This window comes from Microvirga sp. P5_D2 (genome assembly GCF_054049475.1).
Window position 1 is genome coordinate 1 of the sequence record NZ_JBFUMH010000024.1, and the last position, 46,720, is coordinate 46,720.

Annotated in this window: 42 protein-coding genes and 1 riboswitch; of the genes, 19 read left to right on the forward strand and 23 right to left on the reverse strand. The window is 62.2% G+C overall.

Annotated features, from left to right (window positions below; genetic code table 11):
* Nucleotides 1–230 (forward strand): transposase (locus ACXJKO_RS09520; RefSeq protein ID WP_457090846.1); only part of this gene is annotated, 230 nt, incomplete at its 5' end.
* On the opposite strand, the gene ACXJKO_RS09525 is transcribed toward ACXJKO_RS09520, so the two are convergent.
* Nucleotides 231–1,430 carry a PAS domain-containing protein gene (locus ACXJKO_RS09525; RefSeq protein WP_457090847.1) on the reverse strand — a complete coding sequence of 400 codons (1,200 nt, stop codon included), beginning with the start codon at nucleotides 1,428–1,430 and terminating at the stop codon, nucleotides 231–233.
* A gap of 338 nt (nucleotides 1,431–1,768) precedes the next feature.
* On the opposite strand from ACXJKO_RS09525, the gene ACXJKO_RS09530 reads away from it, so the two are divergent.
* Nucleotides 1,769–3,361, forward strand: coding sequence for an ABC-F family ATP-binding cassette domain-containing protein (locus ACXJKO_RS09530; RefSeq protein WP_457090848.1), 1,593 nt, complete (start codon nucleotides 1,769–1,771; stop codon nucleotides 3,359–3,361).
* A 5-nt stretch (nucleotides 3,362–3,366) separates the two neighbouring features.
* Here the strand turns inward: ACXJKO_RS09530 and ACXJKO_RS09535 are convergent, their stop codons facing one another.
* The 5 genes from ACXJKO_RS09535 to ACXJKO_RS09555 all read right to left on the reverse strand — a co-directional run bounded on the left by ACXJKO_RS09535 (nucleotide 3,367) and on the right by ACXJKO_RS09555 (nucleotide 8,414).
* Nucleotides 3,367–4,269: a sugar kinase gene (locus tag ACXJKO_RS09535; protein WP_457090849.1), complete on the reverse strand. Its 903-nt coding sequence runs from the start codon at nucleotides 4,267–4,269 to the stop codon at nucleotides 3,367–3,369.
* Between the two features lie 82 nt (nucleotides 4,270–4,351).
* Nucleotides 4,352–5,260 carry an N-acetylglucosamine kinase gene (locus ACXJKO_RS09540; protein WP_457090850.1) on the reverse strand — a complete coding sequence of 303 codons (909 nt, stop codon included), beginning with the start codon at nucleotides 5,258–5,260 and terminating at the stop codon, nucleotides 4,352–4,354.
* A 35-nt stretch (nucleotides 5,261–5,295) separates the two neighbouring features.
* Nucleotides 5,296–6,189 carry an N-acetylmuramic acid 6-phosphate etherase gene (locus ACXJKO_RS09545; protein ID WP_457090851.1) on the reverse strand — a complete coding sequence of 298 codons (894 nt, stop codon included), beginning with the start codon at nucleotides 6,187–6,189 and terminating at the stop codon, nucleotides 5,296–5,298.
* 102 nt (nucleotides 6,190–6,291) lie between these two features.
* The gene (locus ACXJKO_RS09550) at nucleotides 6,292–7,317 is read right to left on the reverse strand and encodes a serine hydrolase domain-containing protein (protein WP_457090852.1); all 1,026 of its coding nucleotides are present in this window, start codon (nucleotides 7,315–7,317) and stop codon (nucleotides 6,292–6,294) included.
* A complete protein-coding gene (locus ACXJKO_RS09555; protein ID WP_457090853.1) occupies nucleotides 7,317–8,414 on the reverse strand; it encodes an anhydro-N-acetylmuramic acid kinase in 1,098 nt (365 codons plus the stop codon). Before ACXJKO_RS09555 ends, ACXJKO_RS09550 begins: the two co-directional genes overlap by 1 nt.
* A 139-nt stretch (nucleotides 8,415–8,553) precedes the next feature.
* Here ACXJKO_RS09555 and ACXJKO_RS09560 point away from each other — a divergent pair, with 139 nt between their 5' ends.
* From ACXJKO_RS09560 to ACXJKO_RS09575, 4 genes are all read left to right on the forward strand, one after another.
* Entirely contained in the window at nucleotides 8,554–10,053 is a 1,500-nt protein-coding gene (locus ACXJKO_RS09560) for an ABC transporter substrate-binding protein (protein WP_457090854.1), read from the forward strand.
* Nucleotides 10,054–10,121: 68 nt separating this feature from the next.
* Nucleotides 10,122–11,069 (forward strand): ABC transporter permease, encoded by a 948-nt coding sequence (locus tag ACXJKO_RS09565; protein WP_457090855.1) that lies wholly within the window; start codon nucleotides 10,122–10,124, stop codon nucleotides 11,067–11,069.
* A 3-nt stretch (nucleotides 11,070–11,072) separates the two neighbouring features.
* Entirely contained in the window at nucleotides 11,073–11,897 is an 825-nt protein-coding gene (locus ACXJKO_RS09570; protein ID WP_457090856.1) for an ABC transporter permease, read from the forward strand.
* The gene (locus tag ACXJKO_RS09575) at nucleotides 11,894–12,340 is read left to right on the forward strand and encodes an N-acetyltransferase family protein (protein WP_457090857.1); all 447 of its coding nucleotides are present in this window, start codon (nucleotides 11,894–11,896) and stop codon (nucleotides 12,338–12,340) included. The genes ACXJKO_RS09570 and ACXJKO_RS09575 overlap by 4 nt, the downstream gene beginning before the upstream one ends.
* Here the strand turns inward: ACXJKO_RS09575 and nagA are convergent.
* The 7 genes from nagA to thiB form a co-directional block, all read right to left on the reverse strand.
* On the reverse strand, nucleotides 12,337–13,473 hold the full coding sequence (gene nagA, locus ACXJKO_RS09580) for an N-acetylglucosamine-6-phosphate deacetylase (protein ID WP_457090858.1): 1,137 nt from the start codon (nucleotides 13,471–13,473) through the stop codon (nucleotides 12,337–12,339). The two genes, ACXJKO_RS09575 and nagA, sit on opposite strands and share 4 nt — an antisense overlap.
* Nucleotides 13,473–14,522, reverse strand: a complete 1,050-nt coding sequence (locus tag ACXJKO_RS09585) for an SIS domain-containing protein (RefSeq protein ID WP_457090859.1) — start codon at nucleotides 14,520–14,522, stop codon at nucleotides 13,473–13,475. The genes nagA and ACXJKO_RS09585 overlap by 1 nt, the downstream gene beginning before the upstream one ends.
* Nucleotides 14,515–15,294, reverse strand: coding sequence for a GntR family transcriptional regulator (locus ACXJKO_RS09590; protein WP_457090860.1), 780 nt, complete (start codon nucleotides 15,292–15,294; stop codon nucleotides 14,515–14,517). The genes ACXJKO_RS09585 and ACXJKO_RS09590 overlap by 8 nt, the downstream gene beginning before the upstream one ends.
* The gene (locus ACXJKO_RS09595; protein WP_457090861.1) at nucleotides 15,291–16,172 is read right to left on the reverse strand and encodes a BadF/BadG/BcrA/BcrD ATPase family protein; all 882 of its coding nucleotides are present in this window, start codon (nucleotides 16,170–16,172) and stop codon (nucleotides 15,291–15,293) included. The genes ACXJKO_RS09590 and ACXJKO_RS09595 overlap by 4 nt, the downstream gene beginning before the upstream one ends.
* Before the next feature lie 181 nt (nucleotides 16,173–16,353).
* A complete protein-coding gene (locus ACXJKO_RS09600; protein WP_457090862.1) occupies nucleotides 16,354–17,055 on the reverse strand; it encodes a thiamine ABC transporter ATP-binding protein in 702 nt (233 codons plus the stop codon).
* A complete protein-coding gene (locus ACXJKO_RS09605) occupies nucleotides 17,042–18,616 on the reverse strand; it encodes an ABC transporter permease subunit (RefSeq protein WP_457090863.1) in 1,575 nt (524 codons plus the stop codon). Before ACXJKO_RS09605 ends, ACXJKO_RS09600 begins: the two co-directional genes overlap by 14 nt.
* 10 nt (nucleotides 18,617–18,626) lie before the next feature.
* Nucleotides 18,627–19,631 (reverse strand): thiamine ABC transporter substrate binding subunit, encoded by a 1,005-nt coding sequence (gene thiB / locus ACXJKO_RS09610; protein WP_457090864.1) that lies wholly within the window; start codon nucleotides 19,629–19,631, stop codon nucleotides 18,627–18,629.
* Between the two features lie 68 nt (nucleotides 19,632–19,699).
* A riboswitch (TPP riboswitch) is annotated at nucleotides 19,700–19,806 on the reverse strand.
* A gap of 121 nt (nucleotides 19,807–19,927) precedes the next feature.
* Here thiB and solA point away from each other — a divergent pair.
* From solA to ACXJKO_RS09625, 3 genes are all read left to right on the forward strand, one after another.
* Nucleotides 19,928–20,803, forward strand: a complete 876-nt coding sequence (gene solA, locus ACXJKO_RS09615) for an N-methyl-L-tryptophan oxidase (protein WP_457090865.1) — start codon at nucleotides 19,928–19,930, stop codon at nucleotides 20,801–20,803.
* Nucleotides 20,778–21,137 (forward strand): hypothetical protein, encoded by a 360-nt coding sequence (locus ACXJKO_RS09620; protein WP_457090866.1) that lies wholly within the window; start codon nucleotides 20,778–20,780, stop codon nucleotides 21,135–21,137. The genes solA and ACXJKO_RS09620 overlap by 26 nt, the downstream gene beginning before the upstream one ends.
* Nucleotides 21,138–21,346: 209 nt before the next feature.
* Nucleotides 21,347–23,128 (forward strand): HWE histidine kinase domain-containing protein, encoded by a 1,782-nt coding sequence (locus ACXJKO_RS09625; RefSeq protein ID WP_457090867.1) that lies wholly within the window; start codon nucleotides 21,347–21,349, stop codon nucleotides 23,126–23,128.
* A gap of 81 nt (nucleotides 23,129–23,209) precedes the next feature.
* Here the strand turns inward: ACXJKO_RS09625 and ACXJKO_RS09630 are convergent, their stop codons facing one another.
* Nucleotides 23,210–25,555 (reverse strand): Tex family protein, encoded by a 2,346-nt coding sequence (locus ACXJKO_RS09630; RefSeq protein ID WP_457090868.1) that lies wholly within the window; start codon nucleotides 25,553–25,555, stop codon nucleotides 23,210–23,212.
* A 202-nt stretch (nucleotides 25,556–25,757) separates the two neighbouring features.
* Here ACXJKO_RS09630 and ACXJKO_RS09635 point away from each other — a divergent pair, with 202 nt between their 5' ends.
* The 4 genes from ACXJKO_RS09635 to ACXJKO_RS09650 all read left to right on the forward strand — a co-directional run bounded on the left by ACXJKO_RS09635 (nucleotide 25,758) and on the right by ACXJKO_RS09650 (nucleotide 31,171).
* Entirely contained in the window at nucleotides 25,758–27,071 is a 1,314-nt protein-coding gene (locus tag ACXJKO_RS09635; protein WP_457090869.1) for an Hsp70 family protein, read from the forward strand.
* A gap of 72 nt (nucleotides 27,072–27,143) precedes the next feature.
* Nucleotides 27,144–29,948: a phosphoenolpyruvate carboxylase gene (gene ppc, locus ACXJKO_RS09640; protein WP_457090884.1), complete on the forward strand. Its 2,805-nt coding sequence runs from the start codon at nucleotides 27,144–27,146 to the stop codon at nucleotides 29,946–29,948.
* Nucleotides 29,949–30,059: 111 nt separating this feature from the next.
* Entirely contained in the window at nucleotides 30,060–30,233 is a 174-nt protein-coding gene (locus ACXJKO_RS09645; protein ID WP_457090887.1) for a hypothetical protein, read from the forward strand.
* Nucleotides 30,234–30,391: 158 nt separating this feature from the next.
* On the forward strand, nucleotides 30,392–31,171 hold the full coding sequence (locus ACXJKO_RS09650; protein ID WP_457090870.1) for an SDR family oxidoreductase: 780 nt from the start codon (nucleotides 30,392–30,394) through the stop codon (nucleotides 31,169–31,171).
* Nucleotides 31,172–31,213: 42 nt separating this feature from the next.
* On the opposite strand, the gene chrA is transcribed toward ACXJKO_RS09650, so the two are convergent.
* The 4 genes from chrA to ACXJKO_RS09670 all read right to left on the reverse strand — a co-directional run bounded on the left by chrA (nucleotide 31,214) and on the right by ACXJKO_RS09670 (nucleotide 34,643).
* On the reverse strand, nucleotides 31,214–32,599 hold the full coding sequence (chrA, locus tag ACXJKO_RS09655) for a chromate efflux transporter (RefSeq protein WP_457090885.1): 1,386 nt from the start codon (nucleotides 32,597–32,599) through the stop codon (nucleotides 31,214–31,216).
* A 10-nt stretch (nucleotides 32,600–32,609) separates the two neighbouring features.
* The gene (locus ACXJKO_RS09660) at nucleotides 32,610–33,434 is read right to left on the reverse strand and encodes a chromate resistance protein ChrB domain-containing protein (RefSeq protein WP_457090886.1); all 825 of its coding nucleotides are present in this window, start codon (nucleotides 33,432–33,434) and stop codon (nucleotides 32,610–32,612) included.
* 143 nt (nucleotides 33,435–33,577) lie between these two features.
* Entirely contained in the window at nucleotides 33,578–34,342 is a 765-nt protein-coding gene (locus tag ACXJKO_RS09665) for an LOG family protein (protein WP_457090871.1), read from the reverse strand.
* Between the two features lie 55 nt (nucleotides 34,343–34,397).
* Nucleotides 34,398–34,643, reverse strand: coding sequence for a hypothetical protein (locus tag ACXJKO_RS09670; RefSeq protein WP_457090872.1), 246 nt, complete (start codon nucleotides 34,641–34,643; stop codon nucleotides 34,398–34,400).
* Nucleotides 34,644–34,842: 199 nt separating this feature from the next.
* Between ACXJKO_RS09670 and ACXJKO_RS09675 the strand changes: the two genes are divergently transcribed.
* Both ACXJKO_RS09675 and ACXJKO_RS09680 read left to right on the forward strand, forming a co-directional pair.
* Entirely contained in the window at nucleotides 34,843–36,039 is a 1,197-nt protein-coding gene (locus ACXJKO_RS09675) for a fumarylacetoacetate hydrolase family protein (RefSeq protein WP_457090873.1), read from the forward strand.
* A gap of 320 nt (nucleotides 36,040–36,359) precedes the next feature.
* Complete coding sequence (locus ACXJKO_RS09680; protein WP_457090874.1) at nucleotides 36,360–37,106, forward strand: hypothetical protein; 747 nt, start codon at nucleotides 36,360–36,362, stop codon at nucleotides 37,104–37,106.
* Nucleotides 37,107–37,155: 49 nt separating this feature from the next.
* Here the strand turns inward: ACXJKO_RS09680 and ACXJKO_RS09685 are convergent, their stop codons facing one another.
* Genes ACXJKO_RS09685 through ACXJKO_RS09695 form a run of 3 tightly spaced genes read right to left on the reverse strand, consistent with a single transcriptional unit; the run spans nucleotide 37,156 to nucleotide 38,844 of the window.
* Nucleotides 37,156–38,001: a lytic transglycosylase domain-containing protein gene (locus ACXJKO_RS09685; RefSeq protein ID WP_457090875.1), complete on the reverse strand. Its 846-nt coding sequence runs from the start codon at nucleotides 37,999–38,001 to the stop codon at nucleotides 37,156–37,158.
* Between the two features lie 26 nt (nucleotides 38,002–38,027).
* Nucleotides 38,028–38,495 (reverse strand): hypothetical protein, encoded by a 468-nt coding sequence (locus ACXJKO_RS09690; RefSeq protein WP_457090876.1) that lies wholly within the window; start codon nucleotides 38,493–38,495, stop codon nucleotides 38,028–38,030.
* Between the two features lie 7 nt (nucleotides 38,496–38,502).
* Nucleotides 38,503–38,844, reverse strand: coding sequence for a DUF6152 family protein (locus ACXJKO_RS09695; protein ID WP_457090877.1), 342 nt, complete (start codon nucleotides 38,842–38,844; stop codon nucleotides 38,503–38,505).
* Between the two features lie 202 nt (nucleotides 38,845–39,046).
* Between ACXJKO_RS09695 and ACXJKO_RS09700 the strand changes: the two genes are divergently transcribed.
* The gene (locus tag ACXJKO_RS09700; protein ID WP_457090878.1) at nucleotides 39,047–39,346 is read left to right on the forward strand and encodes an HlyU family transcriptional regulator; all 300 of its coding nucleotides are present in this window, start codon (nucleotides 39,047–39,049) and stop codon (nucleotides 39,344–39,346) included.
* Between the two features lie 3 nt (nucleotides 39,347–39,349).
* Here ACXJKO_RS09700 and ACXJKO_RS09705 read toward each other — a convergent pair whose 3' ends face one another.
* Together ACXJKO_RS09705 and ACXJKO_RS09710 are read right to left on the reverse strand one after the other, a co-directional pair.
* Nucleotides 39,350–40,198, reverse strand: a complete 849-nt coding sequence (locus ACXJKO_RS09705) for a YihY/virulence factor BrkB family protein (RefSeq protein WP_457090879.1) — start codon at nucleotides 40,196–40,198, stop codon at nucleotides 39,350–39,352.
* A 137-nt stretch (nucleotides 40,199–40,335) separates the two neighbouring features.
* Nucleotides 40,336–41,397: an NAD(P)-dependent alcohol dehydrogenase gene (locus ACXJKO_RS09710; protein ID WP_457090880.1), complete on the reverse strand. Its 1,062-nt coding sequence runs from the start codon at nucleotides 41,395–41,397 to the stop codon at nucleotides 40,336–40,338.
* Nucleotides 41,398–41,971: 574 nt separating this feature from the next.
* Between ACXJKO_RS09710 and ACXJKO_RS09715 the strand changes: the two genes are divergently transcribed.
* From ACXJKO_RS09715 to ACXJKO_RS09725, 3 genes are all read left to right on the forward strand, one after another.
* Nucleotides 41,972–43,918 carry a PrkA family serine protein kinase gene (locus ACXJKO_RS09715; RefSeq protein WP_457090881.1) on the forward strand — a complete coding sequence of 649 codons (1,947 nt, stop codon included), beginning with the start codon at nucleotides 41,972–41,974 and terminating at the stop codon, nucleotides 43,916–43,918.
* A gap of 28 nt (nucleotides 43,919–43,946) precedes the next feature.
* Nucleotides 43,947–45,248 carry a YeaH/YhbH family protein gene (locus ACXJKO_RS09720; protein ID WP_457090882.1) on the forward strand — a complete coding sequence of 434 codons (1,302 nt, stop codon included), beginning with the start codon at nucleotides 43,947–43,949 and terminating at the stop codon, nucleotides 45,246–45,248.
* The coding region (locus ACXJKO_RS09725; protein ID WP_457090883.1) for a SpoVR family protein at nucleotides 45,245–46,720 on the forward strand (1,476 nt) is incomplete at its 3' end. The genes ACXJKO_RS09720 and ACXJKO_RS09725, both read left to right, overlap by 4 nt.

Here is a 46,720-nt window from a genome sequence, read left to right on the forward strand (position 1 = left end):
CACGCGGCCGCCGCATGATCCGCGGTGGTCGCGCCCATCTGCGTCAGGCGCTGTACATGCCGGCGCTGGTAGCGGCCCGCTTCAACCCGGATTTGAAAGCCAAGTACCAGGCCCTGCTCGCGGCGGGAAAGCCGGCGAAAGTCGCCCTGACGGCGATCATGCGCAAACTCATCATCTTGGCCAATGCGCTCTTGCGAGATCAGCGAAATTGGTCCCCAAAACCCGCTTGATCAATACGGATACTCTAGCGTGAGGCTCGTGGCGGCTTTTGCTCCAACGGCAATCGGCGCGCAATCGATCAAGATGCGTGCCGGCAGGCCGAAATCGCTATGCGGTGCAAGAATGGTCTGGGCGATCTCGGAGACCGATGTCTCACCCTCGCTCGGGCCATCCTCCGCGACAGCAGGGCGGATGAGTTCATGGGCCTTCGCCAGGGCGTTCAGGCGTCCATGAAGCGCGTCGGCCATATCCTTCGTCGAAGTGGCCGTCCGCGCCGTCATGGTCACCATGGCGCTCGCCATGGCGAGCAGGTTCTTGACGCGATGATCCAGCTCTTTCGCCAGAAGCTGCCGGGCCTCCTCGTTCTTGCGCCGCTCCGTGACGTCGAGCATCGTGCCGAGAAGGCGTAGGGGCTTCAGCGTAGCTCCCTCCGACGTGTAGAGCATGCGGCCCCGACAGCTGATCCAGCGGATATCCCCATCGGGATGAATGATCCGGTAGTCCATCTGGAGGCGCCCGCCGGAGGCAGGATCGTTCAGAGCATCGATTTTCCGGCTGACCCAATCCCTGTCTCCAGGATGGATGACGGAAAGCCAGAACTCATGCGTGAGCGTCAGATCGGCGCCTACGCCGAAAATCTCTCTGTAGCGATCCGACCAGTAAATCTTGCCGGTCGCGGCGGTCCAATCCCACATGCCCATTTCCGCGGCTTCGACGGCCAGGGTCAGGCGCTCATGGAAGAGATCCGCCTCATGGGCTTGTTCATCCGCAGCATCGCGCGCTTTGGCGCGCTCCGTCACATTGGCCGCGAGAGACAGGACGCCTTTGATCTCGTGATCCGCATTGCGGATCGGGAGGACTTTGAGATCCCAATAGGTCTGCAGACCGGCAATTGTCAGCGGAATATCCCTCAGCTCCTGCGGCTCTCCCGTGGTGTAGGCGCGGTGGCGCAGGGATTGAAGAGTGGGATTGTAAATCTCCCCCATGACATCGGAGGGCGTCCGGCCCGTGAAGTCCGCATCCGGCGAACCAAGGGCGGATCGGAACAGCCTATTGGCGAAGGCGAAGCGCGGCGGATGGCCGAAGGTGACGACAACCGCCAGGGGAATGTTCTCGAGGATATCGGCTAGCGCCTCATGGCCGAATTCCTCGACGCCGTCTCGCAGCCGAATCTCGTCAAGTCCAAATGCCCAAGGCTGAGAAGGACACACGGCTGAGAAACCCCCGAATTCGGATTGAGCCCTCAAGCGAGCACAGTGGGGGCTTTCTAGTTGTAATGAAGACAATATTACAAACGGTTAAGCTTCAAAGCAAGACGGTAGTCGGCAAGGTTTTGCTCATATGCGGGATTGAGCAGGGCTTACGATGCGAGACGTACTGTCGGCAGACGCGAAAGCCCGTCACCTTGCGAGGAGTAGCCGAACTCTTTATATCTGCCACCGGACGCCCACCCCATGAAGAGGCGTCGGTTTCGACAGGATGTGCGCCACAATGGATTTCAACCCGACAGCAATGCCAACCCGCCTTGCCACTGGGGAAATCCATATCCATGCCTGCCTCGATCATTCTCTCTCATCTCACATGGTCTTCGCCTGACGGCCGCACGCTTCTTCCCGATCTCGATCTGAATTTCGGCCGGGAGCGCACAGGGCTCGTCGGCCGCAATGGCATCGGCAAGACCACGCTGCTCAAGCTGATTTCCGGAGAACTACGCCCGCATTCCGGCATGATCTCCGTCACTGGCAGCTTAGGGATTCTGCGCCAGACGGTTCAGGTCGATCGGACGGAGACCATCGCGTCCCTCTTCGGCGTCGTCGATGCGCTGGCGATCCTGCACCGTGCCGAGACGGGCGAAGCGACAGCGGAGGAGCTTGCCAACGCCAATTGGATGCTCGAAGCGCGCATGGCTTCCGCACTCTCCAAGGTCGGTCTCGATGCGCAGCCCGACACGCTGCTTTCAAGCCTGTCCGGCGGACAGAGCGCACGGGCAGGCCTCGCCGCGCTCGTGTTTGCCGAGCCCGACTTCCTTCTCCTGGATGAGCCGACCAACAATCTCGACCGGGGTGGCCGCGCGGCTGTCATCGAGCTTCTTGCGAGCTGGCGCGGCGGTGCAATCGTCGTCAGTCATGACCGTGAGTTGCTCGAAACTATGGATGCCATCGTCGAGCTGACAAAGCTCGGTGCTGTGCGTTACGGCGGCAACTGGAGCCATTACTGCGAGAGCAAGGCACTGGAACTCGCAGCGACCCGGCGCGACCTGGCGGATGCCGAAAAGCGCGTTGCCGAGATTGATCGGAAGGCACAGGAAACGTCGGAGAGAAAAGCGCGCAAGGACGGCGTGGCCCAGCGAAAGCGGGCCAAGGGCGACATGCCGCGCATTCTTATGAACGGACTGAAAAGCCGAAGCGAGGAAACGAGCGCGAAGAACGCTCGTCTCACTGAGCGCCGCCGGATGCAGGCGTTTGAGACTGCCGCTTCCGCACGCGAGCGCATCGAGATCCTGCAGCCGTTTTCCGTGAAGCTTCCGCCTACGAATCTGCCCGCTGGCAGAACTGTTCTCGCAATCGAGTCTGCAAGCGTCGGCTATAAACCGGATCAGCTCATCCTGCGCGACTTATCCTTCTCCATCACAGGGCCGGAGCGCATCGCCATCGTCGGACCGAATGGTTCAGGAAAGACGACGCTGCTCGCGCTCATCACAGGGCAATTGCAGCCCTGGAGCGGGAGCGTGAAATTCGTGAGCGATTTCGCGCTGTTCGACCAGCGGGTGAGCCTGCTCGAAGAATCCGCCTCGATCCGCGACAACTTCCGCCGCATCAATCCGCAGGCGGATGAGAATTCCTGCCGGGCGGCGCTGGCCCGCTTCATGTTTCGGGCGGACGCGGCGCTGCAGCGGGTCTCGACTTTAAGCGGAGGGCAATTGCTGCGGGCGGGACTTGCCTGCGTGCTGGGCGGGCCGAGGCCGCCTGCACTTCTGATCCTCGACGAACCGACGAACCATCTCGACATCGATTCCATCGAAGCCGTCGAAGCTGGCTTGCGGGCCTATGACGGCGCGCTACTGATCGTTAGCCACGACGAGACTTTCCTGGACGCCATCGGCGTCTCGCGCAGGCTCGATCTCGCAGACACGCAGGCCTGAGAAACTCAGGCTGCGAGCTTGCGCTCCGCGAAGCGGGTCTGGACTTCCGTAATGTCGGTGAGCGTCGGCAGGCTGGCTTCGTTGCCGAGATGCTGGATCGCATGGGCCGAGGCCGAGCGGGCGAAGATGAAGTGTTCGCGCCAGGACAATTCGGGATGCGCCATGGCGGAATAAACATAGGCTCCATGGAAGATGTCGCCGGCGCCGTTCGTGTCCACCACTGCTTCGGAAGGGACATCGAGCGAGGGAAGGATGCCCTCGGTGCCCTTCTCGTCGTACCAGACCATTCCACGCTCGCCCAGGGTCACGCCGCCGATCTTGCAGCCGCGTCCCTTGAGGTAGGTCAGCATCTCGCCGGGCGTCATGTTCATCTGCTCGCACAGACGCTCGGCGACGATGGCGACGTCGATGAATTCCAGGAGCTCGTGCGTGTTGGAGCGCAGGCCGCCGCCGTCGAGGGAGGTGAGGATGCCCGTCTCGCGGCAGGCCTTGGCGTAATGCATCGCCGCGTCGGCCTGGTGGCCGTCGAGGTGGAGTGCGCGGCAGCCCTGAAGGTTCAGCGGCGGAACCGGGTGGAGATAATGGTCGTCGCGGCAGCGCACGATGGCGCGCTTGCCGCCGCGCGGCATGATGAAGGAGAGCGAGGATTCCTTCACTTTCCGGTGATGGACGGAGATGCCGTATTTCGCCGCCATGTCGATGAACATGCGGCCCAGCCAGTCATCGGCGATCGAGGTCAGGAGATCGGGCGGGATGCCGAGCTTGGCGCAGGCGAAAGCCGCCGTCACTGCGTTGCCGCCGAAGGAAATCGCGTAATCCCGTGCCACGGTCTTGTCATCGCCTGTCGGCAGCTCGTCCGCCAGGAAGGTTACGTCGATATAGGTCTGACCCACGAAAAGAGCTTGCATGACTTCAACATCGCCTTCGCTGTGAATTCCATGGGGAGTCTTGGACGAGGAGCGCGTTGGACGCAAGCCTTTCGGAAAATCCTCAAGCTTTGTTGAGGGTTGCCGCCAACCGGGCGCCCGTGAGTGCCGCGTCCACATCCGTGGCGATGAACTCGACCGGGACCAGCAATCCCTTGCGGAAAGCCTCGGCCACGATGGGGTGAAGCCGCGAGCTGCCGCCCGCCAGCGCTACCGGGCGAGGGCCGACGCGCTTGGCAAGCGCATTGGCCAACCGGGCCAGTTCCTCGCCTGCTTCCCTTAAGATGTGCAGCGCAGTTTCGTCGCCGGCCGTTGCGGCTTCGCCCACCGCCCGCGCCAGGGAGCCGATCTTGCCCCTGTCGCCGCCATAGACGAAGGAGCGCACGATGTTCCAATCCGTGCCGCCGAGCGCGCTCTCCAAGCTTTTGCCGAGCTTTGTCGCCCAGCCCTCGCCGGGGCTTTCCTCTTCCTTGCGCAAGATCGCCTTCAGGGCCTCGCGGGCGATCCAGAATCCGGAGCCGCCGTCATCGATCAGGTTGCCGCGCCCGCCGACGCGGATCACGTCCTTGTCCTCGGTGAGGTAATAGCCGATGGAGCCCGTGCCGCTATAGACCAGGATGCCTTCGCCGAGCGCGAAATAGGACAGGTAGGCGATCCACATATCCTCCGCGACGAAGATCCTGTCCTGCGGGATCTCGAAAACATCCGCGAAGATCGCTCGCATGGTCGCCTCGGCAGGCGTGTCGCGCGTCAGTCCCGTGATGCCGGCGATGATTCCGAGCGGCTTGCCGGTGCGCATGACAACCTGTGCCATGTCGAGGATGATCTGCCGCGCCCTTTCCTCGGCGGCGGCTGAAAACAGATGGCCGGTGAGCGGATCGGACGTGCCTTGCGCGACGCATTGCCCGTTCTCGTCGGCGACGCGCCAGCGCGTCGCCGTTCCGCCCGCGTCGATGCCAAGCCCCAATGCCATGACGCTGAATGCCCCTCGCTGAAACCCTTGAGGTTTTACTTCTTCAATGCGGAGAAGTCTGCCAGGGCCGCGCGCAAATTGCCATTGCTACGTTCGAGCGCGCCTTGCGCCTCTGCCAGCGTGGCGCCCATGGCGATGAGAACGGCGGTCTTCAGGTCGCCGCCGGATTGGCTGATCGCATTGGCGGCATCCGAATCGCTGCAATCGGTGATCTGCTGCACCATGATCTCGCTGCGGCGGCGCAGTTTCGCGTTCGTCGCGCGCATGTTGACCATGAGGCCGCGATAGACGCGGTCGAGGCGCACCATGATGAGCGTGGAGAGAAGGTTGAGAATCACCTTCTGGGCCGTGCCGGCCTTCATGCGGGTCGAACCCGCGATCACCTCCTCGCCGGTATCGGCGAGAATCGGGTGTGAGCAGACATCGAGGATAAGCGCATCGGGATTGTTGGAGATGCCGATGGTCTGGGCGCCGCGCGAAGCCGCCTCCTTGAGGGCGGCTATGGTAAACGGCGTCCTGCCGCTCGCGGCAACGCCGATCACCACGTCGTTAGGGCCGATATTGTTGTCGCGGATTCCGGCCGTGCCTTCCTCCACCGAATCTTCAGCGTTCTCGACCGCCTTCATGATCGCGCCCTGGCCGCCCGCGATCAGGTAGACGATCTTGTCGTCGGGCCAGTTGAAGGTGGGGGGCAGCTCCGTGCCGTCCTGAACGCCGATACGGCCCGAGGTTCCGGCACCCGCATAGACCAGCCGTCCGCCACGGCGCAGACGCGCCGCAGCCTCTTCCGCCGCAACTGCAATAGCCGGCAGGGAGGTGCGAACGGCCGCCACCGCCGAGAGTTGGCCCTCATAGAAGGCTGAAAGGACATCGAGGCTCGGCCAAGTGTCGAGGTCTTGATAACGGGTGCTGAAATGTTCTGTCGCCATGGCCCACTCTTTTCTTGCAGACCAGTATAGGTCCAGTTGGCCGCCCCAGCAATCGCCCAAGGGACTTCAAGAGCGCAACTCACCAGGTTTTTGCGAGCATCCTTAAGAGCGCGCCGAGTGATCGAACAACGTGATCACCCGCTCGCCGGTTGCCTTGCGCAGGGCTAAGATTCCACTGTCCTTGTGCCGGCTCGGGTGGACGCGATTGGTCAGGAGCGACCAGGCCAAGCCGCGCTCGAAATCCAGCCACAAACCGGTGCCCGTAAAGCCCGTATGGCCGATGGTCGTGGGCGAGCAGAGATCGCCGCCGTGCCAGCCGGGATAAAAACCTTCCCACCCCACGGTCCGCTTCTCCGATTCTCGGGTGCGGATGGCGGTGAGCGAAGCGGATGAGAGCGCCGAGCCGTCGAGCAGCCCATGCGCGAAATCGAGAACCGCATCGATGGTGCCGAAGAGGCCCGCATGGCCTGACGCGCCGCCGAGGGCGAAGGCGTTTTCGTCATGCACCTCGCCACGGATCACGCGCCCACGCCACGTGCAGCGTTCCGTCGCCGCGCAGAGTTTCGGGTCCGGTCGGAACGAGAAGTTCGGCGGCAAGGGCTGGTCGATCAGCGCCTGTCCGGTGATGCGCTCGATGGCGATGCCGAGAAGCTTGTAGTTGATGTCGGAATAGACCGGCGGACCGCTCTGCCAGACGCGTTGCAGGATGAAGGCGCGCAGCGTGGTTGGATCCTGCCCATAGGTATAAAGTGGCTCGACGGCGGGCAGGTGTGTTTGATGCGCGAGACACTGGCGAAACGTGAGCCGCCGCTCGGCGGCGTTCATATCGTATTGCCGCAGATCGGGAATGACGGTGACGAGCGGATCGTCGAGGGCGATCCTGCCTTGCTCTACCAATTGCAGAATGCGCGTGGTGGTGAAGATCACCTTCGTCAGCGAGGCGAGATCGAACCATGTCTCGCGGGAAAGGCTTTCACGCTCCGGTTCGATCTGCGCCCATCCGCGCCACGACACGGCACGCTCGCCATCTGTCGTGATGATGCCGAGGACCGCACCAGGGATATTACCGCTGTCGACCGACGCCGCGGCGGGCGCGAAGGCCTCGCCGATCAAACTCTCCAGAGACATCAGGCTGCCCGATGCAGCTCGCCGCCGGGCATGGGGTGCGGCACGCCTGTCGTCGTGGGAAGGCTGAGCGGCAGCCCCAAGGTCGAGCGAACCGCGAGATAGGCAAAAGCCTGCGCCTCAAGGAAATCGCCGTTCCAGCCCACCGCTTCCACAGGATCGACGGCAACGCCGAGGCGCTCGTGAAGGCGCTTCATGAAATGCGCGTTGCGCCGCCCGCCACCGGTCACGAGCCAGCGTTGCGGCCGGCTCGGCACATGCCGGAGCGATGCGATGACGGATTCGATGGTGAACGCGGCAAGGGTTGCCGCGCCATCCTCATCCGAGAGCGCTTCCACGCTTTTCGCGCGGGCATGGAAATCCTGACGGTCGAGGGACTTCGGAGCAGGGCGGTCGAAGAACGGGTTCTGCATGAAGGCTTCAACCAATGCCTGATCCGCTTTGCCGGATGCGGCGAGCTGGCCGTTCTCGTCGAAGCTGAGGCCGCGACGGCGCAGGATGAAATCGTCGAGCAGGGCGCTGGCTGGGCCTGTGTCGAAAGCGATTACCGTATCGCCGTCGATATAGGTCACGTTGCCGACGCCGCCGAGATTGAGAATCATGACCGGCTGGTCGAGCGTGCTCGCGAGCGCGCGGTGATAAAGCGGCACGAAGGGCGCGCCCTCGCCGCCCGATGCCACATCCGCATGGCGGAAGCGATCGACCGTGTCGATGCCGAGTTCACGCGCGACGAGAGCGCCGATGCCGAGCTGGCGCGTAAAGCGAACTTCCGGCCGGTGATAGACCGTCTGGCCGTGAAAGCCGATGAGGCTCACATCCTTCGCCGCAATGCCCTCTTCCTGAATGAAACGGCGGATCGCGGCGACATGGGCCTGCGTGACCGCCTGCTCCAGATCCTCCAGCGGTTCGCTCTGCGCGCGCGCCGGTTCCGCAATGAGGCCCTGGAGGGTTTTCCGCAGATCGGCGGGGTAGGAGAACGTGTTCCCCGCGCCCGGCCGAACCAGGGTGTCGCCATCCGTCTCGACGATGGAGACGTCGATCCCGTCCATGGAGGTTCCACTGATGACACCAATGGCTTTCAAGAGCGGGCGTTGGGACATTCGATCCTCCGGAATTCAGGCTGTGGGGCAAACCATAGCACAGGCATCGGGGTGGTCTAGAGTGGTATGAGATTGGACCATGACAGGTGCAGGAAGGTGTCCTATAAATCCCTTGCGGCTTCCAAGGGAGAAAAGACGCATGTTCAGGTCAGCGCTGCGCACCACACTGGGCGCGGGTTTCATGGTGGCGGCAATAGCCTCCGCCTCGGCTCAGGTTCTGGAAATCGGAATGGATAACGGGCCGACTGGGCTTGATCCCCACCTCATCACTGCCTTTCCGAGCTTCATGGTGGTGAACGGCAATATCTATGAAGGCCTCACCGCCATTGATAAGGATCTCAAGGTCATTCCGAGCCTTGCCGAATCCTGGACTGTCGCGCCGGACGGCAAGACCTATACCTTCAAGCTACGCTCGGGCGTGAAATTCCATGACGGCTCGCCCTTCGAGGCGGCGGACGTGGTGGCTTCCGTGAAGCGCGTGTTGAGCAAGGAGATCGCCTCGCCACGAGCAAGCCGCTTGTCTGCTATCGATAGTGCCAATGCGATCGATGCCACGACAGTTGAGTTTAAGTTGAAGGAGCCATCTTCTGCTCTCTTGGCGTCGCTTGCCGATATCGCCATCGTGCCGCGCTCCATGGAGACCAACAAGGACGCGCTCCAGAAGACGCCGGTCGGCACGGGTCCGTTCAAGTTTCAGGAATGGCAGCCCAACGGCTTCATCCTGCTTAGCAAAAACGACGCCTATTGGGAAAAGGGCCTGCCGAAACTCGCCGGCCTCAAGTTCAACATTGTGCCTGAATCTGCCACCCGCCAGGTGGGCCTGACCAACGGCCAGTATGCGCTTCTGCCCAACATCGATGCGGCCACCGCCCTGCAGCTCAAGGGCAAGCCCAACGTGAAGCTCGCCGAGACCATGGATCTCGCCTACACGCTTATCGGCATGAACGTGTCGAAGCCGCCCTTCGACAACCCGAAGGTGCGTGAGGCCGTGAACTACGCGATCAACCGTAAGGAGATCGTGGACGCGGCGCTCTTCGGCGCAGGCGTTCCCGGCGGTCCGCTCTCGCCGGCGCTCAAGTCCTGGGCGCTCGATGTGAACCAGTTCGGCTGCTATACCCACGATCCCGCCAAGGCCCAGGCGCTTCTGAAGGAAGCGGGCGTCGCGACGCCGGTTGCCGTTTCCATGAAGGTTCTGCCGCGCCAGGACATCAAGGATGTCGCCCAGGTTGTGCAGGAGCAGCTGAACAAGGCCGGCTTCAAGGTTGAGCTCGTCAACCAGGAGCAGGGCCAGTTCATTCAGGATTGGCGCAACAGCAACTTCGACATGTTCGCCTCCATCAATGCCGGCCAGCCTGATCCGGACGAGTATTTCTACCGCACGTTCCGCACCGGCGGCTCGACCAACGTGTTCAAGTACTCGGATGCGGAGATCGACGGACTGCTCGACAAGGCGCGCACCCTGACGAACCAGGCTGAGCGCAAGACCGCCTATGACGCCGTGCAGAAAAAGCTCGCCTGCACCGGCCCCGTGGCGCACCTGACCTATGGCACCCTGTTCTCCGCCATGAACAGCAAGCTGCAAGGCTATGACGTGATGCCGAACCGTTCGCTCATGCTGCTGCGCAACGCATCGTACTAAGAAGCATTGATGGCACCGGCGCGGCTTGCTCGCGCCGGTGCCATCTTTTTTTAAAAGAGTTTGCCCGCATGAACCGTGTCCTGCTCGCGCGTCTCATCGATCTCGTCATTGTCCTGTTCGGCGTGTCGATCATCGTCTTCCTGATGATCCGCCTGATCCCCGGCGACGCGGTGGCGATCATGCTGGGTGCCAACACCGAGATCACGCCCGAGCGCATGGCGGAGCTCAACCGCCGCGTCGGCCTCGACCGGCCGCTCATCGAGCAATACCTGACCTGGGCGGGCTCCGCGCTCCGTGGAGATTTCGGCACGTCGTTGTGGACCGGGCGGCCCGTCTCGACGGAAATCGTCAATCATCTCTGGCCGACTCTTGAGCTGACCTTCCTGTCGCTCCTCGTCGGCGCGGTGCTGTCCGTGCCCGTCGGCTGCCTGATGGCGCAGACGCGCGGCGGCGCTGCGGATGTGGCAATGCGGATCGGCGCCATCGCGGGGCTCACGATCCCGTCCTTCTGGCTAGGCATTGTGATGATCCTTCTGCTCTCCTCGCTTGCCCCGGGTTTCGCCTCGCTCGGCTATGTGCCGTTCTCCGAAGATCCCATCGGCAATCTCCAGCGCATGGCCCTGCCGTCCTTCGCGCTCGCCCTGCCGATTCTCGCCAATCTCTCCCGTCTCGTGCGCTCGGCCATGCTCGATGCGCTGGGGCAGGATTATGTCCGTACCGCACGGGCGAAGGGCCTCCCGGAGCGGCGGGTGGTCTACAAGCACGCGCTGCGCAACGCGCTCATCCCGTTTCTCACCAGCGTCGGCATCATGACCGGCTATCTGCTCGGCGGGGCCATCGTGGTGGAGCAGGTCTTCGCCATTCCCGGCCTCGGGCGTCTTATCCTGGGCGCGATTGCCGAGCGCAATTACCCGCTGATCCAGGCGACCATTCTGGTGGTGACGGCAGGCTTCGTCGTCGTGAACTTTCTCGTCGATTTTCTCTACATCATCGTCGACCCGCGCGTGAGGGCTTGAGCCGTGAAGCGTTTGGCCAAGAACAAGCTCCTCGCTTTCGCCGTCATCCTGGTGGCGATCCAGTTGATCCTCGCCATCGGCGCGCCGATCTTCGCGCCCTACGATCCCATGGCGCAGAGCGTGGCGCGGCGGCTGCGCGGGCCGACGGAACTGAACTGGCTCGGCACCGACCAGCTCGGGCGCGATGTGCTCACCCGTATTCTCTACGGCTATCGCACGTCCCTCATCGCCTGCATCCTCGCGGTCGGCATCGCGCTTTTGGCCGGCGGCACGCTGGGGCTCGTCGCCGCCTATTATCGCGGCTGGCTTGATCGCATCATCATGCGTGTCATGGATGTGCTTTTCGCCTTCCCAGTGATGCTGCTCGCCATCGGCATCATCGCGGTCTTAGGGCCGCATACCTACAGCGCCGCTGCCGCCATCGCCGTGGTCTACACGCCGATCTTCGCCCGCCTCTTACGCGGCCCAGCGCTGGTTCTCTGCGAGAGCGAGTACGTGGCAGGCGCCAGGGCCATTGGAGCTTCGGACGCTCGCATCATCTTCCTGCACATCCTGCCGAACCTCGCCTCCGTCATTCTCGTTCAGACAAGCCTGCTGCTCTCGGCGGCGATCCTCGTGGAAGCCTCGCTCTCCTTCCTCGGCCTCGGCACGCAGCCGCCGACGCCCTCTCTCGGTCTCATGCTGTCGGAAGGGCGTAACTTCCTCATGCTGTCGCCCTGGAGCGCGATCTTCGCGGGCTTCGCCATCCTCTTCCTCTCATTCGGCTTCAACCTGTTGGGCGATGCCCTTCGCGACACCCTCGATCCGCGCCTGAGAGGCCAGCCGTGAAGGTTCGTGCTGCCACCGCCGATGACATTCCGGAGCTGGCGGCGATTGCCGAGCGCTCCTATCGCGCAGCATTCAAGGGTATTCTGGAAGATGAGGTGCTGGCAGCGCGCCGCGCCCGTTTCTTCGCTAAGCGGTTTCAGGTATCTTGGCAGCACATGCTCGTATCCGCCGCGAGGAGCCAACTCACCGGTTTCCTGCTGATGACGGATGACCATATCGACATGCTGTTCATGGACCCTGCTGCAAGTGGGCAGGGCGGTGGCGCGCTTCTTCTGAAAGCTGCGGAAGAACTGGGAGCCACAGGTCTCGAGTGCTTCCGCGACAACCATGGAGCGCGTCGCTTCTATGAGCGCCATGGTTGGCGTGTTGTGCGCGAGTATAGGCGTAAGTATGCCGCACGAAGCCGCGACTTTGTGCGGTATGAGAAGATACCTGGAGCCTAGTTCAGCGCTTCGCCGCCGATCCAGGTGTTCTGCACGTGCAGATGCTCGTCGAGCAGAACGAGATCGGCGCGATAGCCGGGTGCAATGCGGCCGAGTTCGTGATCGAGCTTCAGGAAGGTAGCCGGTGCCAGGGAGGCCATGCGCAGAACATCTGGAAGCGCAAGATCCAGACGCTCGATGCTATTGCGCACGGCGCTTGCCATGTCGAGATCGGAGCCGGCGAGCGTGCCGTCTGCCGTGGTGAGCTTTCCGCCCTTGCGATAGATCGTGCGGCCGTGCAGGTCGAAGCTTTCGATGTCCGTGCCTGTCACCGACATGGCATCGCTCACGAGCATCATGTGCTCGGTGCCCTTGGCCGCGATAGCAATCCTCAAGGAAGCGTCACTCACGTGATGCCCATCGACGATGATGCCGCACCACGTGTCATGGTTATCGAGGGCTGCACCCACCGGGCCGGGCTCGCGCCCGGCGAGCGGCGGCATGGCGTTGAAGAGATGGGTGAAGCCTCTCAGGCCGTAGCGGAGCGCCTTGGTAACGGTGTCATAATCACCGGCGGTATGTCCGGCGCAGATCAGGACGCCGGCAGTGGCGAGCCGCGCGATCGATTCCATGCTGTTGCGCTCGGGCGCGAGCGTCACGATGGTCCGGCCTTCTTGCAGGGAGGTCATGATCGCGATGTCCTCATCCTCCATGGGGCGCATGAAGGCGGGATTGTGCACGCCCTTGCGCTCCGGGTTGATGAAGGGGCCTTCGAGGTGAATGCCGAGAACGCCGGGAACGCGCGCGGCAAGCGCGTCGCGCATGGCGTTTACGGCCTCCGCCATCGTCTCGCGGGTATCCGTGATGAAGGTGGGCAGCAAGCCCGTGGTGCCGCAGGTGCGGTGCGCCGATGCGATGGTGCGGATGGCGTCCACGCTGCGCACATCGTTGAACAGAATGCCGCCGCCGCCATTCACCTGCACGTCGATGAAGCCCGGAGCGAGCAGTCCCTCGATGTGGCGGCGCTCGATACCGGCGCCCAGATCCTGTTCGAGGGGAACGGCCTGAATGCGGCCATCCTCGATGACGACCGCGCGGCCTTCGAACATGTGGGTGCCGTCGAAAAGACGTGCGCCTGTGAGGGCAATCGGCATCAGACCGTCTCCGTCACCTTGCGCAGGCGAGGCGGGTTGTCAGGGTTGCGACCGCGCGCCTGGGCGATGGCGTTCACGAGCGGATAGAAGCTCTGGATCATGGCAATCGGCGCCAAGTAGGGATGCACGTTCTCGACGGAGGGCAGCATGACGGAAGCGGGCCCCTCGGCCGCGCCCGCGACAACCACGGGAACGCCCTGCTCGTTGAGCTTCGTCACGAGATCGTTCACGCCGTTCAACGTTTCATCGCGCTGGCTGAGCACGAGAATCGGGAAGTGATCGCCCGCGAGCGTCCACGGGCCGTGCATCAGCTCTGCCGCGCTCATCGCCTCCGCATGGATGCCCGAAGTTTCCTTCAGCTTGAGCGCCACTTCCTGCGCCGCGGCAAAGCCGACACCGCGTCCGACCACGAAGAGGTTGTTTGCCCCCGACAGTTCTGCGAGCGCCGGCGACCAGTCGAGGGCAGCGGCCTTGTCGAGCACGTCCGGCAGGGTGTCGAGAGCGGCGAGCAATTCCTTGTCCTTGGACCAATGCGCCACGAGCTGGAAGCCCGCTGCCAGCGCCGCGATGAAGGACTTGGTGGCGGCCACGCTCTTTTCCTGGCCTGCGTGAAGCGGCAGCACCACCTCGCAGGTGGAGGCGAGCGGCGATGTCGTGTCGTTGACGAGCGCAACCGTGAGCGCGCCATCGTCCCGCCCGGCCTGCGCCAGATTGAGGATGTCCGGGCTGCGGCCCGATTGCGAGACGGCGAGGAACAGCGCATCGCGCATGCGCGGACGCGCCTCGTAGACCGAAGTGACGGACGGACCGACGGAAGCGGTGACGAGACCCGAATGAATCTCGAGCAGGTATTTCACGAAGGTCGCCGCGTTGTCGGAGCTGCCGCGCGCGCAGGTGACGGCGAAGGGCGGCGGGGAGGCACGCAGTCGGTCGCCGAGGTCACGGCAGAGACCCGCGTTGCGGGCAAGCAGATTGGCGACCACCTGCGGCGCTTCGCGGGCCTCGCTCAGCATGGCTGTCATGGAGGCGGGATTGTTCAGATCAGGCATCATTTTGAATCCGTTCGGGCTGGCTGATGGTCAGCTCGGCCACGAAATCATAGGCATCGCCCCGGTAATAGGACGAGGTGAACTCGACGACTTCGCCCGTTGCGGTAAACGAGCGGCGTTCGATGTAGAGAGCAGGGCTCTCAGGTGGAACGTGGAGCAGGGACGCCTGTTCCTCGTTTAGAAGCACGGCGTGCAAGCGTTGCAGGGCGCGGCTCGGCATGAAGCCCTGCTCGTGCAATGCAGAATAAAGCGACTGCTTCACCAGAGCAGGATCGGGCAGGAAGCGCGAGGGCACGACCGCATGCTCGATGGCCATGGGAATATCGTTGGCGAGGCGAAGACGATTGACGCGGCTCACCGTCTCGCCGGGTGAAAGACCCAAAGCCATGAGCTCGTCGGGAGAAGCCTGACCCGTCGAGCGGCTGAGCAGGACGGCAGAGGATTGCAGGCCGCGCGCTGACATGTCGTCTGTGAAGCTCGACAGGCGCGAGAGCGGTTGTTCGAGGCGCATCTGCGACGCGATGAAGGTGCCCGAGCCCCAGCGCTGAACAAGCACGCCCTTCTTCACGAGGCCGGTGATCGCCTTGCGCACAGTGACGCGCGAGATGCCGAGCTGCTTGGCAAGATCGCGCTCGCCGGGCAGCGCATCGTCCGCTTTCAGCGAACCTTTACGAACCGCTTCCTCGATGGATTGCTGGAGCTGGAGGTAGAGCGGCGTGGGATTGGCTTCATCCAGCGGCAGGCCGAACGCTTCAGAGGTCTGACCGGTCATTGCGGCCTCCGCTTTGAGGCTTCCCGCCCCAGGAGAATGGCGCCGTCCAGGGCATCCGCAACTGGGGGCACGATGACCCCCTGAACCGGAGGCGGAAGCCAAGGCTTCAAGGGCTCCGCCAAGCCGCCGAACAGGCAGATGGCGGGCGCGCCGAGTTCGAGAAGGCGGGTTGCGATTCGGGCCACGCCGGCAGCCGCATCCTCGATGATAGCCATGCCCAGCGGATCGCGCCGGTTCGCGTGCTCCAGCACGAGGGGCGCATAGGTGGCGTAGTCGCCGGGTCGTGCCTTGCCGACCCAATCCACCATCGCTTCGAGGCTGTTCTCGAAGTTGCGCAGCACGGCCTCGGACAATGGTGTCGAGGGAATGCGTCCGTCATGGGCCCACACACTGCGGCGCAGAACCTCGCGGCCGATGGTCGATCCGCTGCCCTCGTCGGAAATCTCGTAGCCCCAGCCGCCGACGTAATGACAGTAACCGCCGGCCCCGCCATAGCCGCAGGAGCCCGTGCCGACGATGAGGATCGCGCCATCGCCGCCGTTGAAGGCGCCGAGCCAGGCGGTGTGCGCATCCGTGTCGATAGCGAAGCTTGCGAAAGGATGGGGGCGGGAGAGAAGCCGCTCGACGGCGCTGGCTTGCCCCGCTCCGGCAGCGCCCATGCCAGCATGTATGGCCGTCAGGTCGCTGTCCTGAAGCCCTGCCTGGGCAAGCGCCTCCCGGCAGGCGGTGAGGATGGAGGCCCAGACCACATCGGGATCGAGCCGGATATTGGAGGGGCCGCCCGTGCCTTCCCCGAGGAGATTGTCCTTCGCATCGCGCAGACGGGCCCGGCACTTGGTGCCGCCGCCGTCAATGCCAAGGAAAAGGGGCTCACTCATGGGAACATGGGTCTCGGGAACTAATCACCAGTACAATGCCACTTAATATCCAGTTCGTGAAGGGGCGCTGAGGAGGAATACCCAGCCTTCCGAGGTGCCACTCTATGAAACGATGTGCTGTTGACGCAGCTGCTCCGTCTCAAGCGCTGTAAGGCGATACCAGTATAAGGTCACTTCGGTTTCAGGAATCGGACACCGCAGCCGCGATCCTCGGCGCGAGGGCGCTGTTGAGAATGGAGGAGGGTGTGCCGGAAGCCACGACCCGGCCATCGGCGACGAAGACCATCTGGTCCGCGAGGTCCGCCACGTCCTCGGGCGTATGGATCGTTATGAGAATGGTGACGTTGCGCTGGCGGCGCAGGCGATCCACGAGCTGGACCATGTCACGGCGCAGGCTGGGATCGAGGCTGCTGAAGGGTTCGTCGAGCAGGATCAGCGGGCGGCCCGAGACCAGTGCCCGCGCAAGAGCCACACGCTGACGCTGGCCGCCGGACATCTCGCCGGGTTTTCGCTCCTCGAGGCCCTTCAGGCCGACCGCCACCAGCATGTCGCCGACCAATCGGCTTTCCTCAGTGCTCATGCGCAAAGAGGGGCGCAGACCGAGGGCAGCGTTCTGCAGGGCAGTGAGGTGCGGAAACAGGTTGTGATCCTGAAACACGATGGCCACGGGCCGCTTCGCGGGTTCGAGCGGGAGAAGATTCTGTCCCCCGAGAGTCAGCGTTCCGCTTTCCGGCATCTCGAACCCGGCGATCATGTGCAGCAGGGTCGTCTTGCCGCCGCCCGATGGGCCGATGACCGCGCAGAGCGCGCCGGCCTGCACGCTCATGGTGTAGTCTGCCTCGAAATCGGGCCATGTGAGACGGCAGTTCTCAATCACCAGCATGGGACAACCGACCTGAGGCGTGGGCCAGGAAGAGCGCGACGAGCACGATGATGAGCCCGATGGCGGAGGCTTCATCGAGCCGGTAGGCTCCGAGGCGTTCATAGAGAAGATAGGGCAGGGTGACCAGATCGGTTCCGCCGAACAGCGCGATGATGCCGAAATCGCCGAACGACAGCGCCATTGCGAGCGCAAAGCCTGCACCGAGCGGGCGCTTGRGTACGGGCCAGTCCATGATGGTGAGCTTCGACAAACCGGTGATGCCGAGGGATGCTGCAACACGGCCATAGCGCTCCTCCGTCGTCATGAGGCGCGGCGCGATATAGCGATAGGCGAAGGGCATGGCCGTCAGGCCGTTGACGAGCGGCAGAAGAACGAGGCCTGCCGTGGACGGATTGCCGAACTGCCGGATCAGCAGGAACAGGCCTGCGGTCAGCGCGAAAGGCGGCACGGCGAGCAGCGTGTCGGGCAGGAAATCGTAGATAGCTGCGAGACGTGGGGAGCGCAGGGCGAAGCGATGACGCCGTGATGCCGACGCCAACGCGAGTGCAAGCATGCAGGCAAGGGCAGCGGCGCAGGCTGCAATGGCGAGGCTCGTTGCAAAGGCACGAAGGAGATCGCCGTCGATGACATCGGCAATGTTCCACACCCCGGCGAGAATGCTCAGCGCCAGAGGCGCGATGAACAACGTGCCGACGATGAGCACAAATGCATCGAGAATCTTCAGGCTGCGATGGCGTCTATCCGGGCGAAGGATCGTCGAGCGAATGGTGTGAGTGGCAGGCGGCCGCTGGAAGGCCCAGTGAAGAACGCCGGTGAGAGAGAGGCAGATCGCGAGCTGGATCAAGGCGAGCCATGCGGCACGGCCAAAATCGAGATCGATCTTGAGCGCCTCGAAGATGGCGACTTCCAACGTCGAGCGGCTCGGCCCGCCGCCAAGCGCAAGAACGATGGCGAAGCTCTTGAATGTCAGCAGGAAGATAAGGCCCGCGAGTCCCGGCAACTCCGCGCGCAAAGCCGGCCAATCGAGATGCCGAAAAATCTGCGCCGGACTGAAACCGAAGGCCGAAGCGAGACGCCAATGTTCGGCGGGCACGTGATTCAAGGAATCGAGCGAGATGCGCGCCACGAAAGGAGCATTGAGAAACACGTGGGCGATGAGAATGCCGGGATAGCCGAAGATGCTGAAATCTCCGCTCCAGCCGAGGGCGCTCAGAAGATCGGCAACCCACCCGCTGCGGCCATAGACGGTGAAGACGGCGAACACGGCGACGATGGTCGGCATCACCATCGTCGTGCCTAAGATCGCCAGCACGACGTCTCGCCCGATGAAGCGGCGACGTGACAGGCCAAGCGCAAGCGCGATGCCGAGGGCAAGCGATAGGATGGTGGAGAGCGCGGCCTGGATGATCGAGAAGGTGATCACCCGCGTCAGGTAGGGTCCGATGGAGAAAAGCGCGGGCTTGTCTCCACCGAACGTGGCAAGGGCGATGAAACTGCCCGCAACCAGGGCCAGGATGGCAAAAGCGACGATGCTTCCCGGATGCGGCAGCGTGCGTGTCATGCGTAAAGCTTCAGCGCGTCGTGGCGTTGAGCCAGGCATCCGTGAAGGCGCGGCGGTTCTGCTGCACCTCTTCCGGCGTGAAGATCAGGGCCTTTTCGGGCTGCACCAGATTTTTGAACGAAACTGGCAAGCCCGCGGCGGGCGTCTTCGCCGGCATCATCCAATTGCCCTCCGGCATGGCGGATTGGAACGGCTCGCTGAGCACGAAGGCCATGAACTTCTTGGCGAGCTCGGGCTGCTTGGTGGTGTTCGTCATGCCTGCGAGTTCCACATGCAGGTAGTGGCCCTCCGTGAAGGCGGCGGCCTTGTAGTTGTCCTTCTTCTCAGCGGCGATGTGGTAGGCGGGCGATGTGGTGTAGGACATCACCATGTCGGCCTCGCCTTTCAGGAACAGGCCATAGGCTTCCGACCAGCCCTTGGTGAAGGTGACGATGCGCGGCTTCAGCTGGGTCCATGCATCCGGGGCCTTCTCGCCATAGACCTTCTGCATCCACAACAGCAGGCCAAGGCCCGGCGCACTCGTGCGTGGGTCCTGCAGCACGACCTTCGGGCCGTTGGGGTTCTCGACGAGTTCCTTCAGGCTCTTCGGCGGATTGGGGAGTTTGTTGGCGTCATAGACGAAGGCGTAATAGCCCCAGTCGAAAGGAATGAAAGTGTCGTCGCTCCAGGCGACCGGAACCGAGAGATCTTTCACGTCTGCTCCGTGCGGGGCGAACAGGTTCAGGGCTTTCGCTTCCGCGGCAAGGTTCATGTCGAGGCCGACCACCACATCGGCCTTCGTGTCCTTGCCTTCGAGGCGCAGACGTCCGACGAGGCTGCCCGCATCCTCGGCGGTCACCCAGTTGAGTTCGCAGCCGCAGGTGGCCTCGAAACGTTCCTTGACCGTCTTGCCGGGGCCGTATTTTCCGGCAAACGAGCTATAGGTGTAGACCGTCAGGGCAGGCTTGCCCTGCGCATGCGCGACACCCGCCGCAAGGGCGACAGAGGCGAGGGTGAGAAGAATTCGGCGTAACATCAAGGTTGCTCCCATGCATGATGCAAGCCGGGTTGGCGGCACAATTCGCACGGGGCGCAGTGTTGTCTGCGATGTCGCATGCTCATTCCCTCCGCCGGCATGACCCGGATCAGGTTCAACGGGTCGGCGGCCATGCCACCTCTCAGCCCCGTATGAGGCTCCCCGTGAGACGGGTTGTTTCTAAAGCAGTTCCGGGTGGGCTACAAGGTGCTGCAGCATCGACGAGAAGCTGCCCTTGCGGGAGGCTTAAGATTCTGCTTGGAATAGAGTAACTTCTTTTTGGGTGAGTTGCGTGAATGACAGCCTCTGGATCCTTTGATATCGCCGTGATCGGGTTGGGAGCCATGGGCTCGGCCGCGCTCTATCAGCTCGCCCGGCGCGGCGTGAAAGCGTTGGGAATCGACCGTTTTTTCCCGCCTCATGACCAGGGCTCCACCCATGGGGAGACCCGCATCACGCGCCAGGCCATCGGCGAGGGCGAGGTTTATGTTCCCATTGCCCTGCGGTCCCACGAAATCTGGAAAGACCTTGAGGCCGAGACCGGCGAACGGCTTCTGGTCCAGAATGGCTGCCTGATCGTCGACGTTAAGGAGCCAGCGCAGCGTGGCCTCATCCACGTGGCTTTTCTCGAGCGCACCCGGCAGGCCGCCCTGAAATATGACATCGCCCATGAAATGCTGGATGCGGGCGAGATCCGTCGCCGCTTTCCGCAATTCACACCGCGCGAAGACGAGATCGGTTATTTCGAGCCAGGCGGCGGTTACCTCGATCCCGAGCGCTGCGTGGCCGCGCAGCTCAATCGCGCCCAGGCTCTCGGCGCAACCACGCAGCTCGGCACACGGGTTTTGGCCATCGAGCCGGAAGGCTCAGGCGTGCGCATCGTGACGGATCGCGGAGACTTCCATGCAGGGCAGGCCGTCGTATCCGCAGGCCCATGGGCGTCCGAACTGCTCGGCGCGCCGTTCGAGCGCCTTCTCGCCCCGGCCCGGCAAGTCATGCATTGGTTCGAGGTCGAGCCCGATTTTGCGAAGGCTTGGGAGGCGAGTCCCGTCTTCATCTGGCTCCATGGTCCGAACCCGAGCGACTTCTTCTACGGCTTTCCCTCCTTGCCCGGCACGCAAACCATCAAAACCGCAGGGGAGCAATATGAGGGTGACGACCACGCCTCATGACATCGACCGCCGTATTGCCGCCCATGAATCGGTTGCCATGCGTGACATTCATCTCAACGGTCGTGTGCAGGGCCTCTCCGCAAAGGCGGTGAAGGCGGCAACCTGCCTTTACACTCTGACGCCGGACTCGCATTTCCTGATCGATCATCATCCTGACAGTGATCGCATTCTCGTCGTCTCGCCCTGCTCGGGTCATGGCTTCAAGCATTCGGCCGCCATCGGCGAGATGGTCTCGCAACGTGTGATTGCGGAAGCGGGTTCAATCGACATGTCTGCCTTTACCCTTGCCCGCTTCGATGCACGGCAAAGGCGAAATGCTTCGGTGGCGTCATGAAAACGATATCGGGGATGAGCATAGACCAAGGGCTTTTAAACCATGGCTACGCTTCATCCCTTGCCCTGCTCGCTCGCTGCTCCAGCTTGGGTGAGACTCACAAGCAGGGGGCCTATGCCATTGCTTTCACTCCATGGATCAACCATCAAGGTCCTGCTACGCTGTGGAACGCGATAACCACCATGGCAGAGGGATGACAGGTTCAAGGAATGGTTGATCTGCCGCTCATGGATTGGCGAGCCTTGGCCACCCTGCTCGTTTTCTGCCTTGCCGTGGCAGCCGCATGGCTGGCCGGACGCGTGTCGGTGAAGCGGGGATACAAGAGTTTCTATCAGGCTATCGACCAGTGGCGGCATGGTGATCTGCAAGCTCGGGTCGCGGCGTCCGAACCCGGGACGCCCATCGGCCGTTTGAGCACCGCTTTCAACGACATCATCGGCAAGCTCAGTCAGCGCGAGGCCGAGCGCGAGACTGTGCTGAAGAGTCTGCGGGAGGGCGAAGAGCGCCTTCAGATCGCCCAGGACGTAGCGGGCTTAGGCATCTGGGATTGGGATCATTCGACGGGCGAGATCAGCTGGTCGCATCAGATGTTCGCGCTCACGGGCATCACCCCTGACGGGAATAAGCGTAACCCCTTCAAGGCATGGCTCGATGTGCTCCACCCCGAAGACCGGGAAGAGATGGAGTGGAAGGTCAAACAGCTGCCGCGCACGCTCGAGCCCCTGACGGCGGAATATCGCATCATCCGGAGCGACGGTTATGTTCGCTGGCTCCAGATGCGGGGCCAGTCCCTCGCGGGAGCAATGGACAAGCCGCTTCGAACCGTGATCGTTACGCTCGACATCACACCGAGCAAGGAGAACGAGGTTCGCGAACGTTTCCTCCTGAGCCTGAGCGACAAGATGCGCGATCTGGTTCGCCCCGACGACATCCTGTTGACGGTATCCGAGGCGTTGGGCAAGCATCTCGGCGTGACGCGCCTAGGCTACGGCGAGATCGATCACGCCACGATGATGCTTACCACGCTCGTCGACTGGCACGTGGAAGGCATGCCCTATATGGTCGGCCGCCATCCTCTCACGCCCTTCGGCGACTTCGTGTGCGACGAGATGAGAGCGGGGCGAACCCTGGTCATCGAGGATGCGCTCACCGATCCTCGCGTCAGCGAATCCTCGGATGTCTTCGTCGCGCTGCAGAACCCCGCCACCATCGTGGTGTCTCTCGTCAAGGAAGGGGAGCTGCGCGCCTCCCTTTACGTCCACAACACCACGAAGCGCCGGTGGACGGCGAGCGAGATCGATCTCTGCCAGGATGTGGCCGAAAGAACATGGGCGGCCGTTGAACGCGCGCGCTCCGATGCGCGCCAGCGCCTGCTCATCAATGAGCTCAATCATCGGGTCAAGAATACCCTGGCCACGGTCCAGTCGATTGCAGCCCACAGCTTCAAGCTCGGAGATCCTCAGGCCGCGCGCGCGGCCTTCGAGGCGCGCCTGTTCGCCCTGTCGAAGACGCACGATGTTCTGACGCGCGAGAACTGGGAAGGCGCGAACATTCAGGACATTCTGGAAGAAGCATTAGCTCCTTACCGGCGCGATCACGTGGCGCGTTACAAGAGCGAGGGCGCGCCTCTCCAATTGCCGCCACGGGTCGCCCTTCCGCTTGCCATGGCGTTTCATGAGCTTGCAACGAATGCCGCCAAATACGGCGCCTTCTCGCTCGAAACCGGCGAGGTTCGGATCAACTGGAACCTTGTGCCCACCGCGAACGGACCTCACTTCGTGCTCAAGTGGAGCGAGAGCGACGGGCCCCTGACGCAAAAGCCGAGTCACAAGGGGTTTGGCTCGCGCCTGATCGAGCGCGGCCTGACGCGGGAACTCGGCGGAGAGGTCACTCTCGACTATCTCCCGACCGGCCTCGTCTGCACCTTGAGCTTCCCGTTGCCGGAAGCGGAGACGGTGGATTACCTGCGCGCGAACGCGAAGCTGGCATAAGCAAGCATTCACACGTCGAAAATGAAAAGCCCGCTCTTCACTGCGAAGGACGGGCTTTTTGATTGCACGTCCGGTCGTCGATCAGCGGCGGTTGTTCTTGCCGCCGGGAGCATTCGAGAGACCGGCACGGCGCAGCGCATCGGCCAGCGCCCCGGAAGCCGCAGGTGCGGCGGTGGGCTTGCTGCTCATGGGCTGGCGGGACTTCTGCGACGCGTTGCGGTTATCGTCGGAGCGGCCAGCCGCGCGCGGTTCCGCCGGATCGTTCATGCGCATGGTGAGGGCGATGCGCTTGCGGGGGATATCCACCTCCAGCACCTTCACCTTCACGATGTCGCCGGGCTTCACCACATCGCGCGGGTCTTTCACGAAGGTGTTGGACAAGGCGGAGATATGCACGAGGCCATCCTGATGGACGCCCACATCAACGAAGGCGCCGAAGGCCGCGACATTGGTCACGACGCCTTCCAGCATCATGCCAGGCTTCAAATCGCTGATCTTCTCGACACCGTCCATGAAGGTCGCGGTCTTGAATTCCGGGCGCGGATCGCGGCCGGGCTTTTCCAGCTCGCTCAGGATGTCCTTGACGGTCGGCACGCCGAACTTCTCGTCCGTGAAGTTTTGGGGATTGAGCTTCTTCAGGACAGCGCCGTTGCCGATCACTACCTTGATGTCGCTCTTCGTCGCTTCGAGAATGCGGCGCACGACCGGGTAAGCTTCCGGGTGCACGCCGGAGGCATCGAGTGGATCGTCACCGTTGGGAATGCGCAGGAAGCCCGCCGCCTGCTCGAAGGTCTTGGGGCCGAGGCCTGACACATCGCTCAAAGATTTGCGGGTCTTGAACGGACCCTTGGCGTCACGATGCTCGACGATGTTCTTGGCCACCCATTCGCCGAGCCCAGACACGCGCGAGAGAAGCGGCGCGGAGGCGGTGTTGAGATCGACGCCGACCGCGTTCACGCAATCTTCCACCACCGCATCGAGGGAGCGCGAGAGCTTATGCTCGGCCAAGTCGTGCTGATACTGGCCGACGCCGATGGATTTCGGATCGATCTTCACGAGTTCCGCTAGCGGGTCCTGCAGACGCCGCGCGATGGAAACCGCGCCGCGGATGGAAACGTCGAGATCGGGCAGTTCCTGGCTCGCGAAAGCGGAAGCCGAATAGACGGATGCGCCGGCTTCCGAGACCATGATCTTGGTAAGCTTCAGATCGGGATGCTTCGTCACCAGCTCGCCCGCGAGCTTGTCGGTCTCACGCGAGGCGGTGCCGTTGCCGATGGCGATGAGCTCGACCTTGTGGACGCGGCACAGGCGGGCGAGCGTCGCGATGGAATCATCCCATTGCCGCTTCGGCTCGTGCGGGTAGATCGTATCGGTCCCCACCACCTTGCCGGTCGCATCCACCACGGCCACTTTCACGCCCGTGCGAAAGCCGGGATCGAGGCCGAGCGTCGGGCGCGTGCCGGCAGGGGCGGCGAGCAGGAGATCGCGCAGGTTGCCAGCGAACACCTTTACCGCTTCGTCCTCGGCGAGCTGCCACAGCTTCATCTTCATATCGAGTTCGATGGAGAAGCGCAGCTTCGTGCGCCATGCCCAGCGCACCGTATCGAGCAGCCACTTGTCGCCGGGACGGCCCTTGTCCGTGATGCCGAAGGCCAAAGAAGTGCGGCCCTCGTAGCGGCTCACGTAGCCAGGCTCGGCGGCATCCTTGTCCTCTTCCATGCGGAGATCGAGGATCTCCTCCTTCTCGCCGCGGAAGAGCGCGAGAATACGGTGCGAGGGCAGCTTCGGCAGCGGCTCGGCGAAGTCGAAGTAATCGGCGAATTTCGCGCCGTCGTTCTGCTTACCGTCACGCACCTTCGAGGTGATGCTGCCGCGCTCCCAGTAGATGTCGCGCAAGGCCCCCAGAAGCTCCGCATTCTCAGCAAAACGCTCCACGAGAATGGAGCGTGCGCCTTCCAAAGCTGCTTCCGGCGTCGCTACTTCCTTCTCTGCATTCACGAAAGCGGCGGCCTCCGCCTTCGGATCGCGCTGGGGCTCGGCGAGGATGAGATCGGCGAGCGGCTCAAGCCCTGCCTCCTTGGCGATCTGCGCCTTGGTGCGTCGCTTGGGCTTATAGGGCAGGTAGAGGTCTTCGAGGCGCGCCTTGGTGTCGGCGCCGTTGATCTGAAGCGCCAACTCGTCGGTGAGCTTTCCCTGCTCGCGGATGCTGTCGAGGATCGACTTGCGGCGGTCTTCCATGTCGCGCAGGTAGCGCAGGCGCTCTTCCAGGGTGCGCAGCTGCGTATCGTCCAGGGTGCCGGTGACTTCCTTGCGGTAGCGCGCGATGAAAGGCACGGTCGAGCCGCCGTCGAGCAGGTCGACGGCCGCCTTGACCTGCCATTCCTGGACATTCAGTTCGCCTGCGATGCGCTGACCGATGGAAAGCATGGAAGTCTCCGAGTGAAGCATAAGGCGCGGCTTCTACGGTGCCGGACGGCCCTGGGTCAACGGTCTGTCCCCAGCTTCGGGGTCGCAGTGTCGGGTGACCTTAAGGGAGGTGGCTGGGCCGATTCTCGGAGAAAACGCTTGGCGTGTCGCGACTTGGCGTATAGACCGTCCGGCCCCTCACCGCCAGCCTCCCGGGTCCGCCATGTCCGCCTCCAACGATTTGTCCATCGGCATCGATTTCGGCACCAGCAACACCGTGGTGGCGATTGCCGATTCGCATGGGCATGTGGAGGCGCTGACCTTCGAGCATGGGGAGAACGCCCTCAAGGTCTATGTGACGGCCCTATGCTTCTGGGACGAGCGGCATGGCAATGGGTACCGCACCGAGGTGGAAGGCGGGCCGTGGGCGATCGACCAATTCCTGGAGGGCCTGCACGCCCACCGCTTCATCCAGTCCTTCAAGACCTTCGCGGGCAGCGCGACATTCCAGGAAACCCGCATCTTCCGGGAGCGCTATCGCTTCGAGGACCTGTTGAGCACCTTCCTGCGCACCCTAGCGCGCCATGGCGGCTCGCGGCTCGACTGGGGTGTCCGCAACGTGGTGATCGGCCGCCCTGTGCAGTTTGCGGGCTACAACGCGGATGACGATCTGGCGATGGCGCGCTACCGCGCTGCGTTCGGCAAGCTCGGGGCCGATCACGCCCGCTATGTCTACGAACCGGTCGGTGCGGCCTTCTTCTATGCGCGCCAGTTGGAGCACGATTCCACCGTTCTCGTCGCGGATTTCGGCGGCGGCACGAGCGACTTCTCCGTCATGCGCTTTTCCCGGAAAAGCGGTGCGCTGCGGGCGGAACCGCTCGGGCATTCCGGTATCGGCATCGCGGGCGATGCCTTCGATTACCGCATCGTCGACCGTGTCGTCTCGCCCCGGCTCGGCAAGGGCGGATCGTATCGCTCCATGGGCAAGATTCTCGCGATCCCCAATCACTACTACGCCAATTTCGCGCGCTGGAATCAGCTGGCGATGATGAAGGGCAGCGGGGATCTCAAAGAGCTGCGCGAGCTGGCCCGCGTGGCGCTCGATCCGGAGCCGCTCGAGAAATTCATCGACATCATCGAATACGATCTCGGCTTCGCACTCTATCGCGCCGTTTCGGCTACGAAAGTGGCGCTGTCGAGCCAGGACGAGACGGATTTCCATTTCCACGGCGAGGGCGTCGATATCAAGGCACGCATTGCCCGTGCGGATTTCGAGGGCTGGATCGCGGAGGATGTGAACCGGATCGCGGAGACGGTCGACCAGGTGCTGGCCAATGCCGGTGTGAAGCCAGGCGGCATCGACAAGGTCTTCCTGACCGGCGGTACGTCCTTCGTGCCCGCCATCCGCAATCTCTTCGTCGAGCGCTTTGGGGAGGAGCGGCTGGCCTCGGGCGATCAGTTCGAGTCGATTGCCTATGGATTGGCCCTGATCGGCCAGACCGAAGACCCTGGACGCTGGGCTATCCACAAAAGCTAGGCCGTTGAGAAATTAAATTACGCTTGCAGATAGGGAAATAAGCGCTTTACTTCGCGGGTGCAGCATGAACGCCTGAAGCGGAGCCGAACTGTGTCCCTGATCAATCCCGACGTGACGCCCGAGAAGGACCTCCCGCTCCGCGACGACATCCGATTGTTAGGACGGCTCCTCGGCGACACGATCCGCGAGCAGGAGGGTGAGGCGGTCTTCGATATCGTCGAGCGCATCCGCCAGACCTCGATCCGCTTCCATCGGAATGAGGATGAACATGCGCGGCGGGATCTCGAAACGCTCCTGGACTCCCTGTCACGGGGACGCACCAACCAGATCATCCGGGCCTATACTTACTTCTCGCATCTCGCCAATCTTGCGGAAGACCAGCATCACGTGCGCCGCTCCCGCGCCCATGCCATGGCGGGCGCCCATGCGATGGCCGCACCCGCTCCGCGCGAGGGCACCGTCGCTAGGGCGCTCAAGCTCGCCCAGGAGGCGGGTGTCAGTCAGGCGGCCCTGCAAGCCTTCTTCGCCTCGGCGCTCGTCTGCCCCGTTCTGACAGCGCATCCGACCGAAGTGCGCCGCAAGAGCACCATCGACCGCGAGATGGAAATTTCGCAGATCCTGGCGCAGCGCGATCGGAATGAGTTGACGCCGGAGGAGAAGGGATCAACCGAGGAGGCGTTGCGCCGCGCGATCCTGACTCTCTGGCAGACGAGCATCCTGCGCCGCAACCGGCTGAAGGTGATCGACGAGGTTGTGAACGGCCTGTCCTATTACGACTACACATTCTTCAAGGAACTGCCACGCGTCTATGCCTCGATCGAGGATCAGCTTTCCGCGATGGATCCTAAATGGGACAATGTGGAATTGCCCTCCTTCCTGCGCATGGGCAGCTGGATCGGCGGAGACCGTGACGGCAATCCCTTCGTGACGGCGGATGCCCTTCGTCAGGCGCTGCTGCTGCAGAGCAAGCACGCAATCGGCTCCTATTTGGAGGAGCTTCATTGCCTCGGCGCGGAGCTTTCGCTCGATGGGCGCTACGTCAGTGTCTCCGAGCAGGTGAAGGAACTGGCGGAGGCTTCCCCCGATCCGTCCCTGCACAGGCAGGACGAGCCCTATCGCCGCGCGATCACCGGAATGTACGCGCGTCTGGCCGCCACCGCGCAAGCCTTCGGCCATAACGACGTGACCCGTCACGCGGTCGGTGAAGCGCCCGCCTATGCCAGCGTGGAGGAGTTCGAAGGCGATTTGTCGATCCTGCATCGCTCGCTGGTTTCCAACGGATCAGGCTCGCTCGCGCGCGGCCGCCTGCGTCGCTTGCGCCGCGCCGTCGATGTGTTCGGTTTCCATCTCGCAAGCATCGATCTGCGCCAGAACTCCGACGTGCATCAGCGGGTCGTCGCGGAACTGTTCGAGAAGGCGGTTCCCGGTACGGCCTACGAAACGTTGGAGGAGGAGAAGCGCGTCGCCCTTCTGCTGGAAGAGCTGCGGACGCCGAGGCTTCTCACCTCGCCCTATCTCGAATATTCGCCGGAAACCACATCCGAACTTGCCATCGCCCATGAAGCCGCCAAGGCGCACCGCTTGTACGGACGCGCCAGCGTGCCGAACTATGTGATCTCGAAGGCGAGCGACCCGTCCGACATTCTCGAAGTCGCGCTGCTGTTGAAGGAAGCGGGGCTTTTGCGTTCGCGCGAAGGCGAGATGGCGGTCAACATCATTCCGCTTTTCGAGACCATCGCGGATCTGCGCAATTGCAGCGGCGTGATGGATAGTCTCTTCGCATTGCCGGACTACATGCGCCTCTTGCGCAGCCGCGATCAGGCGCAGGAGGTAATGCTCGGCTATTCGGACAGCAACAAGGATGGCGGCTTCCTCACCTCCGGGTGGGAACTCTACAAGGCCGAGATCGAGCTCATCGGCGTTTTCAAAAACCACGGCGTCGGTCTTCGTCTTTTCCATGGTCGCGGTGGTTCCGTCGGTCGTGGCGGTGGGCCGAGCTATCAGGCCATTCTCGCGCAGCCCGGCGGCGCGGTGCAGGGCGCAATCCGCATCACGGAGCAGGGCGAGGTGATCGCCGGAAAGTACTCGAACCCGGATCTCGGACGGCGTAATCTGGAGATCCTTGCGGCGGCGACACTCGAAGCGTCGCTTCTCCACTCAGGCCAGCCCGCACCGCGTGACGAATATCTGAAAGCGATGGAGGAGTTGTCGGACAGCGCCTACAAGGCCTATCGCGCTCTCGTTTACGAGACCGAAGGCTTCGAGCGCTATTTCTGGGAATCTACCGTCATCGGCGAGATCGCCAACCTGAATATCGGCAGCCGTCCCGCATCGCGCACGAATTCGCGGCGGATCGAGGATCTGCGCGCGATTCCGTGGGTGTTCGGCTGGGCGCAGTGCCGCCTCATGCTTCCGGGCTGGTACGGGTTCGGGTCCGCCATCAACGCGTTTCTCGAAAAGCATCCGGATACGGGCCTTGCGCTGCTGCAAGAGATGTACCGCGAGTGGCCGTTCTTCGAAGCGCTTCTGTCGAACATGGACATGGTGCTCGCCAAGAGCAACATCGCCATCGCGTCGCGCTATTCCAAACTCGTCGAGGACGAAGTCTTGCGCGAGGCGATCTTCCCGCGCCTGCGCCGTGAGTGGGAGGATTCGATCAGCACTCTGCTCTCGATCACCGGGCAGCAAGCACTCCTCGACAAGAACCCGCTTCTGGCACGCTCCATCCGCAACCGCTTCCCCTATCTCGATCCTCTAAACCACCTGCAGATCGAACTTCTGAAGCGGCACCGTTCGGGCGATGCGGACGAGCAGGTCGTGCAGGGCATTCACCTCTCCATCAATGGCATCGCGGCGGGCCTGCGCAACAGCGGCTAACCAGCGCAAGGGGGAACCCTCCCTCTATCGGTGAATTGAACCGATGCAGCGCTGATGGCGTCCCACGGCAAGGGCGGCCAAGCTTTGCGCGTTCAACGATGGAGAGAACCGATGCCACGTGGCGACAAGTCCGCCTATACGGATAAGCAGAAACGTAAGGCCGAGCATATCGAGGAATCCTACGAGAACCGTGGTGTCTCCGAGAAGGAGGCCGAGCGGCGCGCTTGGTCCACCGTGAACAAGCAGGATAGCGGCGGCAAGAAGAGCGGATCCGGGAAGCACTGATCGGCTTCTGATCACCACCAAGCTTTGCATCTGCCCGGCTCGTTCCGGGCAGTTTGCTGTCTACTTCCTGTGAACGCTCCTGCAAAAGCCAAGGTTGAGCCCGTGAGCCAATGCGGATAGGGATGAGTGACACGGTCGACACAACGGAGATTTGCGGCATGGACACGGGATTGAAGGGCAAGCGCGCGCTGGTACTGGGCGCGAGCAAGGGGCTGGGCTTCGGCATTGCCCAGGGCCTTGCGGAAGAGGGCGCGCGAGTTGCGATTGCCAGCCGGACGATGGACGGCTCGAAAGCCGCCGCGGACAAGATCGGGCGGGATGTGCTGCCCTTCATCTGCGACACGGGCAAAGCGGATCAGGTCGATGCTCTCGCCAAGGATGTGATGGACGCGCTCGGCGGCGTCGATATTCTCGTCCTCAACAGCGGTGGCCCGCCTCCCGGCAAGGCTCAGGGCGTTTCCTCGGATCAGTGGCGCCAGTCGTTCGACGGGATGTTCGTCAACCTCGTGCGCATCGCGGATATTCTTTTGCCCGGCATGATCGAGCGCAAGTTCGGCCGCATCATCTCGGTGATCTCCTCCGGCGTGATCCAGCCGATTCCGAACCTCGCGATTTCCAACGCGATCCGTCCCGCCCTCGTCGGCTGGGGCAAGACATTGGCAAGCGAAGTGGCGTCCTCCGGTGTGACGGTGAACGCCATCGCGCCCGGCCGCATCGCCACGGATCGTCTCAAGCAGCTCGATTCAGCCAATGCCGAGCGCACGGGCCGCTCCGTCGAAGATGTCGCCAAGGCTGCCCGCGCGGGCATTCCGGCGGGCCGCTATGGCGAGATCGAGGAATTCGCTGCCGCCGCCGTGTTCCTCGCCAGCGAGAAGGCCTCGTTCATGACAGGCTCGATCCTGCGCGTGGATGGCGGCCAGATATCGTCCGTGACCTGATGTCAGACGCGGAGCGAGGGGACTTCTCCTCGCTCCCCCCTTTCAGGCGATGGCGCCGGACACGTAAAGCAGGATGCCGGCGGTCGATGTGGCCGCCAGCACCGGCAGCATTCCGATCTTGAAGCGGAACATGGCGACGACGGCTGTGACCGACAGAAGGAGCGCCCAAGGGTCGACGCTGCTCAAGACGGGCATGTCGAGATCGAGCAAACCCCATTCGAGTGCGCGAACATCGCGGAAGATCGTGTGGATGCCGAACCAGATCGCGAGATTGAGAATGACGCCGACGACGGCGGCGGTGATCGTCGACAAAGCGCCGCTCAAAGCCTTGTTGCCGCGTAGGGTCTCAATGTAGGGCGCGCCGAGGAAGATCCATAAAAAGCAGGGTGCGAATGTCACCCATGTGGCGAGAAGGCCGCCGAGGGTTCCAGCCATGAGAGGGCTGAGCGTTCCGGGGTCGCGATAGGCGGCCATGAAGCCGACGAACTGCAGCACCATGATCAAGGGCCCCGGTGTCGTTTCCGCCATGCCGAGCCCGTCCAGCATTTCGCCGGGCCGCAGCCAGCCATAGGTTTCGACCGCTTGCTGCGCCACATAGGCGAGTACGGCATAGGCTCCGCCGAACGTGACCATGGCCATCTTCGAGAAGAAGACGGCAATCTCGCTGAAGACATCGTTCCTGCCGAAGATCATGAGCAGTGCCGCCACAGGCACGAGCCAGAGCGTCAACCACAGCGCAGCTACCCGAAGACTTCTTCCGAAGTTGGGTCGTGCATGGTCCGGAACACTTTCTCCGAGGAGATCGTCAGAGTCTTCCTCACCATTCGGGGCAGCGGCCATGAACGGGTTCATGCCAGCTCGCGCACCCAGAAAGCCAATGATGCCGGCTGTCAGGATGATGACAGGGAACGGGATTCCGAGAAAGAAAATCGCGATGAAGGCCGCTGCCGCAATCGCGATCATGGCCCGGCTTTTGAGCGCACGTTTTCCGATGCGCATCACCGCCTCGCAAACGATGGCGAGAACGGCGGCCTTCAATCCGAAGAACAGAGCCGCCACATAGCCGACATTGCCGAAGAGCGCATAAATCCAGCTCAAAGCCATGATGGCGATGATGCCCGGCAGGATGAAAAGCCCACCCGCCATCAGCCCGCCAAGGGTGCGGTGCATGAGCCAGCCTATATAGGTGGCCAGCTGCTGCGCCTCCGGTCCTGGCAGGAGCATGCAATAGTTGAGTGCATGCAGGAAACGCGCCTCGGAAATCCAGCGCTTTTCCTCAACGAGAATCCGATGCATCACCGCAATCTGCCCGGCCGGTCCGCCGAAGCTTAATGCGGCCACGCGAAGCCAGGTGCGGAATGCCTCGCTCAAGGAAACGCTGTGGTGAGGGGACTGCTGCGCCGTGCTTAGATCAGAGTCCTGCAGCATCATGCGCATCTCACGCCCCACTCTTTATAGAAGGCCAGTTGTGTGTTTCGCCGGTTGCGTCTCGGCTCCAGCGATAGAAGGCGTCGTACAACAAAAGCCCCGCTTCGAGCTGAGCGATGTCGTCCGCGAACATGCGCGACAGCCCCAGGGAGGCAGCAAGCAAGCCTGCGGCTTCAGGCGCAAGATCAAGCCGTGCCGTATCGGCTCCTCTGACGATCGTGGCAAGCCTTTGCAACGGCTCCGTCATAAGCCCGAACTCCTCGACCATCACATCGAACGTGCAGAGTTCGCCGCGATGACTCCAGAAAACATCGTCGCCATCTATATCGAAGGGCGTTGCTCCAAATCGTTCGGCGACAGCTTGGACTTCGGAGGGAGGAACAAACAAGAAGACGGCACTGGGATCGACAAAGCGGCGGATCAGCCAGGGGCAGGCGATGCGGTCGATTTTAGGCCTGGAGCGCGTAACCCAAACTGTCCGTCCGTGCGGATCACGGGGCGGCAGCTTTGCTTTCGGCACCATGGGTAAGCCGGCTTGCGACCATCCAAGAATGCCACCCTCCAATACATCGGAGGAAATTCCAGCATGCCGAAGCCAAGCTGCTGCTCCATGGCTGAGCTTGAGGCCTTTCTGGCACAACACCACGACGGAGCGTCCCGCAAATTCGTGGGACCATTCCGAAACCGTGTTGTACGGGCGTCGTATGGAGCCGGGCACCATACGAGGGTCGGAGCTATCATCCTCATCCGTGCTGACATTGATAAGCACAGGGCACTTGGGCGTGCCCACGAGGCGAGCGAGTTTTTCAGGTGTGATGGTGTTGAATGACGACATGGTGCATCCGTAAACGTTAGAGCGGATGCGATGCTTGGGCATGTCGCCTCGTGGGGAGATCGCGATCCCCATGAGGCTGATTAAATATCCGTTCGCTGAATCTGTCAAACTTTCTCGACGAGAGCCGAGCTTGATCAATGACGTCAGCTGCTTGGAACGAGAAGGCCATTCTCGACCAGCTTCGTCCAGACCTCCTCCGCATTCTCCGCGAAATGAACGAGGCTGCGGTCCGTCTCATTGACCATGCCGTGTTCGAGCAGGGCGTCGAACTTGATCACCGAGCGCCAGTAATCCCTCCCGAACAGCACGATCGGCAGCGCAGGCACTTTTCCCGTCTGGCGAAGCGTAAGAATCTCGAACAGTTCGTCGAGGGTGCCGAACCCGCCGGGAAACACCACGAGGGCATTGGCGCGCATGGCGAGGTGCATCTTGCGCATGGCGAAGTAGTGGAAGCGGAAGGTCAGTTCGGGCGTCGAATAGGGGTTGGGTTCCTCCTCATGGGGCAGGGTGATGTTGAAGCCGATAGAGGGCGCGCCGACATCGTATGCGCCTCGGTTGGCCGCCTCCATGATGCCGGGGCCGCCGCCCGTCGCGATTACGTTGTCGCGCAGGCCGCTATCCGTTTTCAGCGCGCCGCCGCGTTGCGAGGCGATGGCACCGAAGGCGCGGGCTTGCTCATACCAGAACGGGTGCTTGCCTGGCCCATCCTCGTGGATGCGCGCGCTTCCGAACACGACGATGGTCGAGCGCACGCCCCAGATGCGCAGGTTTTCTTCGGCCTTGGCATATTCCAGCTGGAAGCGGACGCCGCGCATGGTGTCGCCCAGCAGGAAATCCTGGTCCAGGGCGGCAAGGCGATAGGAGGCCGAGGCCAGATGGGCTGCGTTCGAAGGTTTGCCGTTATCCATCGGGAGAAGCTCCTATGATCCTCTCCCGATGGATAAGCACATCTCGAGCCGTCGGTTAAGAGCCTGTCGGAATAACCGGGATCTCCTGCGGACCGGAAGGAGGAATGCCGACCGGTTCCGCAGGGCTCGGCGACTCGCCCGGCGTGGTGGGCGGAACACCCAGGGGCTCACCCGGATCGGGAAGGCCTGCGGGGCCGGGTTCAGGATGAACGGGCTGGGGCGCAGGATTGGGCACGTCGGGCCGGGGCGAGGGATCGGGCACACCGGGTTGCGGCGGGTTGGGGTTCGGGGTGTCGGACATGGACCGGCATCCTTTCTTGGTGCTCAGTGGCGATACGCATGAGGGCATTCGCAACAGGGATCATGGGCGCAACGGAAGACGAGGAAGGATTGTTCCGGGCGGGACGGTTCCGCCCTTTTCCCTATAGGCCTCATCGGTCAGCCCGCTATATTGGCGGCCAAAGAGGGGCGGCGCGCCCCATGCAAGGGAGCCCCTGCCTGTGAAACATCTCTCCGTTCAGAATGCCGCCGAAATCCTGCCTGCCGATGGCTATCGCGGGGCGCTTGCGGGCCGTGTCTGGCGTCCTGAAGTCGGGCCGTGCATCGTCGCGATCCGCGAGGATGGTGTCTTCGACATCTCGATGCTGCATCCCACCATGAGCGAGCTTGCGGCGCTGTCTGATCCGGGGCAGGCGCTCAAAGCCGCTCGGGGCGAGTGGGTCGCATCCCTTGAAGAGATCATCGCGAATACGCCCATTGAGCGCCGCGATCCTTCGAAGCCGTGGCTTTTGGCGCCCATTGATCTTCAGGTCATCAAGGCTGCCGGCGTCACCTTCGCGGTCTCCATGCTGGAGCGCGTCATCGAGGAGCGGGCGCGGGGCGATGCGAGTGCGGCGGCTGCCATTCGCGCGGAGGTCCTGCGTCTCGTCGGCGACGATCTGAGCCGCCTGAAGCCGGGTTCGCCCGAGGCGATGGAATTGAAGAAGGTGCTGATGGCGCAGGGCGCGTGGAGCCAGTATCTCGAAGTGGGCATCGGGCCCGATGCGGAGGTGTTCACGAAAGCCCCGACCCTCTCCGCCGTCGGCGCTTTCATGGATGCGGGCCTGCATCCCAAATCCACTTGGAACAACCCTGAGCCGGAAGTGGTGGTGGTCGTGACGGCAGACGGCAGGATCGTCGGCGCGACGTTGGGCAATGATGTGAACCTGCGCGACTTCGAAGGCCGCTCCGCCCTGCTGCTTTCGAAGGCCAAGGACAACAACGCATCCTGCTCCCTCGGCCCGTTCATCCGCTTCTTCGACGAGAGCTTCTCGCTCGATGACGTGCGCCGGACGACAGTGACGCTCACGGTCGAGGGCGGGGACGGTTTCAAGCTCGAAGGCTCGTCCTCGATCACGAAGATCAGCCGCGATCCGGAAGATCTCGTGGCGCAGACGCTGGGGCCGCACCACCAATATCCTGATGGATTCGTACTGTTCCTCGGGACGATGTTCGCGCCCACGAAGGACCGTGACGATGCGGGGATGGGATTCACGCACAAGACCGGCGATATCGTCACCATCGCCGCACCGGAACTGGGCATGCTCATGAATCGCATGAAGCCGAGCTCCGAGTGCGAGCCGTGGACGTTCGGACTGCACGCGCTCATGCGCAATCTCGCGTGGCGCGGATTGCTCAATCAATCGGTCGAGACCTGATCTCGAAGGATGTGCGTCAAAGGTGTGAGACTCCTGTCTCGCACCGAACGATGTTGCCAAACGGGTTAACCCCGTTTGCAAATCCTTTGGCGATAATTGTTTGCTCCATTGAACTTTGCCTTTGGAACGCCATCATAAGCGCTCACTGAGTACTTGAAACCAACACGAACGAAGCTACGTCGAATCGGAATGTTGTTGTGTGTCGATTGAAGGCTTGATCGACACTATTCATGTGAATTGAAACTACATTCTGTAATCGAGAACGCAGCGAATTCTGTAGGCTAGCGGGTAATTCTACTCATTGTATCAGAGAGCATAAAATGGTTGCTTACAGACGTTATCTCATTGCTTCATCTCTTGCGCGCTTGATCCGTAAGGAGAGGGGGGGCAATCGCGTCACCGAGGGCCATTTCCCGAACCAGGCCGACCGCAGTTCCTTCGTGATCGTGGACGGCGACAAAGGCAGCCTCGTTCTGTTGCAGAAGGGCGCCAACGGCCCGGTGGAGGAGCGCACGGATGTGCCGCGCGCCCACGCCGAAGCGCTGCTCGATGTGACGCCCGGCAAGCTCGATTACCTGCTGACCCATCTCACCGTCGGCACCCGCGACATTCAGATCGCGCGCTTCGTGACACCCGGTCCCTTCGACATGATCTCGGTCTCCTTCGAGAGCGAGGAGGAGGCGAAGGATTTCCGTCCTCTGTCATGGTTCGGGCCGGACGTTACGGCTGATGCAACCTACCAGAACCGCTCCATCGCGCTGGAAGGGCTGCCCCAGATGCCTGACGTTGCCCTGTCGAACGCAGCGCTCAACAGCTTGCTCGACACCCTGGAGAACCGCTACAGCTCTTCGCGTTCCTATTCGCCCGCGCATCAGATGCGGAATGCCGCCGAGGTCGAGGTCTTGCAGAACGAGCCCGTTGCCGCACAGGGCAAGTCCGCAGGGCAAGCGACGCCTCCGGTCGTGACCGATGTGGAGGTCGCGGAGGACGAGAACGATCTTAACCTCAKCATCGAGGACAACGTCATTCGCGAACTCGCGCGCTCGCTGCGTCCGCAGCGCCGCTAAGATCATAAAAGGTGGTCTGCAGCTTCGGTTGCAGGCCACCTTTCTCTTTTCAGCTCGGCAGGACGATGCAGCTGCCTCCGAGCTTGCGGATATCCCGACACAATTCCTCCGCCATTTGGCGTGTCTGCGCCGGAGCCCTCACCCGATAGAAGGTTCGGCTCCCGCGATAGCGCAGACGCGTGCCGATGATCATGGGCCGCGAATCCTTCAGCAGGGACGCATAGGATTGGCTTGCGCGCTGGAAGCTTGCGAGCGCGCGCGCTTTCGAAAAATTGCCTGCCAGCTGGACGCCCCAGGGCGCGAAGGGCGCTTCCAGCACCTCGCCGCGACCGGGCAGGCGGAGCGTGGCAACGACCTGATGGCAGCTTTCCGGGTCGGTCTTCTTCTCGGCTGCGGTCCCCGATGCATCCTTTGCATCCTTGGCCCATTCCTCCGCCTCCCGTCCCGTGATGGTCAGAACGTAGTGGCTCGTCTCGAAGGGCAGCTGTCCCCGGCCGGCCAGCCAGGCGCTCACCCGCGCCGGACCGCCATTATAGGCGGCCGCCGCGAGCCCCAGATTGCCGAACTGGCCTGACAGCTGCGCGATGAGCTCTGCAGCCTTCGGAATGGCCTGCTCCGGATCGAAGGGGTCGCTTAGACCCCGCTCCCTGGCCGTGCCGGGCATGAACTGCGCGACGCCCTGCGCTCCCGCCCGACTGACGACACCGGTGCGAAACGAGCTTTCCTGCCAGATGAGCTTGGTCAGGAAGTCCCGTGGGATCTGATGGTCTTTTGCTGCTCCCTCAATGAGCCGGCAGAGCGCCTGATCGACGGTTTCGCCCGACGAGCCCGAACTCGCCCAGGCGGCGCTGCAACCAATCAGGCCTGCACAGAACAGCGGCAGCGCGAACCGCATGAAAGACCTCGCTGGAACGGACAAGATTAAAGATAGGCGATCATCCGCCCTGCCAAGAGCACGACGATCCAGGCGAGGACAGAAACGAGAGCGTAGACGCGCGCTTCAGGGGGTAGAACGTTGCCTCTCAGGGCCGAGCCGAAACGGACGTGGAAAAGCGCGACATTGACGAGACCGAGCGCGATGAAGGCGAGCTTCACATAGAAGGCCGGATTGGTGCCGAGCGCGCGGGCCTCCACCGCCAGCAGCAGGAGGCCGGTCGGGATCTGGATCGCCAAGCCTGTCGCCGCCAGCGGAATGGCATAGCGGCCGACCTGATGCGCGTTCTTGCCTTGCTCGGCCAGAACCTTCAGATCGAAGACGGCGATGCCGCCGACCACGAAGGCCGCGCCCAGAACGTGAAGCAGGTTCGCCAGAGTATAAAGCCAGGCAGAATGGCGGCCCGCATGGCCAAGTCCGGACGATTCGAGTGCTGCGAGCAAATCGACGTACATTGGTGGCCTAGCGTAGCTCGTAGGTCTTGCCGTTGACGGTGATCCGCTCCGCCCTCAGTTCCGCTTCCTCGCGGGTCGAGGGATAGCCTTCGAGACTCACCTGAGTGCCGGGTTTCAGCATGTCGGGCTGAAGGCCGCGTGCGTTCATGCGGAAGGGCGGGGCCAACACGGCATGCCAGCTCTTGTTCTGGTATGTGACCACGAGCATCACGTGAGGGTTCTGCCATTCGACGCTCTGGACTGGGCTCGTCACCGACAGGGTTCTGGAAGCATCGTAGCTGCCCCAGCCATGATGGGCATAAGCTAAACCACCGGTCGTCAGCGCTCCGAGCAGGCACAGAACGGACAAGGAATACCTCATGGTTATGTGCTCCCGTGCTGGTCGGGATCCGTGATCCCTTCACTGCCAGAGTTTGGGCCCATACAGGCTCCGTCAAGGCGCTCAGGTGCGGATTGGAGGGCATATCAGGCGCTTGTGATCGGCGCCGATTGACCTGTGCCCGCTCGCGATGGATATCCTGCGCACACGAATCATCCCATTCAGGTGCAGTATGTCCTCGTTCTTCAAAGGTTTATGGGCTCGGCTCGGCGGCTCCGGTGACGGCACCCCCGCGTCCGAGCCTCTGGCGGAAGCGGTGGAGTACAAGGGCTTCCGTATCCGGCCCGCGCCCTATCCCGCCAAGGGACAGTTCCAGACCGCCGGCGTGATCGAGAAGGACTTCGAGGCCGGGATGAAGGAGCATCGCTTCGTGCGCGCCGAAACCCATGCCAGCAAGGATGACGCCGCAACCTTCGCCATTGCGAAAGGCAAGCAGATCATCGACGAGCAGGGCGACCGAGTCTTCTCCTGAAGCCTATCCTCGGCTGCGGCTGCCCCGGCTCTCGGCATAGACCTTGGTGAATTCCGCGCCGAACAGCAGGATCAGCGAGGAATAGTAGATCCACAACAGGATCGTGATGATCGATGCGGCTGCGCCGTAGCTCGATGCGATGTTGCTCTTGCCCAGATAATAGCCGATCAGGAACTTGCCGATCGTGAACAGCAGTCCGGTGACGAGCGAGCCGATCCAGACATCGCCCCACTCGATATCCACCGCTGGCAGAAGCTTGAAGATCATCGCGAACAGAAAGACCGCGATGGCGAAGGAAACCAAGCTGTTGAGGAAGCTCAGGAGCGCCGCCGCGCCGGAGAAACTGGGCTCCATATAGGAGCCGATGGCGGACAATCCCGCATCGATGATCAGCGAGACGAGAAGCAGAAAGCCGATTCCGAGCACGAGGCCCAAGCTGAGAAGCCTTGTGTGCAGGAAATCGAATACCCCATAGCTTTGTGGAGGCTTGGCTTTCCAGACGATGTTCAGGTCGTCCTGCAACTCCACCACGGCGCCGGTCACGAGAAGCAGGAAGGTGACGATGCCGACCGTCATACCGACAATTCCGGAGCCCACATTGCTGGCGCTGACGATCATGGCCTCGAGCGCGGAAGCCTCGTTCTTCCCGATCAGCCCGCCGAGCTCCGAGACGATGGCGCCCTGTGCGGCCTCCCGCCCGAAAGCCAGCCCCGCGACCGCGATGGCGGCCAACAATATCGGAGCCAGCGAAAAGACCGTGAAGAATGCGATGGAGGCGCCTAGGCTCATGGCGCGGTCATTCCACCAGCCCGCAAACGCCGCTTTCAGAAGCCGCCCAATATCGGAAAGCATGCCTGTGCCGTTTCTCTTGCTGCTCTCATGGGGCGAAAGCCTGAGCGTTGCCTTGGCTGTTAACCGGCAGCTGCTTGATTGTGTTCCTCAACAGGCCTCGGCCTGTTGAGGGACGTCACAATCGAACGCAGGCTTGGTCAGGCTGCGTCCTGCTTCAGCGATTTCATATCAATCACGAAGCGATATTTGACATCGCTTTTCAGCATCCGCTCATAGGCCAGATTGATGTCCTGGATCGGGATCATTTCTACCTCGGCCGTGATGCCGTGCTTGGCGCAGAAATCGAGCATTTCCTGAGTCTCCGCGATGCCTCCGATCAAGGATCCTGCGAGCTGGCGCCGCTTCATGATCAGGTTGAACACGGTCGTGGCAGGATGCGGCTCCGCTGGAGCTCCGACCAGAACCATGGCGCCATCCCTGGCAAGAAGGACGAGAAGGGTGTCGAGGTCATGCGGCGCGGCGACGGTGTCGAGGATGAAGTCGAAGCTGTTGACGTGCGCCGCCATCGCCTCCTTGTCCTTCGATACGACGACTTCGTGGGCACCGAGCGCCAAGGCATCCTCACGCTTGTTGGGCGATGTGGTGAACAGCACCACATGCGCGCCCATGGCACGGGCGATCTTGACCGCCATGTGCCCAAGGCCGCCGAGGCCGACGACGCCGACCTTCTGGCCGGGCTGAACCCGCCAGCGACGCAAGGGGGAGTAGGTCGTGATTCCGGCGCACAGAAGCGGCGCCGTTGCCGCAGGATCGAGCCCTTCCGGAATGCGCAGCACGAAGCTCTCATCGACGGTGATGCTATCGGAATAGCCGCCATAGGTATTGGCGCCGGTGCCTTGCTCCGGGCCGTTATAGGTGCCCGTGAAGCCGATCTCGCAGTATTGCTCCAGGCCCTCCTGGCAGCTGCGGCAGGTGCGGCAGGAATCCACCATGCAGCCGACGCCGACGAGGTCGCCTTCCTTGAAGTTCTTCACCCCGCCGCCGACGCGAACGACGCGGCCCACGATTTCGTGACCGGGCACGCAAGGATAGTTGGTGCCGCCCCACTCGGCGCGAGCCGTGTGGAGATCGGAATGGCATACCCCGCAATAGAGAATTTCGATCTGAACGTCGTTTTCTTTCGGGTCCCGTCGCTCGAAGCTGAATGGCGCGAGGGGAGTCGATGCATCCTGGGCGGCATAGCCGAAAGCTTTGATCACAGGAGTCTCCAATGTCTTTGAGGAATGGCGAAGCGTCTGCAGCGTGCGAGGTCGCGAAGGCAGCGACTAGAACGATAGGTTAGACATGTCAGGCGTCAACCTGCGCTCCGTCAATGTCTGCCCGATGAAGGTGCAAGCGGATGTCATCTCAGGCGCATTGGTACTACGCCCGCACGGTCATAAAGATATATTGTAACGCAGTTTCTGCGGTGCCGATCTGGTTTTGGCCGGCTATCGATCCTATCTAATAAAGAGGTGCTTCTTACCGTTCAGGCGCTCGCTCAAGGAACGCTTGTTACGGCGGCAAAGCAGCACAGTGGATTTCAAGCGACTGTGAGAAACTTTATCTTGCCGACAGTGCTGCAATCCGCGAGGCTGGGATTAGCAAAGACGGCTTGCTTCCGGTCATGGAAGCCACGCACCAGATCCTGGGCACCCGTGACCGCGTTGAGTTACGCCGCATTAAGGGGATGTCGCCAAAGTACGATCTGACGCATCATCGCACCACGGGGTCCGGGCAACCTTAGCGGTGCACGATAGTTATCTCTGAGAGGGATCTGATTTCGGTGGCGCTATGCATCATTCCGACGACCTGTTCTCGAGTTTCCTGAAGTCCTACGAAAACCGCCGCGAGGCGGAGATGTCTCTTGCGGAATACCTGGCCGGGTGCCGCGACAATCCCATGATGTACGCAAGCGCTCCGGAGCGCATCCTGGCGGCAATCGGCGAGCCGGAGCTTGTCGATACCTCCCGCGATGCGCGCCTTGGGCGCATCTTCATGAACCGCACGATCCGGGTCTATCCCGCTTTCTCCGAATTCTACGGAATGGAAGAGACGATCGAGATGATCGTGAGCTTCTTCCGCCATGCCGCCCAAGGCTTGGAAGAGCGCAAGCAGATCCTCTACCTGCTCGGCCCCGTCGGCGGCGGCAAATCCTCTCTGGCGGAGCGCCTGAAAGCTCTGATGGAGGTGCATCCGATCTACGTTCTCAAGGCGGGCGATGAGATCAGCCCCGTTTTCGAGAGTCCCCTTGCACTCTTCGATCCCGAACAGATGGGTGACGATCTCGAGGAGCGGTATGGCATCCCCCGGCGGCGCCTGACCAACCTGCTTAGCCCCTGGGCCATTAAGCGGCTCGACGAGTTCCGGGGCGACATCTCGAAATTCCGCGTGGTGAAGGTCAATCCGTCGCGCCTGCGCCAGATCGCCATCGCCAAGACCGAGCCCGGCGACGAGAACAATCAGGACATTTCGTCACTCGTCGGTAAGGTCGATATCCGCAAACTCGAAACTCTCTCCCAGGCCGACCCGGATGCCTATAGCTATTCCGGCGGCCTCAACCGCGCCAACCAGGGCATTCTCGAATTCGTCGAGATGTTCAAGGCGCCGATCAAGATGCTTCATCCCCTGCTCACTGCGACGCAGGAGAGCAATTACGTCGGTACGGAAAATATCGGCTCCATTCCGTTCACCGGCATCGTCCTTGCGCATTCGAACGAGGCCGAGTGGCAGAGCTTCAAGTCCAACAAGAACAACGAGGCGTTCATCGATCGTATTTACGTGATCAAGGTGCCCTACTGCCTGCGCGTCATGGAGGAGCAGCGGATCTATGAAAAGTTGATCCGGGGCTCCGAGCTTGCGGAGGCACCCTGTGCTCCGGCAACGCTGGAAATGCTGGCGCGCTTCTCCGTTCTCTCGCGCCTGCGTGCGCACGAGAACTCCAACTTCTATTCGAAGATGCGGGTCTATGACGGCGAGAGCCTGCGCGAGGTCGATCCACGAGCGCGCAGCCTTCAGGAATACAAGGACGCGGCGGGCGTCGATGAAGGCATGGACGGAATCTCTACCCGCTTCGCCTTCAAGGTGCTGGCGGCAACCTTCAACCATGATACGATCGAGGTGGCGGCCGATCCGGTTCACCTGATGTACGTGCTCGAGCAGTCGCTGCGCCGGGAGCAGCTGCCGACTGATGTAGAGCGGCGCTACCTCGAGTTCATCAAGGCGGATCTCGCGCCGCGCTATGCCGACTTCATCGGGCACGAGATTCAGAAGGCCTATCTCGAATCCTATCACGATTACGGCCAGAACCTCTTCGACCGCTACGTGTCCTATGCCGATGCCTGGATCGAGGATCAGGACTTCAAGGATTCCGACACTGGGCAGCTGCTCAACCGCGAACTCCTGAACCAGGAATTGACCAAGATCGAGAAGCCGGCGGGCATCGCGAACCCGAAGGACTTCCGCAACGAAGTGGTCAAGTTTTCCCTGCGCTCACGGGCGGGCAATAGTGGCCGCAATCCGTCATGGACGAGCTACGAGAAAATCCGCGACGTGATCGAGCGCCGCATGTTCTCGCAGGTCGAGGAATTGCTGCCCGTCATCAGCTTCGGATCGAAGAAGGACAGCGAGACCGAGAAGAAGCACGGTGAGTTCGTGAAGCGCATGATGGAGCGAGGCTATACCGAGCGTCAGGTTCGGCGCCTGGTGGAATGGTACATGCGCGTGAAGCAGGCAGGCTGACACACACGGAGGCAGAGCAGGCTTTCCTATGTACATCATCGACAGACGCCTCAATCCAGGCGGCAAAAGCCTCGCCAATCGCCAGCGCTTCCTTCGTCGTGCCAAAGCTCAGATCCAACGCGCCGTGCGCCAGACGGCTGGAGACCGTGACATCACCGACCTTGAACGGGGTGGCGAGATCTCGATCCCGGCCGACGGCGTCCGGGAGCCGAGTTTCCGCCGCTCCGGCGAAGGTGGTGTCAACAATCACATCCTTCCAGGCAACAAGCGCTTCGTCGAAGGCGACACCGTCGACCGGCCGCCAGGCGGCGGCGGAGAGGGAGGCTCGTCCGCCGGCAACGGCGGAGGAGGTGAGGACGATTTCCGCTTCGCCCTGACGCGCGACGAATTCCTCGACTTGTTCCTGGAGGATCTGGAGCTTCCAGATCTTGCCAAGCGCCGTCTCGCCACGGTCGAGGTGAAGGGCCTGCGGCGCGCGGGCTATTCGGTCACCGGTTCGCCGGTGAACCTGGCGCTCCTGCGCTCCATGCGCAACGCGCTCTCTCGGCGGATCGCTATGCGGCGGCCCAAGGCTGCCGAACTGATCCATCTTCAGGAAGAGATCGCGCTGCTTGAAGAGCAGGGAGAGACGGAGAAGCTTCTGGAATTGCGGGAGCGGCTGGAAAAGCTCCAGCTTCGCTCACGCCGCTTCCCTTACATCGATCCGCTCGACCTGCGCTATCGCCGCTTCGAGCCGATTTCCCGGCCCGTAGCGCAGGCGGTCATGTTCTGCCTCATGGACGTGTCGGGCTCCATGACCGAGCACATGAAGGATCTCGCCAAGCGCTTCTACATGCTGCTCTACATCTTCCTGACACGGCGCTACAAGCACGTGGAGATCGTCTTCATCCGCCACACCCATGAGGCGAAGGAAGTGGATGAGGAGACGTTCTTCCACAGCCCCGAAACGGGTGGCACGGTGGTGTCCTCCGCGCTTCGTGAGATGGAGAGAATTGTCGCCGAGCGGTATCCGCCTGAGAACTGGAACATCTACGCAGCCCAGGCCTCGGATGGAGATAATTCTCCCAATGACGGATCGACGAGCGCCAATCTTCTGAAGGACGTGATCCTGCCGGCGTGCCAGTATTATGCCTATCTTGAGGTCGGCAGCGATCATGACCGGATGCAGGCCGGGTTCATCAACCACAAGACGTCCCTGTGGCAGACCTATGAGGCGCTGCAGGAGGATGGTGCCAATATCGCCATGCGCAAGGTCAATCACCGCCGCGAGATCTACCCCGTGTTCCGTGAGCTTTTCCGGCGGCGTGATGCCGAGACAAGGGTCCCATGAGCGTCATCGACAAGGACACGCTGCTTTACCACGGCGCGGACTGGGATTTCGGAGCCATCCAGCGGATCTACGATGCGGTCGAGCGTATCGCCGTCGATGAACTCGGCCTTGACGCCTACCCCAACCAGATCGAGGTGATTACCGCCGAGCAGATGCTCGATGCTTATTCTTCCGTCGGCATGCCTCTGTATTACAAGCATTGGTCCTTCGGTAAACGCTTTGCTACCCATGAAGCGGGCTATCGCCAGGGACTCATGGGGTTGGCTTACGAGATCGTCATCAACTCGAACCCGTGCATCTCCTACATCATGGAGGAGAACTCGGCGACGATGCAGACGCTCGTGATCGCGCATGCCGCCTTCGGCCACAATCATTTCTTCAAGAACAATYATCTGTTCAAGGAATGGACGGATGCGGACGGCATCCTCGATTACCTCGATTTCGCCAAGAGCTATATCGCCCGCTGCGAGGAGCGCTACGGCCACGCTGCGGTGGAGCGGGTCCTCGATGCAGCCCATGCGTTGATGTCCCACGGCGTTCATCGCTATCCCCGCAAGAAGCGGCCGGATTTGCGCTCGGAAGAGCGGCGCGAACGCGAGCGCCAACTCCATCGCGAGCAGACCTTCAACGATCTCTGGCGCACGGTTCCATCAAAGGCAGGCGTGGCGAAGGCCCAAGTGAGCGAAGACCGGCGGCGTGCTCTGCTCGAACTGCCGCAGGAGAACCTTCTCTATTTTCTGGAAAAGTCGGCGCCGCGCCTTCAGCCCTGGCAGCGTGAAATCCTGCGCATCGTCCGCCAGATCGCGCAGTATTTTTATCCGCAGCGCCAGACCAAGGTGATGAACGAGGGCTGCGCCACCTATTGCCATTACCGCATCATGACCCGGCTTCACGAAACCGGGCAGATCAGCGACGGCGCCTTCCTGGAATTCCTACAATCTCACACCAACGTGACGCGCCAGCCCGAATATGACGACCCTCATTATGGCGGCATCAATCCCTATGCTCTCGGCTTCGGCATGATGCAGGATATCGAGCGCATCTGCACGCGACCGACCGATGAGGATCGCGCTTGGTTCCCCGACATCGCAGGCAAGGGCAACGAGATGGCGGTTCTGCGCGATATCTGGGCCAATTACCGCGATGAAAGCTTCATCTCGCAATACCTGAGCCCGAACCTGATCCGGCAATGGCGCATGTTCCACCTCATCGACGATCCGGATCGGCCCGACTTGAAGATCGAGGCCATCCACGATGAGCGTGGCTACCGGCGCCTGCGTCGCAGCCTGTCTCGCGAATACGATGTGGGCTGGAGCGATCCGGACATTCAGGTGGTCGATGTGGATCTCGCGGGCGACCGCCGCCTCATCCTTCACCATCACGTCCTCAGCAAGAACCTGCTGCACAAGGACGACGCCCAGCGTGTCCTCCAGATGGTGGCCAATCTCTGGGGCTACGACGTGGTTCTGAAG

Bases quoted from the DNA above. Each gene is read 5' to 3' on its own strand.
- ACXJKO_RS09530 (WP_457090848.1), top strand. From the start codon at position 1,769: ATGCCTGCCTCGATCATTCTCTCTCATCTCACATGGTCTTCGCCTGAC.
- ACXJKO_RS09535 (WP_457090849.1), bottom strand. From the start codon at position 4,269: ATGCAAGCTCTTTTCGTGGGTCAGACCTATATCGACGTAACCTTCCTG.
- ACXJKO_RS09540 (WP_457090850.1), bottom strand. From the start codon at position 5,260: ATGGCATTGGGGCTTGGCATCGACGCGGGCGGAACGGCGACGCGCTGG.
- ACXJKO_RS09545 (WP_457090851.1), bottom strand. From the start codon at position 6,189: ATGGCGACAGAACATTTCAGCACCCGTTATCAAGACCTCGACACTTGG.
- ACXJKO_RS09550 (WP_457090852.1), bottom strand. From the start codon at position 7,317: ATGTCTCTGGAGAGTTTGATCGGCGAGGCCTTCGCGCCCGCCGCGGCG.
- ACXJKO_RS09555 (WP_457090853.1), bottom strand. From the start codon at position 8,414: ATGTCCCAACGCCCGCTCTTGAAAGCCATTGGTGTCATCAGTGGAACC.
- ACXJKO_RS09560 (WP_457090854.1), top strand. From the start codon at position 8,554: ATGTTCAGGTCAGCGCTGCGCACCACACTGGGCGCGGGTTTCATGGTG.
- ACXJKO_RS09565 (WP_457090855.1), top strand. From the start codon at position 10,122: ATGAACCGTGTCCTGCTCGCGCGTCTCATCGATCTCGTCATTGTCCTG.
- nagA (WP_457090858.1), bottom strand. From the start codon at position 13,473: ATGCCGATTGCCCTCACAGGCGCACGTCTTTTCGACGGCACCCACATG.
- ACXJKO_RS09585 (WP_457090859.1), bottom strand. From the start codon at position 14,522: ATGCCTGATCTGAACAATCCCGCCTCCATGACAGCCATGCTGAGCGAG.
- ACXJKO_RS09590 (WP_457090860.1), bottom strand. From the start codon at position 15,294: ATGACCGGTCAGACCTCTGAAGCGTTCGGCCTGCCGCTGGATGAAGCC.
- ACXJKO_RS09595 (WP_457090861.1), bottom strand. From the start codon at position 16,172: ATGAGTGAGCCCCTTTTCCTTGGCATTGACGGCGGCGGCACCAAGTGC.
- ACXJKO_RS09600 (WP_457090862.1), bottom strand. From the start codon at position 17,055: ATGCTGGTGATTGAGAACTGCCGTCTCACATGGCCCGATTTCGAGGCA.
- thiB (WP_457090864.1), bottom strand. From the start codon at position 19,631: ATGTTACGCCGAATTCTTCTCACCCTCGCCTCTGTCGCCCTTGCGGCG.
- solA (WP_457090865.1), top strand. From the start codon at position 19,928: ATGACAGCCTCTGGATCCTTTGATATCGCCGTGATCGGGTTGGGAGCC.
- ACXJKO_RS09620 (WP_457090866.1), top strand. From the start codon at position 20,778: ATGAGGGTGACGACCACGCCTCATGACATCGACCGCCGTATTGCCGCC.
- ACXJKO_RS09625 (WP_457090867.1), top strand. From the start codon at position 21,347: ATGGTTGATCTGCCGCTCATGGATTGGCGAGCCTTGGCCACCCTGCTC.
- ACXJKO_RS09630 (WP_457090868.1), bottom strand. From the start codon at position 25,555: ATGCTTTCCATCGGTCAGCGCATCGCAGGCGAACTGAATGTCCAGGAA.
- ACXJKO_RS09635 (WP_457090869.1), top strand. From the start codon at position 25,758: ATGTCCGCCTCCAACGATTTGTCCATCGGCATCGATTTCGGCACCAGC.
- ACXJKO_RS09645 (WP_457090887.1), top strand. From the start codon at position 30,060: ATGCCACGTGGCGACAAGTCCGCCTATACGGATAAGCAGAAACGTAAG.
- ACXJKO_RS09650 (WP_457090870.1), top strand. From the start codon at position 30,392: ATGGACACGGGATTGAAGGGCAAGCGCGCGCTGGTACTGGGCGCGAGC.
- chrA (WP_457090885.1), bottom strand. From the start codon at position 32,599: ATGCTGCAGGACTCTGATCTAAGCACGGCGCAGCAGTCCCCTCACCAC.
- ACXJKO_RS09660 (WP_457090886.1), bottom strand. From the start codon at position 33,434: ATGTCGTCATTCAACACCATCACACCTGAAAAACTCGCTCGCCTCGTG.
- ACXJKO_RS09665 (WP_457090871.1), bottom strand. From the start codon at position 34,342: ATGGATAACGGCAAACCTTCGAACGCAGCCCATCTGGCCTCGGCCTCC.
- ACXJKO_RS09670 (WP_457090872.1), bottom strand. From the start codon at position 34,643: ATGTCCGACACCCCGAACCCCAACCCGCCGCAACCCGGTGTGCCCGAT.
- ACXJKO_RS09685 (WP_457090875.1), bottom strand. From the start codon at position 38,001: ATGCGGTTCGCGCTGCCGCTGTTCTGTGCAGGCCTGATTGGTTGCAGC.
- ACXJKO_RS09690 (WP_457090876.1), bottom strand. From the start codon at position 38,495: ATGTACGTCGATTTGCTCGCAGCACTCGAATCGTCCGGACTTGGCCAT.
- ACXJKO_RS09700 (WP_457090878.1), top strand. From the start codon at position 39,047: ATGTCCTCGTTCTTCAAAGGTTTATGGGCTCGGCTCGGCGGCTCCGGT.
- ACXJKO_RS09705 (WP_457090879.1), bottom strand. From the start codon at position 40,198: ATGCTTTCCGATATTGGGCGGCTTCTGAAAGCGGCGTTTGCGGGCTGG.
- ACXJKO_RS09715 (WP_457090881.1), top strand. From the start codon at position 41,972: ATGCATCATTCCGACGACCTGTTCTCGAGTTTCCTGAAGTCCTACGAA.
- ACXJKO_RS09720 (WP_457090882.1), top strand. From the start codon at position 43,947: ATGTACATCATCGACAGACGCCTCAATCCAGGCGGCAAAAGCCTCGCC.